Source organism: Lactococcus sp. bn62 (genome assembly GCF_029492705.2).
Taxonomy (GTDB): Bacteria; Bacillota; Bacilli; order Lactobacillales; family Streptococcaceae; genus Lactococcus; species Lactococcus petauri.
This window is the reverse complement of the sequence record NZ_CP120417.1, coordinates 688,595-746,265: the sequence shown is the minus strand read 5'-3', so window position 1 is coordinate 746,265 and position 57,671 is coordinate 688,595. Positions and strand designations below refer to the sequence as shown.

The window sequence follows — 57,671 nt, the reverse complement described above, 5'->3', positions numbered from 1 at the left end:
ATCTGATTGGACAGCCAACAAAGTTACTTCCCAGCCGTTTGCCATCATCAGCTCTGCCATTTCAGGAGTCTGTAAAAAACTCCCTTGGCTTACATTTTCATTGAATTGAGCGAATTCTTCAGCTGAAATTTCTCTTAATTTATAATTCAAAACATATCCTTATTTCTTTAGTGATTTTATTTATTATAGCAAAAAAGACTGAATATTTCAGCCTTTCCTTCTAAATAGAAGTGTTTTTTCCTTTTGTAAAAGTTGATCTTTGTCTTGAAGTAAAACAAAGAGGAGAGTAATAATGAAGACAAAGTCAGCAAGGAATAGAAGATAATTGAGCAATGAAAAATCATGAATTCCAAAGCTAACAGCATCTACAGCGTGGCTTATATTGCTCAATAAGAACAAAGACAAAGCTACAAAAAAGATTAATCCAATCCCATAATTGGATAAACCAGTATCGCGTAAGCGACGTGTAAATAATGCAAGTGTGGGTAACAAGAAGCCGACTGCGATAAGAAAGAGTAAGGCAAGCATCATCCAGGTCGCAATAAATGCACCTCCGAAGAGGATGTTTTCAAAGAAATGAATCCCCACAAACATTACTCCTAGCACTGCAAATACCAGAGCAAATATCAGTTGAACAAACCAAAAACTTAGGCGACTTGTTCTTCCTCTGAAGGAAACATAACCGAGAAAATAGTTTTTGATCGCTTGCAAAAAGTTTTCTTTACCATTTTCTTCTATCCGTGCTGGTCCATAAGTTGGTGCTGAAAATTCTGGTAAGTCCGCTGCAGCTTGAGCACCAGGCAGAGCATTCAAAATAAGAATACCGAAGAAACCACCAAAAGGAGCTAGAATTACAAAAATCAATTCCCAAGGAAGACTAACATCGCGTAAGCGACGTACGGCTATAGCCAAGAAAGGGCAGAAAGCCACTAGACCATAACATATCCATAAAGCAATGAAAAAATATAAAAATACAGACCACAAATCTGGTAAAACATCACTTGATAAAAGATGGAACAAAGTGGCAAAGGCAAGTAGGACAACTGTCACTAAAATATGGCCTAACATTGCGAGCCAATAGTCTTTTCGACTGGTTCTTTCTTTAAAAGAAATATAGCCTAACCAAAATTTTTGATAGGATTGTTTGAACTCTTTCAAATTAAACATAATCTCCTCATTTCATTAATAATCGTTTTGCTTGCGCGAGAGCTTCTACTGTTATGTCATCTCCAGCTAACATTTTTGCTACTTCTTCAACTCGCTCTTCCAGTTTCAATTTTCTTACTGTTGAAGTAGTGACATCATCTGTCGACGCCTTTTCAATATAAAATTGTGTATCCGCAATAGCCACCACCTGTGGTAAATGTGAGATAGCTAAAACTTGACCTGCTTGAGCGATTTTATAAATTTTTTGAGCAATAGCTTGGGCTACTCGTCCAGATACACCTGTATCAACCTCATCGAACACAATCGATGTTTTATTTTCACGTCTTGAAAAACTTGATTTAATAGCAAGCATCAAGCGTGAAAGTTCGCCTCCTGAAGCCGTTTTGGCCAAGGGTTTGAACCCCTCACCTGGATTAGTTTGAATATAAAACTCTACTTGTTCATTACCCTTGCTTGAGAATTTCCCACTCTCAAACTGTACAGAAAAATCAGCTTTTTCCATATACAAATCAGCAAGTTCCTTTTTAATATCTGTCTCTAATTCTTTCGCGATTGCATGACGTGCTGTGTTAAGATGTTCACTTGCAATTAGTAATTCTGCTTGCGCTTCTTTCAGTGCTTCCTCAAGGCTCTCACTATTTTCAGTTCCACCCATCAAATCTGAGAGTTCAAGTTGGATTTTTTCCAAGGTTTTCAACACGTCAGAAAGTTCTGGACCATATTTTTTTCGCAAAGTATTCAAAATGAGAATTCTCTCTTCGATTTGCAAAAGTTCTGTGGGATTAAACTCTATACCTTCAATTGCTGTTGATAACTTGGTTGAAACTTCCTCAAGCAAGTAATAAGCATCCATCGTTTTATCAGACAAATCTTGGTAATCTTGATCAAATTCTGCAACATTTTCGAGTTCTGCCATGGCTGTACGTATTCCGCTCAGACTTGAAAAATCACCCTCTTCATCGTCTAAAGCCAAATAGGCTGTATTTAAAGCATCTGCTATATTTTTAGCGTTGTTCAGCTTATCACGGCGAATCTGCAATTGCTCATCTTCTTTTAGATCAATCTCAGCTGCTTCAATTTCTTCAACTTGAAACTGCAAGATTTCGATACGTTGGGCAAATTCTTGTTCGTTCTTTTGACGTGTTTCAAGTGCTTGACGAATTTTTTTATAATGCTCAAACTTAACTTGGTATTCTGCCTTAATTTGTTCAAAATTTTCATCACCAAACTCATCAAGAAGTCGAAGATGGTGTTTAGCATTCATCAATTCTTGATTGTCATGTTGCCCGTGAATATCAACCAAAAGCTCGCCGATTTCACGTAAGGTAGTCAGATTTACCATTTGCCCATTCACCCGACAAACAGAGCGCCCATTAGCAAAAATATCACGGCGTAAAATGAGCTCAGTACTTCTTTCAAGGCCCAAGTTTTCTAACTTTTGATCCAACTCTGCATTTTTCCCTGCAAAAAATAGACCTTCAATTTCGGCCTTATCTTTACCTGTACGGACAAAATCACTGGAACTCCGTCCACCGAGTAAAAGTCCCATAGCATCAATAATGATTGACTTACCAGCGCCTGTCTCCCCAGTCAAAATGGTCATCCCACTTTCAAAAGAAAGATGAATCTCTTCGATAATCGCAAAGTTCTTGATAGAAATTTCTTGTAGCATACTTTTTCCTTTTACAAACTTAATTCGTCATAAACGGTATTTGCTTGCCGTCTTGTTTCACAAATAATCAAAATACTATCATCGTCCGTCATAATAGAAAAAATCTTCTTATTGTAACGATTGATGAGGCTTTTTTTAATCACACTGGTCGTCCCTGGTTTAGCAGTGATTGAAATCATATTATCATGCATCTTCAATTCTAAGATGGCCTCATTGGCTAACTCATTATGCAGCAGGTCCTTTTGTTCTTCATCATGTTGTTGGGGCAATGCGTAACGATAACCCCCACGACTTCCAGGAATTTTAATTAGGGCAAGTGACTTAATGTCACGAGAGACTGTGGCTTGTGTCACATCAATATCATTAGCCAAAAGATCTTGGACAAGCTCATCTTGTGTTTGTACTTCTTTAGTTGTGATGAGTCTTGAAATAAAATCAAGGCGTTCTTCTCTTCTCATACTAATGTTTCCTTTTCTGTTTGGAGTACAGCTTCAATATCAACAAGAGGCGCCACTGTAGCTGTCTCTTCTTTTTTTAAGTGCACTAGAAATTCAACATTTCCTGCGCCACCTTTAATTGGTGAAAAGGTGAGATTTTTGACTGAAAATCCAGTACTCAAAGCTTTTTGAATCACTTTGTCAATCGTTTGCTTATGAACCTTTGGATCTTTAATGATACCATTTTTCCCCACTTGCTCACGACCAGCTTCAAACTGTGGCTTGATCAAGGCAGCCACATCACCATCTTGAGCTAAAATATCAAACAAAGGCGGTAAAATCAAGTCAAGTGAGATAAAGCTCACATCAATCGAAGTAAACTCAGGTTGTCCTTGCGTAAAATCATCTAAGACAGCCTTGCGGAAGTTAAACTGTTCCATAACAACCACACGCTCGTCTTTACGAAGTTTCCATGCCAGTTGGTTTGTCCCGACATCGAGGGCATAGACACGTTTGGCGCCGTTTTGTAGCATAACATCTGTAAAACCACCAGTTGAAGCTCCAATATCCAAGCAAGTTTTATTTTCTACAGAAAGTCCAAACTCTAAAAGAGCTTTTTCTAATTTCAAGCCACCGCGACTCACATATTTAAGTTTTTCACCTTTGAGTCTTAGTTCTGTTGCTTCTTCTATCTTTTGTCCTGGTTTGTCAAAGCGTTCCCCTGACTTGGCATCTACTACTAAACCAGCCATAACTCCCCGTTTTGCTTGTTCTCGCGTTTCGAACAAGCCTTGATTTGCTGCTAAAACATCTACTCTTTCTTTCATTTTATTTCTAAACTTTCTATAATTTCGACAATTTCAGCACTTGAAGTTATTTGTGCCAAATCACTTTTCACAGCCGTTAATAATTCTTCTAAAGCTTCTTGAGCTCCTTTTAATCCGAGTAAGGCCACATAGGTTGACTTTTCTTCTGCTTGGTCCTTTCCAGGCGTTTTTCCTATTTCTTCAAATGTTCCCGTAACATCAATAATATCGTCACGTATTTGGAAAGCTAAGCCTAGATTTTGACCAATTTCTCTTAGTTTTGCGATTACTGCTTCAGACTGTTCAGCAATAATTCCAGCAGCAACAAAAGGAAAGGTTAACATTCTTCCTGTTTTCAAATGATGAATTTTCTTTACTTGCTCTAAAGATAATGTTTTTCCTTCGCCATCCATATCTAAAATTTGTCCAGCAACCATACCCAAAGCACCGCTTGCAAAAGAAAGTTCTTTGACTAAGGAAACAACCATTGCAGCTGGTAAAGAAGCAGTAGCCAATAGATAGTAGGGATCTAAAAAGAGCGCATCTCCCGCCAATATCGCTGTTGCTTCATCAAACTTTTTATGATTGGTGAGCTGACCTCGGCGGTAATCATCATTATCCATAGCGGGTAGATCATCATGAATCAAGCTGCCCGCATGAATCATCTCAACAGTTGTCGCCACTTGATAATGTGCTGTTTCAAGTGTAACTCCTAGTGATTCTAACATCTTCAGAAACAAAAGTGGACGAATTCTTTTACCTCCTGCAGCAAGTGAGTAAGTCACAGCATTTGCAAGATGTTGAGGAACATCAGCTTTTTTATAAAATTTTATCAGCTCTTGATTGAGCCTATTCATATCGGTAATCATTAGTTATATTATCCCATTTCACAGAAATAATGTCCAATAGAAAATAGAGTACCTCACTCTTACATAATTTCTCAATACGAAAAAAACGTTCTTTAAAATAAGGAACGTTTACGTGCACTTAAGAATTATAGACCGAGTTTGCCTTTTAAGCCATCTACGAGCCCTTGAGCTTGTTCTTTCATATTTTCTGGAGTATATTTATCCACTTGCTCATCAATAACTTCTTCTGCTTTTTGCTTTATATCCTCTGGCACGTTTGAAGCCAAATCTTTTGCTTTATCTACAAGGTTATTTAAATCCATAATTTCTCCTTTTTTATAGTGTTATTATAACACAAGTGCTGACATACAAATCAATGATTCGTACTGAAGCGAGTTTTATTCAAACATGATCAAAATTCAGTGTCACAAGTCTTTATTGACAATCATTTTGTCCAGAACACCATGTTTTCAGGACATTTTTCGTTAACACTTCGATGTTTTTTAGCGTTACTTCTTTTTCCATTGCTTTTGCTAAAGGAAGCACCTTTCTCTGAATGCTATAACTTGCCAGTAAGACCTTATTCATCTCTCCTAAATCCTCCGATAAACTGCCACAAAAAGCGATTGTAGGGACATGATATTTCGCTCCCAGCTTTGCCATTCCAAACGGAACTTTGCCCTTGGCTGTTTGGAAATCCATCTGCCCTTCGCCTGTAATAATCAAATCCGCCGTTTTGATTGCTTCTTCAATCTTTAAAAGCTCAGCTATTTTATTAAATCCAGGCTCAAGTGTACCCCCTAGTAGGATAAGAGCACCACCTAAACCACCAGCTGCACCTGTCCCTGGAATCTTTTGTAAATCAATCTTTCTCTCTTTTTTTATCTTTTGGACAAAAGCTTGTGCAGCTCTATCCTGTTGTTCCAGAATTTCTGCTGTACCACCTTTTTGCTTTCCAAAAACTTTGGCATATCCTTCAGCGCCAGCATAAACATTAGTAACATCTGCTAGGCCTGTAATTTTTATCTCCGAAAAATCTTCAGCTTCTAGAGCTTCCAAAAGGCCCAACCCACCATCAGAGGTGCCACTCCCTCCCAGGCTTAAAATAATCTCAGTCGCTCCTCTTTTTTTAGCATCAAGAAATAAAGCGCCAAGTCCGAAAGTAGTGGCTTCTTGGATTGTCTTTTCGTTTGGTTTAATCTTATTGATGCCAACAACTTCAGCTGCCTCAATCACAGCCAGACGCTCGTCGATGAGCAAATAGGAAGCACGCATGGGATGTTGCATTAAATCAACTGTTTTAACATTAATAAGATTCCCACCTAAACCAGATTGAAGAGCAGACACACTTCCTTCGCCCCCATCAGCAATTTCAAACGTCTCAACATTGATTTTGGGAAATGCAGCTAAAATCCCATTTTTTACTGCCTGATTCAACTCAGCACTCGTGGCTGATCCCTTGAAAGAATCTATTGCTACTACAACTTTCATATTTTTTTCCTCACTTTTACTTGCTAGTGTTATTATAGCACCAAACCTTTGTGTAAAAAATTAATTCAGGAAGCCATAACAAAAAAAAGATTGCCTAAGCAATCTTTTTATTCTCCTAAAAATTCACTCTCAGATCCGTCTTTTCCGACGATTTTTACCAGTGTTTTTTCGGCTTCATTTAATGTTGTTTTGAGTTTTTCAGAAAGGAGCATTCCTTTTTGAAATTCAGAGATGGCATCTTCTAAAGCCACATCTCCGCTTTCTAGTTTTTTTACGATTGTTTCGAGTTCTGCTAAATTTTCTTCAAATTTTGCTTCTTTTTTTGTTGCCATATGTATCCTTTACTTTATTTCTGCATGAACGGTGCCATCACTCAAATCGATATTCACTGTCTCACCAGCTCGAACATCGTGAACACTCTTTATAATTTTACCATCATTCGCAGTTACCACTGAAAAACCACGCGCCTTGATTTTACTAATATCCATCAACAGAAGCGCCTGTACCAAGTTATCCACTTGATTTTTCTTTTGCTCATAGCTTTTTGCAAAAGCAGGTACTAGTTTTCCTGATATTAGTTCATAGCGGTGTTTCTCACGACTCAGCTTAGTTTTAGTTAAATTTTGTAAACGACTCGTGAGGTGATCGATTTTCTGAATATGTCCATCATAGAGACGCTCCGGCTGACGAAAAACAACCGAATTTGATAATTTTTCCACCCGTTCTCTTTGGACCTTGATGAGGTGTGTTACACGATTTCTCATACGAAGTTCTTGGTCATTTGACCAAGCAAGCAAATTTAGTTTTGTATTAGGAGTTGCAAGTTCAGCAGCGGCTGTTGGTGTAGCTGCTCTGCGATCTGCAACAAAATCCGCCAAGGTCGTATCCGTCTCGTGACCGACCGAAGAAATAACGGGAATACGAGACTCAAAGATAGCACGAACGACAATCTCTTCGTTAAAACACCAAAGGTCTTCGATCGATCCTCCTCCACGTCCAACAATAAGAATATCGATATCAGATCGATTATTCACTGCTTCAATATTTGCGGCGATTTCTTCCGCAGCGCCAGCTCCTTGAACTTTTGTCGGATAGAGTAATATCTGACTCATCGGAAAGCGGCGATTTACGGTAGTAATAATGTCTCGAATAACAGCTCCAGAAGGACTAGTAATTACTGCAATTTTTTTGGAAAAAAGCGGCAACTCTTGCTTCCATTGTGGATTAAATAATCCCTCCGCTGTTAGCTTTTTCTTCAACTGTTCAAACTTAACTGCCAAAGCGCCGATACCATCAGGTACAATATTTTCAATATTAATAGAATAAGAACCTGATGGAGCATAAAGACTGATACGCCCTGTTACAAGCACCTTCATTCCATCTTCAAGTTTAAAATCGAGCTTTTTAAATTGACCTGCCCACATCGTTGCTTGTATGACAGACTTTTCGTCTTTAATTGCAAAATATTGATGATTAGGTCGTTGGCGAAAGTTAGAAATTTCTCCGGTCAAATAAACGCGTTCCAAATATGGATCGCGATCAAACTTTGCTTTTAAGTATTTTGTTAGAGTTGATACGGTTAAATACTCTGTCATGCCTTAATCTTTCTAAATCCACTGCTTATCTACATGTACTGACTTGTAAATAAATCTGGACGAAATTTTCTTTTTTATTTTACGGAGGCTTCTGCTGCACGTACAGTCTGTTCCATCAACATAGTGATTGTCATCGGACCCACGCCTCCAGGTACTGGCGTGATTAATCCAGCAATTTCTTTCACCTGTTCAAAGTCAACATCTCCATGAAGTTTTCCATTCTCATCACGGTTCATACCGACATCAATAACTGTTGCCCCTTCTTTTACATCTTCTGCTTTGATAAAACGGTCTTGGCCAATGGCTACGACTAAAATATCAGCAGAACGTGTAAGTTCAGAAAGATTTTCTGTACGTGAATGTGCAATAGTAACAGTAGCATTAGCCATCATCATCAGTTGTGCCATCGGTTTTCCAACGATATTAGAGCGTCCCACAACAACAGCTTTTTTTCCTGCAAGTTCAACATTATAAGCACGGAACATTTCCATGATTCCTGCTGGTGTTGAAGGAATCATTAATGGCGCTCCGCTCCACAATTTACCCATGTTTATTGGATGAAAGCCATCTACATCTTTTTCAGGAGAAATCGCGAGTAAGACTTTTTCTTCTGATATATGTGAAGGCAGCGGCAACTGCACAAGAATTCCGTGCCAAGAGTGATCCTCGTTAAAGCTTTCAATAAGCTCTAACAGCTCCGCTTCAGACGTTGTTTCAGGAAGCCGAATCACTTCTGACTTAAATCCAAGCTTTGCAGCTACACGCTCTTTATTTCGCACATAAACTTGACTGGCTGGATTTTCTCCAATCAAAATGACAGCGAGTCCTGGCTGAATGCCTTGTTCTTTCAGTTTGATAACTCTATTTTTGAGTTCTTCTTGCATCTTTTCAGCAAGGGCTTTTCCATCAATTATTTTCATACTATTTATTATATCAGACTCCATAAATATGTGCCAATAGGTGTTTCGTGATTCGAAAAAATTTTTCGGGAACGTTCGTTTTCAGCTAAAGTACCAGAATCTGGCTATTATTTTTTGATAATTTTGATATTAGGATGATTTTTGATAATCCTTTTTAAGTTATAATACTTAAACTTGGTCGGTTTATTGCTAAGCCATTCCAATATTTTTTGACGATTAGTTGAGGGTTTATCAGCAACAAAAATATGCTTGAACCTCAATTCTTTCAAGTTAGGATTTTGATTGTCCGAAGAATCAACAAGCGGCATGAAATCCTTTTTAGCTGATAGTGTAAAGCTAAATGTGGAAACAACATCGGCTAGAAAAATAAGCACTAGTATAAATACAAGTGTATCGCCTGTTACTGTTAGTAATCCCCTCAAAAAATCTTGGATGACTGGATTAATAAGCTTGATCAATACCAAACCACCTATACCCCAAAATATAGAAATAGGAAGAGCTACCCTTCCTTGAAAATTTAAGGGAAGATTTGAATAATCCCATAACTTCATGTTAAATAACTTTTCCAATATCCAGCTGCCGATATATTCAATAAGCGTAACAATTAAGACGATAAATAAATAGAGTAGAAAAAGATGATGGGAATTTTGAATATCTCTTGTTAAAAGAAGAATCGTAGCGATACTGCAGCCATAAACTGGGCAATACGGACCCAAGAGTACACCGCAGAAAACAAGGCGTTTATATTTAACTAAACAATAGACTGTCTCCCAAAGCCAGCCAATAACCGAATAGATTATAAAGGTCATAAAAAGATTCATTTTCATCCTCCATTACATAAACTTTTCAAAATAATAATCAAATTATCAGCTAAACCTCTGATTTAGTGATAGAATAAAAGTATAAATCAACCCGGAGTCCATAGTGTATTTACCATGGACTCCTTTTTTTGTTTAAATTTATCTGTTTTTATTATAGCAGTTTTATTATTTGAGTTAAATCTCTCCTCTAACTTTTATCTTACTTATCCCTTTCATGATGGCTGAGAAAAATCAGCTTCGATGCTTATCTCTTTGCTGCTCATTTCATATCTCGCAAGTCTAGAACTTGACCTTAGGTAGCAAATGTGAAATAATGATAATATAATAAAGAAGGACTAAAGTATCACTCGCCGGAGCGATGCTTATCAGAGTCATGCCAACTAACTTTAGGCCTTGTGGTTAGTTGACATGACTCTTTTTATTTATCACTTGCTAGCTCTTTTCTGGTCCTTTAACGCTAGCTCAATAATCTTTTCGAAAGAGGTGTAATATGTCGTGGATTTTTTTATTTCTAGCGGGAATCTTTGAAGTTGTTTGGGCTTCAACAATGAAGTTAAGTCAAGGTTTTTCTATCATCAAGTATGATATTTTAACGATTATCGGAATGCTTGTTAGTTTTGGATTTTTGACCTTAGCTATGAAGAAACTTCCTTTAGGAATTGCTTATCCCATCTGGACAGGAATTGGAGCTGTCGGGGCTATCTTAGTGGGTGCCCTTATCTTTAAGGACAAGGTCCCTTCACTGACTTGGGTCTTTGTTCTGATGCTTGTTGTTGGACTAATCGGGATAAAAGTTACAAGTGGTCATTGATTTGTCTCGGCTTTCTAGAGGAAAACAAAAAACCTAGCTTTAAATTAGGCTTTTTTGTTTGCTCTTTTCCATACTGAAAAATATTTCCCATAGAGCGCTGTCGCCAAATAGAAGATGATGGTGAGAAGCATCGGCAATGCACTAGCAGAGTAGCCTTGTGCAAATGCTGTAGCCCATAATACAATGGTTACAATATTAGAAAGTAACCATAAAGAGTAACTGTCACCATAGCCTTTGAAAACGAGTAATGAAGCTGTTGCGCCAATAATCAGCGTAATAGAATCCCATAAAGGGTTCGTATCCCCCAAATGTGCATAAACTTGCATCATTGGCCACCAAGCGATTAGCATTAAAGCTATTGCAATAAACCAACCTTTGACCGTCATAAACTTCACACCGTTTTCAATACGATGTCCCCAGGTTTTCCAAGTCAGGATTAAAGGAATATCAATAAAGGCGATAAAGACGATTTGATCTAAAACAGAAGCATAATGTCCTGCAGTCCAATTAATATAAATAAAGCCGAAAGCGCTAATTAATCCGAGTAAACCATTAATCGGCCGCCCAATCATCATATAGACCGTACAAGCCGAGCCTACAAGAGTCGCAAAAAGTGTAATCACAGACAATAAAGTTATTGGCGCCGTAAGAAAAAAAGCAAGCTGTACGCCTATGATAAAAGCCAGCATTACGCTGCCAGCTGTATTGATAGATTTGAGTTCATGTTTCAACCAAATAATATAGTTTTTCATTGTTCCCTCTTTTTAATTTGATTATTAAATTATAACACGGACGGGAATGAAAAAACGAATTTCTTTTACGAAATACACAAAAAAATGAAACAATTTCTGTTCCATTTTTCTCTTATGCTTGTTCTTCTAGTGCTCGTTCTATGTCTAACTGACGAATATTATGAGACGCCTCAAGCATTTCGACACGACGTACTGAACGTGGTAAAAACTTCCTAATGTCATCTTCATTGTAGCCCACTTGCAACCTTTTATCATCAAGGATCAAAGGGCGACGCAATAATGTACGATTTTCCTCGATTATCTTAACCAGCTCATGAAGGGAAAGGCGTTCAAAATCCAAAGATAAGCGTTTGTAAGCACGACTTCTTGTGGAAATAATCTCCTCTGTTCCATTTTCCGTTAAAGAGAAAATCTTAAGAAAGTCTTCGGGATCTATTTTGTCAGTTATCAAGTTGATTTCTTCGAATTCTAGTTCGTGATTCGTTAGCCATTCTTTGGCTTTTTTGCAAGAACTGCAAGCCATGACAGTATATACTTTAATCATATCCCTTCCCTCACTTTTCTTAATTTTATCTCATATGTATTTAATATAATTATATCATTTTTAAAGTCATTGTCAAATTACTCAACTTAGGACTTATTTTTAAATGAAAATGTAATGAAAAAAAGCCGCACAAAAGCAGCTTTTATTCTTCATAGACACGGTAAATTCTATCTGATAAAAGACAGATAACTTCGTAGCCAATCGTATGACGCCAGTTGGCAATATCTTGAACAGTAATCTCTTTATCACCATTTTTACCAATCAGTGTGACCTGTGTACCCATCTCATAGTTTTTCGGCAAACGTATCGTCATCTGGTCCATCGAAATCCGACCAATAATTTCACAGTATTGCCCATCCACAATGACCTTAAAGCCTTGCATATCACGGGTCCAACCATCCGCATAGCCAATAGACACAGTCCCTACATAAGTATCTTCTTCTGCACGGAAAGTTGCCCCATAACCCACAGTGTCTCCCTTGTGGATCTTTTTAACGTGCGTCAACTCAGAATGCAAGCTCAAAGCAGGTTCCAACTCATAAGGGAGAGCAAGTTCATCACCACTTGGGTTTAAACCATACATTGCTAAACCAATACGTTCAATATCTTGCACTTCTTGATTTTGCCACAAGCCAGCCGCTGAATTTGTCGAATGGACATATTTTGGACGACGACTCAATTGACTAACTAAGGCATCAAATTTTGCCTTTTGTTCTTTAAACTGTGTCGTATCTTCTTCATCAGCAGTGGCATAGTGTGTAAAAATGCCTCGCACACTAATATTATATTGGTCTGCTAGCTCGATAATTTGATTAGCTTCCTCTGCTGTTGTCACACCGATTCGGCCCATACCTGTATCGACAGCGATATGGATACGCAAACGTGAAAAGTGTTTATTTTTATTTGAATCAATGACTTGTTGGAGCCACTTTAAACTTGGTGCTGTTAAAGTAATATGCTGACTGGCTGCAATTTCTGCATGGTCAGGTACAATACCAGACAGTACAAGTATTGGTTTAATAATCAACTGTTGACGCAACTCGATGGCTTCATCAAAGTTGGACACACAAAAACCATCCACAAGACCATCAATATGCTGCGCAACAGCAACTGCTCCGTGACCGTAAGCATTCGCTTTTACAACAGCCCAAAGTTCTGGTTTATCACCGATATGTTCGCGCATTTTTTTGACATTATTTTCAATTGCGGATAATTTAATAATCGCTGGTGTATGGCGATGTGGTGCTGCTTTCATATTATTTACCTTCTTTTTATACTCAATCTTTGCTTTCAAGAACAACCATAGCAACTGCTTCTAGATTACTATGTGAAATACTTAAATGTGCTTGTCCAGCAAAGGGATGTTCTAGAAAATATGGTTTCCCTTTTTCATTTTTAGAAATTTCTATATGATGAAAGGAAAGCTGACTATCAAAGCCTGTTCCTAAAGCTTTTGAAAAGGCTTCTTTTGCTGCCCAACGTCCTGCTAAGAATTCCGCTTGACGTTTTTTTGAAGTAAAACTTGAAAAATGAGCAAACTCATTTATTGTCAAAACGCGCTGTGCAAATTTATCATTGCGTTCCAATGCTTGGACAATGCGCGATATCTCGACATTATCTGTTCCTATACCGTAGATCATTTTTCTATTATACCAAATTTTCAGATACTTTATTTAAAATCATTCTTCTTATTCTAAGCTTAAAGAGTTAAAAATAGGCTGAGCTTACACTCAACCTATTTTTTTATTCTGCAATGATGACTTGCTCACCAGAAACCGCTTCTTCAGGAGCTTCGATATAGATGTGCTTAAATTCATCAGAATTTGTAACAACAACTAAAGTTACTGGTGACAAGTTAGCATCTTCAATCATCTTTAAGTCTGCTTCTAAAAGCAAGTCGCCTTTAGTAACCTTGCTTCCGTCCGTTACTTTAGTGATGAAGGGTTTACCCTCTAATGACACTGTATCTAAGCCCACATGAATAAGCACTTCTACACCGGACTCACTAAGTAACCCAATCGCATGTTTAGTAGGGAAAACTGTCGTCACTGTACCATCAAATGGTGCAAAAACTTTCCCATCACGAGGCTGAATACCAAAACCTTGCCCAAGCATCCCTTTAGAAAAAACTTCATCTTCTACTTTCGCTAAAGGAATAATTTTCCCTGACATCGGTGAAGCAACTGTTTTTTCAAGATTTACAACAGCAGGTTGTGCTACTGTTGCTGCGTCTACATAGTTGTCTGCTTTATCTTTTTCAGATTGAGGAATGCCGAAGAAGTAGGTAGCAACAAAACCACCAACGTAACCACCAATTAAACCAAATACGTAAATCAACCAACGGTTATCTGCAATCAAAGGTATTAAAGCAATCCCACTTGGACCAATAGCAATGGCACCAACATGACCGAGTGACCCGATAATAGCACCGCCAATACCTCCACCAATACAAGCTGTAATAAATGGACGTCCCATCGGAAGTGTAACACCATAAATAAGAGGTTCACCAATGCCTAAGAAACCTACAGGTAAAGCACCTTTAACAATTTCGGCAAATTCTTTATTTTTACGTAAACGTACCCAGAGTGCCAAAGCCGCACCGACTTGACCAGCTCCGGCCATGGCAAGAATTGGAAGCAAGGTAGTTGAACCCGTTTTGTCAATCATTTCAATATGAATCGGTGTAAGAATTTGATGCAAGCCAAACATAACCATTGGCAGGAAGAGAGCACCTAAGAGGAAGCCAGCAAATCCACCACCAACATTAAGTACAGCGTTAATCCCGCCTACTAAAGATGTCGAAATTGTTCCCGCAACAGGCATGATGAAGAAAATCGTCAAAAGTCCGATAGCAAGGAGAGAAAGTGTAGGCGTAACGATAATGTCAATCGAATCCGGAATAACTTTCCGTAAATTCTTTTCCACAAGAGATAAAAGCCATACAGCAAAGATTACGCCAATAATCCCACCTTGTTGTGCAGATAACGGCTGCCCTGTAAAGATATTGTTAATTGGTGCTTCTGGTGTAATCCCAGTCAACATAGTCACAGCACCAATAACACCCCCAAGTGAAGGTGTTGCCCCAAACTCGGTCGCTGCATTAATCCCCACATAGATTACCAAATAAGCGAAGATACCCTTTTGAATCACACCTAAGACAGCAACAATCTGTGCAAAAGTCGCACCATCAATCGTGCCAGCGGTGATTAAGTTTGCAAGGATAGAAGCAATACCACCAATAAGTCCGGCACCTACAAAGGCAGGAATCAACGGTGTAAAAATACGTGAAATCGAGTTCAGTACTTCTTTTATCTTTGAAGGTTTATTGTATTTTTCCTTGGCTGCCTTTTTGGTTTGAGCTGCCCGATCTTCAAGACTGAGTCCTGCTGAGTGTGGAAACTGTTCGCCAAGCTTAACACCCACAGTATCAACCATTTTTTGGGCTACCTTGTTTACTGTCCCTGGTCCAACGATAACTTGTAGAGTTTCACCTTCAACAACTCCCATAACACCATCAATAGCTTTAAGTTTTTCAAGATTTACCTTTGTTTCGTCAATCATTGAAAGTCGAACGCGCGTCATACAATGAACTAAACTTTGAACGTTTTCTGGTCCACCAATTTCTTCGTAAATTTGCCGTGCAATACGTGTTACTTTATCTTCTGCCATCTTCATCTCCTAATTTTTATTTATTAGCTCAATGTATTTTTAATGAATCCTTTTGCCTGTACGAGTTTTTCCTGCGCCTCATCTTTTGCACTATTGGTTAAAATCATGACAATCGCCAGCTTAACATCTTCTCCCGCTTGGATAAAGGTTTTTTCTGCTGTTTCATAATCACAATCTGTTGCCTCCATAATGATACGTTTGCTGCGCTCCACTAATTTCTCATTTGTTGGACGCACATCAACCATTAAGTTGTTGTATACTTTTCCAATACCAATCATCGCTATTGTCGAAATCATATTCAAAATTAATTTTTGTGCTGTACCTGATTTGAGGCGGGTTGATCCTGTCAAAAATTCAGCGCCACAGTCTACTTCAATAGGAAATTCAGCATGTTGGCTAATTTCGGCATTCATATTACATGCTAGAGAACCTGTATGTGCACCAATACTCTTCGCATAATCAAGCGCACCAATCACATAAGGGGTACGTCCACTTGCAGCAATTCCAATCACCATGTCATTTTTGGTTAGCTGAAGGTCAATCAAGTCTTGTTTTCCAAGCTCAAGGTCATCCTCTGCGCCTTCCACAGCAAGAGTCATTGCTTTTTCTCCACCTGCAATAAGTCCCACAACCATGCTTGCTTCAACACCAAAAGTAGGCACACACTCTGCAGCATCAAGCACACCTAGACGTCCACTTGTCCCTGCACCAAGATAAATAAGTCGCCCCCCATGATTGAAACTTTCAATCGTTTTTTCAATAACTGGTTCAATCATCGGAAGTGCTTTTTCTACAGCTTCTGCAACTTTTTTATCCTCCTTATTCATCTTTTCTAGAGCAGTTGAGACCGACATTTCGTCCAATCCAAAAGTTTCTTCATTACGTCGTTCTGTTGTCAAATTTTCTAAATTCATTTTCTTTCCTTTTCTTTTAATTCAAACTTTTGCTTCGAGTAAATTACATCGATTAAATCTCTGTCTTTTTCGATAACATACGCTACAACGTTAATATTAGGGTGAGCTGGTAGTGATTTTTTACACACTTGTGTTTCACCCATGTAGCGTCCATAAAGTTCATTATCCAGTGTTACCGCCCCTTTGTTGCGCTTTTCTGTATGTTCTTTTTGAATTTGTTCAACCTTCTTAAAGCGGGCATTTGCACTTCTTATCAAGTCAGGAGATTGATCATTTCTATTGTCATGTTCTCCTAAAACTGACGTAAAATAAGCTGAATCATGGTTTTCTACATGTAAAACTATTTTATCCCACTGCATATAATTTTCAAACTGATCAATCGTTGTTGCTGCTAAATCTCCATCGCCAATATAAACTTCATCCGTCTCATACTTTAATAAATCAAGAGCCGCAGCCAGCGGATGTCTATCCCGATGCTTTTCGAGTGTCGGAAGTCCAAGTCTTAAAGGTAAACGTTTCTGAGCATCGCCAGCAACAAAACCAACTCGCTTAAGACCATATTTTTGCAACCATTGATTCTGCTTGAGCAAATATTCCGTATCCAGCCCAGTTTCAGGGCGAGGATAATAGTTGTGCCAAGCTTCTAAATTAGAGAAGTTAGCTCCTAATCTTCTTAGTTCCTCTATCTCATCTTCTACCAACGTGCTGGCATTTAAACTAATCTTCATTTTATGGCTGGCTTTGGCAATCTGTTTATTGTCAATATGATAATCCATCCGTAAACCTGCGACACCATGGTGAGTAAGTTCTTCTAAATGATCAAATGAGTAACCTGCACGTTCTAGAGCTTCACCTGAAATATCTACCATCAGCTCCAATTGGTTTGCTTTAGCACAAGCTCCTAATTTTTCTAAGCGCATTTTATACGCTTGAGCATCATCTTCAAGAATATGCATTGAAGTAAATATCCCCTTGAATCCTGCTTGTTTCATACTTTTTATATAATGAATATCTTTTGCAGTAAGATCTTCATTCATAAAAATTGAAAAGCCAAACATAAACACCTCTCTATCTCTGAAACTTTATTTCTTTTGTTAACGCATTCATTTTAACATATCCAAAATTTCATTTCAACAATTTACTTAAATTTTTCCACATTATTTTTAAATAAAAAAGATAAATCCTGTAAAACCGTTGTTTAACTGAATTTATCTTGAATCGTTTTTTAAATAATGGAATGAAATTTCATGTAAAAAATAATAAAAAAATCCCCGATAAGGGGGATTTTAATTTTCTCATATTATTTAGCCAATTCGTAAATTGCTTCAGCATAGATAACTGCTGATTTGAAGAGAGCATCCAATGGTTTGTATTCATTTGCTTGGTGCATTGTATCTTCTTCACCTTCAAACATTGCGCCATAAGCAACACCACGTTTAAGGAGGCGACCAAATGTACCACCACCGATTACTGTTTCGTAACCTTTAAGGCCAGTGTGTTTTTCATAAACACTGATCAATGTAGAAACGAGTTCATCTTCCATTGGTACGTAGTGAGGTTCCATCACGTGATCGTTCATAGTCACTTCTTTTACGCCTTCAAGAGCTTCAAGAACTGCTTTGATTTTGTGTTGGTCAGTACCTTGTGGGAAACGGAAGTTCAATGCAATTGTACCTTCACCGTTTTCGTCAAAGTTCCAAACACCAGCGTTCATTGAAGTTGCACCCATAAGGTCATCATTGTAGGCTGTACCTAATTTTTCACCTTCATGGTCATCAATCAATGTTTCAGCAGCAAGTTTGATGTATGCAGCTGCACCTGCTTCAAAGTCAAATTGGTTAAGGAATTTAGCAAGGTAAGTTGCACCGTTAATCCCTTTAAATGGCATTGCACCGTGTGCAGATTTACCATAGACCGTTACTGTTGCTTTACCGTCAGATTCTTCAAGGTCAAAGCGTAAGTTTTTGTCTGCATTTTCAGCAACAAATGCTTCCAATTTTGCTTGGAGGTCTGTCGCACCTGAGATTACTGCAGTTGCAGATTCAGGGACCATATTTTCAGCCAAACCAGCTTTGAAAGAGTGGAGTACTACAGCACCAGCATTTTTTCCGTCAAAGTGAAGGTACTCTGTAACGTTACCTTTTTCACCATTGATGATTGGGAACTCAGCATCTGGAGAGAATCCGAAATCTGGCAATGGCAATTCACAGTGTTCAAAGTAGTAATCCATATCTTTCCAACCTGTTTCTTCGTTTGTACCAACGATGAAGCGGATTTTTTTAGATAATGGCACACCAAGGTCTTTCAAGATTTTCAAACCATAGTAACAAGCCATAGTTGGGCCTTTATCGTCTGAAGCTCCACGTGCGTAAAGGTTTCCATTACGGATTTCAGGTTCAAATGGGTTTGAATCCCAACCAGAACCGGCAGGTACAACATCCAAGTGACCGAAGATGCCTAAAACTTCATCACCTTCTCCGTATTCAAAGTGACCAACATAGTTATCATAGTTTTTAGTTTGGTAGCCATCACGTTCAGCCAATTCCAAAAATTTGTCAAGGGCTTTACGAGGTCCAGGGCCAAATGGGTTTTCTTTGTCCGCATTGTCCATGTCCATTGCTGAATCGATACGAAGAAGTTCAAACAAATCTTCGAGCATTGCGTCTTTGCGCTTTTCTACTTCTGCAGTAAAATCAATAGTTGTCATGATTGCCTCCATTATTTTGACTTCTTGATAATATATTCACAAAAAGTCGGTTTTCTAAACTCCTATAATTATACCAAAAAAGTAAAACGTTTGCATTTATAAAGTGAAAACTAGTCTTTAAAAAACTTAAACATTTTGACTTGTGGTGTAGGCAGAGCGACTTTTGAAAGGTCCGTCAATTTTACCCAAAGTTGATTTTCATCCAGTTTTTCTTCTTGAACAATAAAATTTTCCTCAGGGATACATTCAATAATTTGAACAAACCACTTCAAGTGAGAAAAAACATGTGTGATTTCTCCAACTTTTGTCATGCGTGAGATGCTATCTGGCACATTTGTTGGCGGCGCTAACCTATCATTATTGAATTCTTCTTTAGATATCTCCTGCATAGGGAAAGTCCACATATTAGCAAGTAAACCTGTGCTAGGACGTCTTTGTAGATAGTATTCGCCTTGCGAATTTTTTAATGCATAAGCATTGTAGTAAATATGCTGCTGCTTAATCTTTTTACTTTTGACAGGATACTTCAGTTGCGTACCTTTAGGTCTGGCTTGGCAATACGCAGCTAAGGGGCAAATCTCACACTTGGCAATTTTGGGCGTACAAACCATGGAACCTATGTCCATGAGTGCTTGGTTAAAATCTCCGGGATTTTCTTCCGAGATTAGCTCTCTCAGCTTTTCATCAAATATTTTCCGCGAAGCAGCCTTAGAAATATCTGATTCAATCTCAAATAATCGACTGGTCACGCGCATCAAATTTCCATCAATGGCCGGTTCAGGTAAGCCAAAAGAAATCGAAGCAATAGCCGCTGCTGTGTAAGGACCAATCCCCTGCAAACTTTGAATGTCTTTTAGCTGTTTAGGAAATTGCTCATCAAATTCTGTCATGACTTGCTGAGCTGCAATTTTTAAATTACGAGCGCGCGAGTAATAACCCAACCCTTCCCAAAGTTTCAGCAGCTCATCATCATCTGCGGCTGCCAAATCCTCAATCTGAGGATACTTCTCCATGAAGCGCAGATAATAGGGCATTACTGTTTCAACCTGTGTTTGTTGAGACATGATTTCAGAAATCCAAACAGAATAAGCCTCTGTATTTTTACGCCACGGCAAAGGCTTTTTGTGAATATTGTACCATCCTAATAAATCCTGCTGGAACTTTTCTATTTCGGTTTTATTCATAAGCTCTATTATTAAATTTATATAAAACAAAGTCAAATAGTAAGCTCTTAAAGAGGACTTTATCTGGGGAACAAAAAAACCTGTCCTAAACAGGCTTGCTAATTAAATATTATTCAATGCTTTTTGGGGCACATCTTTTCTTTGAACTTCTTCCCATTTAGTCACACCATTCTTATTATTATAAGTAACTTTCAAATAAGCATCATGCTTGAGATTATGAATTGAAGTAAATTCTAGATCCTTTTCTTTGCCAGAATCTGCATAACCTTTTTGTTTATAGTTAAATCCCTGCCAAGTTCCACCATCAGTAGTTTTGCTCGAAATTTTATCCCCATCTGTGTGTATCTGAACATAATATTCTTGACCGCCATATTCGTAATTATACCAAGTATAGCCGCCACCAATAATCAACAATGCTCCAGCAATAAGAGTCACCAATATTTTTTTCATTTATTTATACCTCAATTTTTATTTTCAAAACTATTTTACTCCTAATTTAAAGCAAATTTCTTACACTTTTGTAATAAAAAAATCCCTCGTTGAGAGAATTTTTTCTGAAAGAATTAATAATTTTCTTTTCCCAAAACTTCCTTTACCCTTTCAGCGACCTCATAAGGTACACCTGCTTCAGCGACTTGAGCAACATCAGCCTCAGAAATGGCTTTAAGTGACTTGAAGGTCGTCATTAATTTTTGCTTACGTTTTGGTCCAAGACCTGTAATACCATCCAGTTTTGAAGAAAAGGTATTTTTCCCACGTACTTGCCGATGGAAAGTAATCGCAAATCGGTGAACTTCATCTTGAATGCGTTGAAGGAGAAAGAATTCTTGCGATTGTCGACTCAATGGCACAACTTCCAAAGGATCACCAAAAAGTAACTCACTGGTTTGGTGTTTATCATTTTTAGCCATACCTGCAACAGGAATATCTAACCCTATCTCTTGCAGAATGGCCTTGGCTGCATTGACTTGACCTGCACCACCATCCATTGCAATCAAGTCAGGTAAAGCAGTCCCTTCACGCATGGCTCGACTATAACGTCTTGTAATCACTTCACGCATTGATGCGTAATCATCGGCACCTTCGACAGTTTTGATCTTATATTTCCGATAATCTTTCTTTGAGGGCTTGCCATTAATAAAGACAACCATTGCCGAGACAGGTGAGGTCCCCATTATGTTAGAGTTATCGAACGATTCGATTCTAACTGGTGTAGGAATGTTGAGAATTTTACCGAGATTTTCGATAGCACCTTGAGTTTTAATCAGGTCTTTTTCAAGGAGGTCAAATTTTAATTGTAATTGTGTGCGTGCATTCTTAGTCGCCATTGCTACAAGTTGCTTCTTCTCTCCACGACTTGGTTTGAGAACTTTTGTTTGAGTTACCGCTTCAACAGCCTCTACATCAATTCCTGAGGGTACTAAAATTTCTTTAGGTACCATGTGTTCAGCTTCTTGATAAAACTGTCCGATATAAGTTAAGAAATCATCTTCTGCATCATTGTAATAAGGGAACATATTGACATCACGTTGAATCATTTTACCTTGTCGTACAAAGAAAACCTGCACACACATCCAACCTTTATCTACATAGTAACCAAAAACATCACGATCTTTTAAATCGTGGTTCATGACACGTTGTTTTGTTCTCAAAGTACCGATAGAATTAATCACATCACGGTATTCTGCAGCTTGCTCGAATTCCATTTTTTCCGAAGCTGCAAACATTCTTGCTTTAAGTTCATTGATGATTTTTTTATCATCACCCGTTAAAAAATGCTTCACTTCCTGAGCCATATCTTTATAAACTTGAGGGTCTACATGATTAACGACTGGACAAAGACACTGATGGATATGATAGTAGAAACAAACTTTCTTTTCATGCAAACCACATTTTCTAAAAGGAAAGATGCGGTCTAAGAGGCGCTTAACTTCATTGGCTGCTTTAACATCGGGATAAGGTCCAAAATACATTGCCCCATCTTTTTTGACACGACGTGTAATCATCAAACGTGGATATTTTTCATTTGTAATCATGAGAAAAGGATAATATTTATCATCCTTAAGCATGATATTATATTTGGGCTTGTAACGTTGAATTAAGTTAATTTCAAGAACCAAAGACTCAATGTTTGATTCAACAACAATCCATTCTAAATCTTCTATCTCACTGACTAAAAGCTCAGTTTTTGTATTGTGGGAGCCATGAAAATAGGAGCGTACGCGGTTTTTCAGATTTTTCGCCTTCCCTACATAGATAACTGTCCCATTTTTATCTTTATGTAAGTAGCATCCTGGACTATCCGGTAAGAGCTCCAGCTTTGCTTTAATCGTGTTATTCATGGTCTTATTATAGCATATTCTGGAGGGGCTAATCATGAATTGGAACTATCTGTCGTGAAGGGAATTGTTTCTTTTTATGATTGCGGCATTGTGCAATGTTTTATAAACCTTCCTACTTAAACAAAAAAGACAAGTTTTACCTTGTCTTTTTTATTAACTTATTTTCTCTCGATGACTGCTTTAATTTGAGATTAACGACTAAAACAATACTGACAATGACCAGTAAAAACCATGAAGACATTTTCCCAAATCCTACGAGATGCCAGGTTTCTGCTTGATTAGGATACCGGTAAGCATTAAAAAATGAAGCAATATTTTCAGCTATGTAGATAAAGAAGCCAATCAAAGCAAAAGAGAAGAGTGCCTTCATTTTATATCTTTTTCTTCCATTAATACAAAAAGTGAACTGAGTGCGCCAAAAGATTAAGACAATAGCCAGAATAATAAAATACCGTAAATCATGGAAGAAATAATTGGTAAAAAAGTTCAGATACAAAACTGTGGATAAGCCAAAACTAAGCCCTAATGGCGGCCAATATTCCACATTTAGCTGCAACTTTTTCCACGATTGAACAACATAACTCCCGACACTGGCATACATAAACCCCGAGTAAAAAGGGACATTCCAAATTTTTAAGTAAGCCGGCTCAGGGTAGGTCCAACTATGGCTGATATTGACTTTAAAAATCTCTAAAATTAACCCTAAGATATGAAACAAGCAAATAATTTTTAACTCTTCAAGTGTTTCAAATTTTAATTTAACCATCAAAACTTGAAACACAAGTAAAATCACAAAGATTAAATCATAACGTGGGATATTGGGAAAAGTCAATCCACGTGTTATTGCTAAGGTAGCAAAAACGGCAAGTGGAAAGAGACAACAAGCGGCTTGGATTTTTGCAAAGTTGAAAAGCAAGATCACACCGTTTTTTAAACCATTCATGTCCTTATTTTAGCATATTTTCATCTGATAAAAGCAAGCGCAAAAAAACTCCCATCTTGGGAGTTTCGTCTTATTTTAAGAGTCTTAAAACATTCAATATAGCGATGAGTGTTACTCCAACATCTGCGATAACTGCTTCCCACATCGTGGCAATACCAAAGACCGCAAGGATCAGGAAAACGGCTTTTACACCAAGAGCTAAAACGATATTTTGGACCACAAGTCGTTTAGTTTTCTTGGCGATTTTAACAGACTTCGCGATACTTGATGGTTTATCTGTCATTAAAACCACGTCAGCTGTTTCAATCGCAGCATCAGAGCCTAATCCCCCCATCGCAAAACCGATATCAGCACGCGCAATAACTGGTGCATCGTTAATTCCATCACCAACAAAAGCGGTAAGACCATCACCTTTTGCAATTACTTGCTCTAACAAAGCAACTTTATCCTCCGGTAAAAGATTGGCATGATAATCCGTGATGTTCAGTTTCCCAGCAACCTGAGCGGCAACTTTTTCACTATCGCCTGTCAGCATCGTTTGGGAAATGTGAAGCTGGTTCAAAGCCGCAATTGCTTCTTCAGCATCTTCTTTAAGGACATCCGCTACAAGGATAACGCCTTGATATATACCATTTTTAGCAACATAAATCAAAGAACCTAAGGCGTTGCTTTCGGTAAAGTTAACGTTGTACATTTTCATCAGTTTTGCATTTCCGACAAGAATCTCATCACTCTCATAGATTGTACGTGTACCATGACCTGAAATTTCTTCCGACTCTGTTACATTTACTGTATCTAAGTTTTGGTTTTCTTTAAGCGCAAGTCCCAAGGGATGGGTGGAGTTAAGTTCACCGATAGCTCCCAGATAGAGTAAATCTTCTCGTGCAACATCTTCTGCTGGAAAAACTTGAGTAACTTTAAAGTTCCCTTGTGTCAACGTACCTGTTTTATCAAAGAGCACATGTTTTATCTTGGTCATAGCTTCAAGGTGATTACCCCCTTTAACTAAAATACCGTTTTTGGATGCGGTGCCAATCCCAGCAAAGAATCCAAGGGGAATGGAAACTACCATCGCACAAGGACACGAAATAATTAAAAACGTAAAGGCGCGTGTTAACCAGTCTGACCAATCTTGCTGGAAGAAAAGTGGGGGTACTAGAGCGATTATCGCTGCTGCAAATACCACAACTGGAGTATAGTAACGTGCAAATTTTGAAATGAATTGTTCAGTCGGTGCTTTATTTTCTTGAGCATTCTCAACGAGATTTAAAATTTTAGATACTGATGATTCCCCAAACGTTTTTTCAACTTTGATCTCCAGCAGACTATTAATATTCAAAAAACCTGAAAGAACTTCTTCTCCCTTGCTCACCTCACGTGGCAGTGATTCACCAGTCAAAGCTGCTGTATTAACGCTTGATTTTCCCGATAATACAAGACCATCAAGTGGTACTTTTTCTCCAGGCTTCACTTGTATAACTTCACCGATATTGACTTCTTCTGGAGACATATCAATAAGTTTTCCTTGTCGCTTAACAGTCGCAACTTCTGGTCGAAGGTCCATCAAAGCGGTGATTGACTTTTTACTGTTCCCAATCGCACGATCTTGGAAATATTCTCCGACTTGATAAAAAAGCATAACAGCAACTGCTTCAGCATATTCTCCTAAAGCAAATGCCCCGACAGTCGCAATACTCATGAGGAAGAATTCGTTAAAAATATCTCCTTTAAGCAATTGTTTGATTGCTTTGAGCAAAACACTGTGCCCAATCAACAAATAGGTTAAAATGAAAAGTGGGGTTTTAAACTGTGGTGTAAAGTCTAAAAAGCTTAAGGCGGCCAATAATAAAGCGGTGATGATAATAATCAACAGCTCATATTTACCCTCTTCTTCACCTTCATCTAAACTCGTATTTAGATGTATTGTTGTGTTGCAACAGGCAGGGTCTGAATCGTCAGAACTCCCTGTGACTTCTGAGCTACTTGAGCCCTCACTCTCTTCAGCAGTAGTAAGAGCTGCTTTGGCTTTGTGATTGAGGCAATTACATGTACCTTTTACACAGCGTGCATCATGTGTTGCCTTGTTTTGAGTAGATTTAAACATATGAAACTCCTTTTATTTTATATATGTATCACAATGGATATCTTCTGTTGGGGACCAGTGCATTGACTCAACTGTAGCATCAATGACTTCTAGTAAATGGTTAAGCTCAGGGGTTGTCAAGGAATAATAAATATATTTTCCTTCTTTGCGACTTGTGATTAACCCACAATCACGCAAACATGATAAATGTTGCGAGAGATTAGATTGTCCTGATTTAGTTTTATTAAGTAGTTCTGTGACTGTCATTTCCTTTTCACGTAATGCTTCAAGGACATTAAGCCTTGTCGTATTAGATAAGGCATGAATCACTTTTTGACGTTTTTCGGTTAAATTCATTATTCATCTCTTTATATTAGTTTGTACTAATATGTTATCAAACTTACTCATATTAGTCAATACTGAATTGTTTAAATCTATTCAAATCTAAATTTTTTGTACAAAAAAATCCTAAACGAAAGTGTTAGGATCTTATTATTTTTACAAACCAAGACGTTCAAAGATGACATCTACACGTGACAAATGATAATTATAATCAAAAGCTGCATCAATATCTTCATCTGTCAGTTTTTCACGGATTTTTTCATTGCTTTCTACCAGTGGGCGGAACATGATTTGTTCATCCCAAGCTTTTGCTGTCAATGGTTGAACCAAATCGTAAGCTTCTTCACGTGTCATTCCTTTTTCAATAAGCATAAGCATAACATGTTGACTATAGATCAATCCAAAAGTTGCATCCATATTACGCTTCATATTTTCTGGGAATACAGTCAGATTTTTAACAATATTACCAAAACGGTTTAACATATAGTTGATTAATTCAGTTGTATCTGGGGTAATGATACGCTCTGCCGAGCTGTGTGAAATGTCACGTTCATGCCACAAAACAACATCTTCCATGGCTGTCACAACATGTCCACGAATAACACGCGCCAAGCCAGTCATATTTTCAGAACCAATTGGATTACGTTTGTGTGGCATTGCTGAGCTACCTTTTTGACCTTTAGCGAAGAACTCTTCTACTTCACGTTGTTCTGATTTTTGAAGACCACGAATCTCTGTCGCCATACGCTCAATCGAAGTCGCAATCAGTGCCAGTGTACTAAAGTATTCTGCATGTAAATCACGGGGTAATACTTGTGTCGAAATCTCTTGTGGACGAATTCCAAGTTTGCCACATACATATTCTTCAACAAAAGGCGGGATATTGGCAAATGTACCTACAGCACCAGAAATTTTACCCGCTTCAACCCCTTTAGCTGCATGTTCGAAACGCTCGATATTACGCTTCATTTCAGAATACCAAGTTGCTAATTTAAGGCCAAAAGTTGTTGGTTCTGCATGGACACCGTGCGTACGTCCCATACATACAGTGTACTTGTGCTCACGCGCTTTATCAGCAATAATTTCCAAAAAGTTAGCCAAATCACGCCGGATAATATCATTAGCCTGCTTGTAGAGATAGCCATAAGCTGTATCTACAACATCGGTTGAAGTAAGTCCATAGTGTACCCACTTACTTTCCTCGCCAAGTGTTTCAGAAACAGCACGCGTAAAGGCAACCACATCGTGGCGCGTTTCTTTTTCAATCTCCAAGATACGATCAACATCAAAACTTGCTTTTTCACGAATTTTTTTTACATCTTCTGCTGGAATTTCTCCGAGTTCAGCCCAAGCTTCATCCGCAAGAATTTCGACTTCAAGCCACGCCTTATACTTGTTTTCATCCGACCAGATTGCCGCCATTTCTGGGCGACTGTAACGATTGATAACCATAGTTCCTCCAAATTTCTAACTTACTATAAATTATACCATTTTGGAGAAATTTTTTCGGGAATTTCTCTAATATTCTCAATTTATTGACGGAATATGTGGAAAAGACGAATGTTAAGCTTCTAAGGCATCAAGAACATCCAGCATCTGAGGTAATGTCAATTGCCCGGGAGCACTTCCTTCTTCCTTATCGAGTGCCACAAAAGTCCATACAGATCCGGTCAAACCTCCGGCAACGCGGGAAATTTTACCCAGTTCTCCCATTGCAATACCGATAAATTTTGGTCCATATTCCATCGTAAAATCACGTGTAATCTGTAGCAAATCCAAAACATCACACTCGCGTTGTGCCATAATCGCCACTTTTACAAAGCCTGTTTCTTCTCTTTGCATTTTCATCATTCGAGCAGTTAAATCTGTAGGTGACTCGAAAAAGTTATGATAAGACAAGACAATTTTTTCTTTAAATTCAAGTAGCTGTGGTAAGGCTTTTCGATAGGAAAAATATTCGATATCAATATAATCTGGGCCCAATTTGGCTACTTTTTTTAAAAGAGTGACATAATCTTTTTTAGAAATGGAGATATTGCCGCCTTCATTGGCTGTGCGTACAGTAAAAAGAAGGGAAAAATCTTTAAATTTCTCAAAGATAAAAGGCGCAGCCTGAAGAATGCTTTCTATATCTCCCAAAAAATCCGCCCGCCATTCAATAATGTCAGCCTTTCTGTACTTTTCTACGTTTAATTCCTGTACTTCCGCCACTGTTGTCGGAAGAACGGGTACTACAATTTTCGTTTTCCTCATATTTTAAGTTTAGCATACATTTGCATGCGTACCAAACATAATCCTGAACGTCACTGAAGATATTTTTTCAATTGAAATAAATAAAAAATCCCTGAAAAACAGGAATCTATATCTCAATTGCGGGAGCAGGATTTGAACCTACGACCTTCGGGTTATGAGCCCGACGAGCTACCTAGCTGCTCCATCCCGCGCTAATAAAAATGGAAGAAATTTGAACTATCCCAAAGTCACGCTATAACTGAGTGGACGAGATCTTCCATTATGGATGTATCCAAATGGTACACCTATTGTAACACACTTTTAGCTAAAGTCCTAATCTTGCACTTTAAAATAAAAAAAGCACTCCCAAGAGTGCCTTATCATTATGCTTTAGTAATGTTTGATGCTTGAGGGCCACGTTGACCTTGTTCAATATCAAATGTAACTTTTTCGCCTTCTTCAAGTTTACGGAAGCCATCGCTTTGAATTTGAGTGAAGTGTGCAAACACATCAGTACCATCTTCAGCAGTGATGAAACCAAAACCTTTAGAGTCGTTAAACCATTTTACAGTTCCTTTTGTCATAGTATATATTTTCCTTTCGTCATATTTGTAAATCATTATGTGAAAGAAAACATTAAAAATATATAACTTAGACTAAATTTACCTCTTAATAGTATCATGCTTTGTCCAGAAAGTCAAATCGCTTCTCCTCTTCATGGTTAAAACAAAGCTATAGCTTACTCTTAGAGACCATAAAAAAAGATACATCACTGTATCTTTTGTTTTTTATTTTGTCGAACCACGATTAATGATTTGATGAGCGAGGATCAATTGGTTTTCCTCAACTTCTTCCTTGTGCATAAGTTTTGTCAACAAACGCATTGAAACTGCACCCAAGTCATAAAGCGGTTGATTGACAGAAGTCAAACCTGGGTAAGTGTATGCTGTAATCGGGCTGTTTGAACCTGCGATAATTTCGAAATCCTCAGGAACTTTGATACCTTTTGAGAGCAAAGCATTGAGTAAGCCAACTGCTACAGTATCATAAGACACGATGGCAGCATTAATTTTCTTGGCAAGCATTTGTTCTGCTAAAGCTTGTCCATTTTCAAAAGTGTAATTACCTTCAAAGACAAGTGACTCGTCAAAATCAATGCCAGCTTCATTCAAAGCTTCTTGATAACCAACCATACGTTCTGTATTTTCAACTTCTTCTAAAGAACCTGACACAAAAGCAATACGTTTATTGTTTTTTGCCAGTTCAGCAGTTGTTTGGTGTGCTGCAAGATGATAATCGATATTTACAGATGACATTTGTTTGTCAACATCAATCATTCCAGCAAGAACAATCGGTGTACGGGTTGATTTAAGCTGTTTACGAACTTTTTCTGTCATGAAGCTGCCCATATAAACAATACCATCAACTTGCTTAGAAAAGAGACTTTCAATAACTTTAAGTTCTTTTTCTTCATCACCATCACTATTTGCGAGAATGACATTATACTTGTACATTGAAGCAATATCATCAATGCCTCGAGCGATTTCAGCAAAATATGGCGACGTGATTGTTGGGAGAACAACCCCAACTGTCGTTGTACGTTTGCTTGCCAATCCACGTGCAACCGCATTTGGACGGTAGTCCAATTCTTCAATTGCATCAAGGACTTTTTGACGTGTTTTCTCTTTGACGTTGGCGTTACCATTGACTACACGACTTACGGTAGCCATTGACACGCCCGCAACTCGAGCAACGTCATAAATTGTTGTTGTTGATTCTTCCATTCTTTTTAAACCTCAATTATAATAATCTTTGTCTGTTTTTTATATCTTTTAATATTTATGAAAAGTTTTTCCAAATTTAATTATATCACTTTTTGAAAACCGTTTCAATAATTTTTGGTAGTATATTGTAGATATTGTCGCACATGATTTTTTTCAGAATTTAGCGTACAATAGAGATAATAATTATAGAAAGGTGGATACTATGAGCAAACTCGAACGTATCTCTAATTTTCTGAACGAAAATGAAGTCGACATGACTTTCATCACCAATCCTACGACCTTGAATTATTTAACAGGTCTTGCCATTGACCCGCATGAACGTATTGCTGGTTTGATGGTTTTCCCGGATAAAGCGCCATCTCTCTTCACTCCAGCTTTGGAGGTAGAAAAAGCCAAAGAAAACACTACTGGCTTTGATATTTTTGGCTATGAAGATTCACAAAATCCGTGGGCTGTTGTAAAAGAACATTTGGGATCAAAAAATATCCAAAAAATTGCAGTCGAATTTTCTGACATCCCTTTGTCAAAAACTGAAGGGCTCAAATCTCAATTTTCTGGTGTTGAATTTGTCAACTTGACACCATTGGTAGAACGTATGCGTTTGATCAAATCTGCCGATGAAATCGAAAAAATGAAAATTTCTGGGGATTACGCAGATAAATGTTTCGAAATTGGTTTTGAATATGCAAATTCAGATCGTACAGAAACAGATGTTGTTGCAAAAATCGAATACGAAATGAAGCGTATGGGCGTACCTCAAATGAGTTTTGAAACAATCGTACTCTCAGGCGCTCGTGCAGCTAATCCTCACGGTATGCCAGAAGATGTCAAAATTCAAGATAATAAACTCTTGCTCTTTGACCTCGGTGTGATGAAAAATGGCTACGCTTCTGATGCTACACGTACTATCTCAATCGGTAAACCTTCTGATTTTGATGCCGATATCCACAAAATCGTACTTGAAGCACAAATGGCTGCTATGGACTTCGTAAAACCTGGTGTATCTGCACTTGAAATTGATAAAGTAGCCCGCGATGTGATTACTAAAGCTGGTTATGGCGAATACTTTGTCCACCGCCTTGGACACGGTATCGGTATGGATGTCCATGAATTCCCATCTATTGGTGGTTCTGAGGACATCATCATCGAAGAAGGCATGTGCTTCTCTGATGAACCAGGAATTTATATCCCAGGTAAAGTTGGCGTACGTATCGAGGACTGTCTCTATGTTACTGAAACAGGATGTGAGCCTTTAACTAAAACAAATAAAGAATTGATGATTTTCTAAAATCATCAGAAATGAAAAAGCACTGAATCAGTGCTTTTTTTATTAACCAAAGTCTCGTTTTCTTAAAGCAAGTACTTTCGTTTCAATTTGCTGGATGATATCCTTAAAGACTGCATCACTTTGACCTGTTGGATCTTCTAAGCCCCAGTCTTCCCTATATTGACAAGGAAGATAAGGACAGCCAACGTTACATCCCATCGTAATCACAATATCCACAGGTGGAATATCCTGTAAGAGCTTTGAACTTTGTGTTTTTTCCATGTCTATGTCATAGATTTCTTTCATCAAACGGACAGCATCTTGATTAATTTGTGGCTTTATCTCAGTACCCGCAGAGTAAAACTCAAACTTATCCCCAGCTAATTTTTTCCCCAAAGCTTCTGCAATTTGTGAACGGCAAGAATTATGCACACAGATAAATGCGATTTTGACCATAGTAACTCTCCTCAACTATTTTTACATATTATACACTATTTTCCCCGGTACTCGCTCAAACTGTACGGAGCTTATGAAAATTCTTGCTGGTATTTAGCTATTTCGGCATAGCTTTTCGCAAACTCTTGTGTTAAATTTTTGAAGAGAGGGTATAAAGCGCGGTAGTATTTAAAATTTTCTGGCTGAGGCTTATAAACTATTTCCATCGTTCCACTAGCAACATCTTCAATACTATCAATCCTCCCCAAAGCTTTTTGAGCCATGATCTGTGCTGCAAAGCATCCCGCCTCATGGTCTTTTTGAACCGTTATTGGTAACTCAAAAATGTCCGCAAGAATTTGCAACCAAAGCTCCGACTGAGAAAAACCTCCCGTAACTTTTATTATTTTAGGACATGCTGAATTTTCTGTGAGTGTCTCTTCTAACATACGCAAGTTAAAGGAAATGCCCTCAAGAACTGCACGCGCCATGTGACTTGTTGTATGACGATAGCTAAGTCCAAAAAAAGAAGCCCTAGCTGCTGCATTCCACAATGGTGCTCGTTCTCCACCTAGATAAGGATGAAAGATTAATCCATCCGAACCTGGAGACACACCTCTTGCTAAGTCAGTAATCGCTGCAAAGTCATAAGACTTCTTAAGTACGTTGTCTTTTAACCACCGAAAAACATCGCCTCCAGAATTTACCGCTCCACCATTTACCCAATGGTCTTCATCAAGTGCGTAACTAAAAGTTCTCGCTGCTTCATCTAGCTGAGGTACATCACTTACCATGCGAAGGGCGCCTGAAGTACCTACTGTAATTGCCAATTCACCTTTTTTAATTGCCCCAACACCTAAGTTTGACATAGGACCATCGCCAGCGCCATATACAAAAACGGTATCTGGTGAAAGCCCCATCTTTCGTATCCATTTTTCTGGTAAACCTTTCTCTATTGCATAAGGTGATACGATTTTAGGAAGTTGTGTTTTTGAAATACCTAACAGATCTAAAATATCATCGTCCCAGGTCATTTTCTGATTGTTAAAAAAACCTGTACCTGTAGCAATTGATAGATCCATCGTATTACTTTGGAAAATGCGTTGAAAGATTGCGCCTTTGAGATCCATAAAATGCGCTGCATTTTTGAAAATCTCTTTTCTTTCATTCTTGAGCCATAATAGTTTAGCAAGAGGCGACATCGGATGTAAAGGTGTTCCTGTTTTATGATATATAGCATTTGAAGTATCTTCACTTTTTAAATCGTTACTGTATTTTTCAGCTCTAGTATCTGCCCAAGTTAAGACACGCGTTAAAGGCTGCCATTCCTGATCAAAGGCAATCAAGGCATGCATTTGGGTGCTGAAAGAACATGCTAAAATAGAGTCTCCTGTTTTTATTTGGCGTGTTATTTTTTCAACAACACTTATCATCGCAGTAAATATCTCCTCTAAATCTTCTTCTGCCATTCCTTGGGCATCACGATAAAGTGGGTAAGACTGAGAACTTGTGGCGATCTGAATCCCTGATTGATCAAAGAGAACTGCTTTTGTCGCAGTGGTACCTAAATCTATACCTATTAAATAATCCATGTGTTTCCTTTCAAAAAAAGGCAAGTCTCCATTGCCTTTTTATTTTATAAATCATTTCCATTTGATGCAATAACAGACTTATACCAATCAAACGACTTTTTCTTCATCCGTGCAAGCGAGCCTGATCCATCATTTTTTCTATCCACATAAATCATACCATATCTTTTACTCATCTCGCCTGTGGAAGCTGCAACTAAGTCAATGACTCCCCAAACGATATAACCCATCAAGGGTATTCCATCGGAAATACCGTCTGCCATCGCTTTGATATGCTCTTTTAAATACGCAATACGGTAATCATCATTGATTTTTCCATCAACAATCTTATCCGACGCTCCCAATCCATTTTCAACTATAAAAATAGGTTTTTGATAGCGATCATAAATTTGATTCATGGTAATCCTTAACCCAAGTGGATCAACAGCCCACCCCCACTGACTTGTTTTTAGATATGGATTTTTCACCGACTTGACCACATTTCCTGCATTAACTTCTAAATCATCAAAACTTGCAACTGAACATCGCGAAGCGTAGTAACTAAAAGAAACGAAGTCCACAGTGTGCTTCAAGATGTCTTCGTCACCAACTTCCATCTTTAACTCGATATTTTTTTCGCGGAAAATCCTCTGTGTGTAAGAAGGATAATACCCTCGAGCTTGAATATCCGTAAAAAATGTATTCATCTGTTCATCTTGCAAGGCTTGCCAGACATCCTCAGGTTTACAGGAATAGGGATAAAATGCACCTCCAGCAATCATACATCCGATTTGTAAATCCTTATCCAATTTATGTGCAGCTTTCACAGCCAAACTACTTGCAAGGAGCATATGATGGGCAGCCTGATAGATTACTTGCGCTTTATTTTCACCTGTTTGGAAGGCCAATCCTGCTCCTGAAAAGGGGCTATGTAGAATGATATTTATTTCATTAAAAGTAATCCAGTACTTTACATCGTCTCCAAACTCATCAAAACATGTCCGAGCGTATCTCTCGAAAAAGGTAATCATTTTACGGTCGCGCCAAGAGCCATATTTTTCAACTAATCCCATCGGAACGTCAAAATGTCCTAAGGTTACCAAAAGTTCCATGTCATACTTTTTACACTCTGCAAACATTTGACGATAGTAGGCTATCCCCTCTTTGTTAGGCTCACTTTCATCACCCTTGGGAAAAAGACGAGACCAAGAGATTGATGTGCGGAATATTTTTAATCCCATTTCTGCGAGCAGTGCTATATCTTGTTTATAGCGGTGATAAAAATCAATGCCTTGATGACTGGGGTAAAATTCTGATTCCTCTAAGATTGGATGAGAAATTTCACCTAATTTAACGGGCAAGCGTTTTTCACCTAAAGGCAGCATATCAATATTACTGGCTCCTCTCCCCCCTTCTAACCATGCTCCTTCAGCTTGGTTTGCCGCAATAGCTCCACCCCAAAGAAAATCTTTAGGAAATTTTCCTGCTTCTTTTTTATTTTTCAACGTCTAAAATTACCTCTCCCTCACTGACTTCATCCTTTTCTAAAAGCGCAAAATTCGCATATTCTGCAGAATTTGTCACAACAACTATCGTATCTGTGGCAAGTCCTGCTGCTTCAATCAGTGCTAAATCAACTTCTACTATTGGAGTTCCTTGGTAAATTTTATCGCCCATTTTGATGTTTGAAGTAAAACCTTTGCCTTCTAAAGTTACTGTATCGATACCAATATGGACCAAAACTTCTAATCCTTTATCACTGGTAATTCCAATGGCATGTTTTGTTGGAAAAACAGCTGTAACCGTCCCTGTGATTGGTGAAACAATTTGTCCATTACTTGGTACAACCGCAAAGCCTTTACCCAATACTTCTTTTGAAAAGACCTCATCTGCAACTTCTGAAAGTTTTTTAACTTTTCCAGTTACTGGAGATTTAATACTTACAGTCTGAGCAACTTGATCCAGATGGATTTCTTTTAAGTTTTCTTCTTCCACAGGCAAATCATCAAACCCGATAACCAAGGTTAAGACAAATGACAATACAATGGAGAGAATCATCACGATAGCTACCCAAGCGATGGTCATTGGATTATCACGGTCAATAAATTGAACACTCGTAAACAAACCTGGAGCGGCCATTGAGTGGCTGGCAAGTCCTGCCATTCCAGCTACAGCTCCGGCAACAAAACCTGTAATCACTGAGGCAATCATCGGTCGTTTCAAACGTACAGCTACACCATAAAGTGCGGGCTCAGTAATCCCTGCAATGATAGCTGAAGATGCTGCAGCTAAAGCTGTTTGCCGTAATTCTCTATTTTTTGTTTTCAAAGCAACTGCTAGAGAAACACCGCCTAATGAGAGGTTGGCACCAATTTCTGATGGCATAACCATTCCCTCAACACCTGTATCCGCAATAGTCTGTACAATTGTCGGTGTGAAGACGCGGTGCATTCCTGTCATGACAAGCAACGGCCACAGTGCGCCAACAATGGCTACTGCTAACCACCCTAGTTTATCATGAATAAAGAACACACCATTAGAAATAGCTGTCCCTAACCAAACTCCTGCTGGACCTACTAAAAGTATAGCGATTGGTGCTGCTACAAGTAGGATAAGCATTGGCTTCAAAAAGTTTTTCGTTACCACAGGCGTGATTTTATCAACATAATTTTCAATATATTTAAGGAGCCATGTCATCACGATAGCGGGAATAATAGTATAAGTGTACTTTACAGATGTCATAGGGATCATCGCAAAAGTTACAGTAGTACCCTCAGCAGCCTTTGCCATCCATTCCATAAAGACCGGATGTACCATTAGACCAGCGATAGCCATCGCTAAGTAAGTGTTTGAGCCAAATTTTTTAGAAGCAGAAACAGCGACTAATAGTGGTAAAAAGAAAAATGAAGCATCCCCAATGGTATTCAAGATGTTATAGGTTGAACCATCAATACTTAGAATCCCCGTCATTTCCAAAAGCATCGCGAGCAACTTAATCATTGAACCGCCAATAATAGCTGGTATCAAAGGAGACATAGTTCCAATAATGGCATCAAGGATGTTTGTTCCTATTTTTTTCAAGGTTAATTTTTCTTTCGGTTTACCTGACTCGTTCGCCACAGCACCGCCAGCAACACCTTTTTTTAAGATAGCTGCGTAAGCTGCGGCTACATTGTTGCCAACAATAATTTGGTATTGCCCGCCTTGCTTGACAAGCCCCATTACCCCATTGATGTTTTTTACTTTATCATCATCTGCTTTGCTTTCGTCTTTTAAGATAAAACGTAGTCGTGTCATACAATGTGTTAAATTTTCAACATTTTCGACTCCACCTATTGCTTGCAGAATAGTCTCCGCCATTATATTAAAATCTTGCGCCATTTTCTCTTACTCCTTAGTTTTATTTTCCACAGCATGTCCACCAAAACCATTTCTGAGGGCTGCGACTACTTTTCCACTCATGCTATCTTCCTGTAAGGAACGATTACGCATCATTAAAGACATGGCAATTACAGGTGCAGGAACTTCTAAGTCTAGACTCTCTTCGACTGTCCACTTTCCTTCTCCCGAGGCTTGGACTCGCCCTATAATTTGATCTAATTTTGCATCCTTTGCAAATTGTTCTTCCGCAAGCTCCATAAGCCACGAACGAATAACTGACCCATGATTCCATAATTTGGCTACTGCTTCATAGTCGTATTTAAAGGGAGAAGCTTCTAAAATCTCAAAGCCTTCTGCAATAGCTTGCATCATGCCATACTCAATGCCATTATGAATCATTTTAAGATAATGGCCACTGCCAAGCGGACCTGTATAAAGATAGCCATCTTTTTGAGCCAATTTTTGAAAGAGGGGTTCCAATTTTTCCCAAGATTTTTTGCTATCACCACCAATCATAAAGTTCCCCCCCAAACGTGCACCAGCCATTCCCCCTGAAGTACCAACATCAAAGAAATCAATTTTCTTAGCTTTTAGCTTTTCATTTTGTTGAAGATTATCCTTATAATATGAATTTCCTCCATCAATAAGGATGTCTCCAGCGGATAACTTTTGAGTCAACTCCTCAACGATACTATTTATTATACTTCCTGCAGGTAACATAAGCCAAACAATCCGTGGCTGTGGTATGACTTCAATGAATTCTTCTAAAGTAGAGCAGCTTATCACTTGCTCAGAATATAGTTCTGCTTTTCTGATTTGTGTTTCGTCGTTGTCTAAGACAGTCACTTTCATACCCTTATCAACTGCATTTTTTACAAGGTTAAGTCCCATTTTACCAATCCCGATAAGTCCAAAATTCATATTCTCTCCTATTTGATATGGCTATTATAAGAAAAACATTATATTTATCTTCCTTACTTCTTAAATATTATAACACGGAAAAAGTAACCGCTTTCTCCAAAAAACGGAGAATTCTCCACAATCATGTTATAATAATTTTATGGGAATATTTATTGACAATTATCAGAGTACACAGCTCTCCAACACAGAACAATCCATATTGTTAAAGCTGGATAGCCAGCCAGAGCTTTTAGATAATAATCTAACACAACTTGCAGTAGAGCTCCATTCTTCAGGAACTTCAATCATACGACTTTGCCAAAAATTAGGATTTTCAGGATTTTCGGAGTTTAAATTTGAAACAAAGAAACTGCTCAGTTTGACAAGTAATAAACATGAGATTTCCTTTTTAGAGGAGCTTACAAACTTTTGCAATTTTTTATCCACAGATATTACCACAGACAAAGTGCGGTTATTTGCGCAAGAAATATCTAAATCGAAAACCATTTATATCGCCGGGGTTGAAGCTTCTAAATCTCTTGCTGCTTACTTCAGCCATAAGTTAAATCAATTTGACTATGCTGCCGTTCATGTTTCGGATGATACCCTCCTAGATTTATTGCCTAATATTCTTAATCGCCATAGTCTGGTTATTTACGTCTCCATATCAGGACAGACGAAACGGCTGACGAATTCTGCTCAAAAAGCCAATCATACTGGTGCCACAGTTCTTTCTCTAACAAATGCTAAAAGTAGTCCCCTAGGGCGTTTAAGCAAAATAAATATCTCTACTAATACTTCGACTGCTATCTACCACAACTATGATGTTACCCCTCGAACTTTTCAGGTCGCAGTTATTGATTTAATTCTATCCAGAATTGTGCAAAATCTTGAAAAGCAATAGATATAATTTTAGACATAAAAAAACTTCTTTGTTATCCACAAAGAAGTTTTTATTTTATCCAAAGTCGGTAGGTAAACCTTTACCATTTCCGAAGAAATATCCCGTTTTATTATTTATTGTTAATAGGTAACTGCCGTCTGGACGATACAAGTTGAAATAACCTGCAACTTGACCAGCCATGAAACCGGAAGTCATTGTATGAATAGCGACTGGTAAAAGAATAAAATCATTACCTGAGATATAACCACGCTGACGCGCAATATTCAATACTTTATCTCTGATTCCAGGATTCCAAGTGAAAGCTGGATCTTGTGGATTAAGATTAGCTTGGGGTTGAACACGCGCATTGGAATTATCTGGCGTAGCACCTGTCGGATTTTGGGCACCATCAGCCGCTACGGCTGTGGCAGATGAAGCTCCACCTTGTGCTGCATTTTTATCTGTTTGTTGTTGTGTTGTGGCTCCTGTTGTTCCATTTGATGTATCAGTAGAAGCTGATGTTCCTGCAGTTTGATCTGAGGTTTGATTGCCAGGTTGAGTAGCTGCATTATTTTGCGTAGCCGTCGCTGCTTGCTCTTCTTTAGCTTTAGCCTCTGATTGCTGTGTTTTTGCTAAGTTAATTGCTTGAGCCAATACTTTATTCAGTTTCTCATTTTCAGTATTTGGAACCGCTGGTATACTTACTGCCTCTTTTACTTGAGCTTCCTTATTAAGTTCACCATCTACAATAGCTGATTTATTAAAGAGAGCGTTAACTTTTTCAACTGCTTTTATTTGTGCTTCAAGCGCATTTACCTTTGTTTCTGCGGTATCAAAATCGCTTCCTTTTAAAGTTTTGAGCTTATTTTTCAAAGCTGACAATTGATCAAAATTAGAATTCTTCAGTACTTGATGATCTGAGTCAGTAAAAAATTCGTCGTAAGCTTTATTAAAAGCATTTAAGTTAGCTTTGTTTTCCACAGCTGCTTGATTGACTGCTTTTTCATTATTATTATGATTATAGAGTGCATAACCAGCGCCTCCTGCAGCCAAAAGGACCAATGCACAAAGTCCAATAATCAAAGGTTTCTTATTTTTCTTTTTCTCTGATTGCTCTTCTTGCGCAGAAGCTTCCGACTCAACTACGGGTGTAACAGGTAAGGGTGTTGGCACAGTTTCACCGGCAACCGGTGCTTTTTCTAGAGGCACAACAACTTCTTCTTGTGGAAGCTGTGCCTCTTCGATAGGTGCACTTTCTTTTTCCTCATCTTGTACATTTTCATTTGCTTCTATTGAGTTTTCCAGCTCCTCGTCTACAGTCGAAACTGGCTCTTCTGTAGGGCTTGTTTCCGCAACTTCTTCTTTTGAGTCAGGAACTTGATTGGAAAGCTCTGGGAAATCTTGTGCTGTACTTTCTGTTTCTTCCGCTTGTTCAGCTGCACTTTCCTTATCGACAAGTTCTACCGGTACAGGAACAACAGGAGGTACATCATCAGCAATTTCTACTTCATCAAACTCTGACTTATTTTTTTCTTTGAAGTTTGGTTCCTTAGATGGAGTAACTGTTTCTGCTTCTTGAGTGCCAGTTTCTGAATCTTGTGTCTCTGACGCCTCAGCTAACTTTTCTTCAGCTTCTTCTTCTTTAGCCACAATCACTTCTTCATTAGGATCAACAGTTTCTTCTTGATCCATTTTCTTACGCTCAGTTTGGATATATTTTTCTAAGGCTTGATTTTTAACAGCTTCAATCTCTCCACGATGTTGACGAATGTATTTGTCAAGTACGCTTTCGCTTTCACTATTTTCTTTATCTACCCTTTGCGCTTTTTTTACAATTTCGCCTACAGTGAAATCTGAGACATCGCCCAGTTTTAAGACTTTTTCGCCAGAATTTTTGATATCTTTATCTTTTTCTTCTGTCATTTAGATCTCCATAGCATTTGCTTATTTTTTTATTCTTTTTCCAAAATATTGATACAAGTCTGTACGCAATGTTCCGTTATAGAGCTTACGCTTTTTCGTTGCTTTAGCTCCGTAATGTGTTTCAAAAGCAATATCACTTGTCAGAATATATTTGCTCCAAGTTTCGAGGGGCGCAAAAGTTGCACCCATCTCTTTATAGAGCCCTGCAACTGAATCTTCATCTCCCAAACGTTCTCCGTATGGCGGGTTCGATACAATAACCCCATCAAGGGCATCTGTATGAAAATCTTGCAGACGCATCTGTTTATATTTTATCACATGGTCAAGTCCAGCTGCAAGTGCATTTCCTTTTGCAATTTCAATCATTCGACCATCGATATCGAAGCCTTGAATATCAAGCTCTAAATCTTTACGTATAGCTTGTTTTGCGGCTTGGCGTACTTCTTCAAAAACATCTGGCTTCATCCATGACCATGCTTCACAGGCAAACTTGCGATTAAGACCGGGTGCCATATTAAGTGCCAACATCGCAGCTTCAATCGTAAATGTTCCTGAACCACATGTCGGGTCAACAAACATACGTTTTGGATTTGCCAGCCAGTTTGTCAACATAATAATCGCTGCTGCCATGTTTTCCTTTAATGGAGCATCACCTTTTTCAACACGATAGCCACGTTTGAAGAGTGAATCGCCGGTGGTATCAATCATTACCGTCGCATTATCTTTATGAATCGCAATCTCGATGGAAAAGCCCGCACCATTTTCTGGGATAGGTACGCCCTCTGGACGATGATAGGCTTTTTGCAATTTCTTCACAATAGCTTTTTTAGTAATCCCTTGAACACTTGGCTCATTATGTAAAGTTGATTTCACAGACTTTGCTTTACTTACAGGAAAGGCTGAACCAAAAGGAATATAATCTTCCCAATCAAGCGCATATACATTTTCAAAGAGTTCATCAAAAGTACGTGCCTTAAATTCACCCACAACAATCTTTACACGATCTGCTGTACGAAGCCAAGTATTTGCTTGAGCAATTGTTCTTGTATCTCCTGTAAAAAAAACACGAGAACGATCATCAATCGTAACATTTTCGACTTCCATATTGCGTAATTCACGAGCCACTAAACTCTCAAGACCTGCTGCAGCAGTCGCTATCAGCTTAAAATTATTTTTCATTTGTTCCTTTGTTTCTTTCTAAAAAAAGCTGGGACTAGCCCAGCGTGTCATACAGTTTTCTATAAGCCATGTTTTGTTCAGGTCTTGCGACCGTCGATAACCATCTGTCTGGGGAAGATAGTCTTCCCCCTCGACCACGCCTTCAATTCGGCTAGTCAAGTGCCCCGACCATAAGTTTGGGTTGCTCGCTTGAGGGGTTTACCACGTTCCAATCTTACCGTTTCCAGCAAGCCTCGTCTCTTTGGCACTTTTACAGAATACTCATGCATATCAAAAGACTTAGCACTTTCTTCAGCCGTTAGGCATGACACTCCTACCTTGGTTTATTGTTTCACCAAGCACAAACACTACGGGCATCGCAGCCCGTGCGAGCATGGACTTTCCTCATGATACCAAAGGTATCACGCAGTTATCCAAAAACTGTTTTTTCTTTTTCATTAAATTATGAAGTCAGCTTTATGCTTCTTCACTTGAAGCACTTCCTGGACCAAAAACAGCTTGTTCCAAACGGTTAATACGTTTAAGAAGCTCAAAGTTACTTGGTTGACCAATTTCTGTTTTTGGTTTATTGATTCGGCTTGAAACCACGCGGCTCATGTTATCCAAACGTTGTGTTTCTTCCAAATTTGCTTGGTTAGGACGACTTGCTTGAGATTCAAGTTCTACGATTTTTTTCTTCAAAAACTCGTTTTCTTCTTGCAAGCGCAATACTTCTGCTTGAAAAGCTTCGTAATCTTGAATGACGTCATCGAGGAGCTCGTCAACTTCTTCTTTATCATAACCACGCATTTTTGTTCCAAAGTCAGCTTCATAGATATCTTTAGGTGTAAATTTAAATGTTGCCATATCGTCCTCTTTTATCATTTCATATCAAAGTTTTATCATCTTTAATCATAGCAGAAATTTTTTAATTTTTCAAGTCAATTATCCACTGGAAAATATCCGGATAAATGGCTTGTTATAAGTCTTTCAAAGCTAACTTAATCAAGGCTAAATCAAACAAATAATTTGCATCTACTCCTGAGCTTTTTATTTTACAATCAAGTTCAATGAGGGACAATGTAGCTTGTGCCAGAAAGCTTTCCTGCATGTTACGTACTTGCTGATTTGCTAACTTGACACGATAGGGGTGAATTTTAAGATAAGAAGTTTGTTTCTGTTCATTCCAACCTTTATTTTGCATCAGTTTTACCTGATAATAAAGCCGGAAGGAATTTGTCAAAATAACCAATATTTTGATTAACTCCTCACCTTGCAAAGTCAAATCATGAACTAAATCACGTGCTTGATTCACATCACCCTTCAAAATCAAGTCGGTCAACAAAAAAATATTATCTTGGAGAGATTTAGGAACAACTTTTTCGACATCCGCCAGAGTAATTGTTCGTTCTCCCACATATGTTTTTAACAAGGAGATGTTTTGTTTGATTACTGGAAAAGAAAAATTTGATTTTTCAAATATCCTTTGGAGAATAGTTCCAGAAAGGCCTGTATCGGCAAAAACTCGACTTAACTCTTGAGGTTTTAGTTCTTGTGCTTCGAGCAGAGTGGCTTGTGTTTTTAGCTTTTTCGTGAGTTTCAGTCGACTGTCTAACTTACCATGTAAAATAAGAATCAGCTGTGTAGTTTCGACTGGATCATTCAAAAAATTTTCAAAACGCACTGTCTGTTTTTCATCAAAAACCGTTTTTTTTACTGTTGTAAGATTTGTGAGATTTTCTAAAATAACCAGCTTTTGCTCAACAAAGAAAGGCAAACTCTCTAGCTCTTCTAAGGCAAGATTTGCATTGGCATTATTCAGGTCAAAATATGCTTGCCCTAAGTCCGTACTGTCAAAATGGACATACTCTAAAAGCCGACTTTTTAGTTCTTGAACAAGATCTTCTTCCTCTCCGTAAAGTACCAATATTTGAGGCAGACCTGCTTTTTTTATTTTTTCTAATTCTTCAAAAGCGCTCATGCTTCGTCAAACTCCTGTCCTTCTAAAAACTCTCCATCTTTTGTAACGAGAACTTTTCGTGGTGTTGTACCTTTGGCTGGGCCGACAATACCTGCTGCCTCCAGTTCATTCATCAGATCGGAAGCGCGGTTGAAACCGACTTTAAGCGCACGTTGCAACTGGGCCGTCGAGGCTTTTTGAGCAGAAATAACCATATTGCGCGCTTCTTCAAACAAGGGATCAGCTGAATTTGATGGTGCTGCTGTGCCACGGCTGCTGTCTTCTTCAGCTTCACCAGGATCAAAGCTTTCATCATAGTCAGCTTGGGATTGATTTTTAATAAAATTCACGACTGACTCAACATCAGAATCTGATAAGAAGGCGCCTTGTAAACGTACAGGATGATTTTCATCAATGGGTTTAAAGAGCATATCCCCCCGTCCTAAAAGTTTCTCTGCACCATTTGTATCAATGATTGTGCGAGAATCTGTCCCGCTGGATACAGCAAAAGCGACACGTGAAGGAACATTTGCCTTAATCAAGCCAGAGATGACATCAACGGATGGACGTTGCGTTGCTAAAATCATATGGATACCAGCTGCACGGGCTTTTTGTCCAAGACGGATAATCGCATCTTCAACTTCCTTACTGGCTACCATCATCAAGTCAGAGAGCTCATCGACAATAACGACGATTAATGGTAAGGTTTGATATTTTTCATTCGACTGTGCATTGTGTTTTTCTATTTTTTCATTATAACCTGCAATATTACGTACTCCTGCTTGACTAAAGAGTTCATAGCGGTTTTCCATTTCATCTACCACCTTTTGTAAGGCACGTGATGCTTTACGAGGGTTCGTTACCACAGGAATAAGAAGATGAGGAATATCGTTATAAACAGAAAGTTCAACCATTTTAGGATCGACCATCAAGAATTTAACCTCACTAGGCAAGGCTTTCATCAGGATAGAAGTGATAATACCGTTCACAGCAACCGACTTACCTGAACCTGTAGAACCTGCTACAAGTAAGTGAGGCATCCGTGTCATATCAAAAGTACGAATCGTACCGTCTAAAGCTTTTCCTAAAGGCAACTCGAGCAAACTGTTCGTTTTGGGTTGAGCATTTTCCCAAAGTTCACGGAAACCAACGGTTGCAACTTCACTGTTAGGAATTTCGATACCGATAAGGGATTTCCCAGGTATTGGTGCCTCAATCCGTACATCCTTTGCTGCCAGAGCTAAAGCTAGATCATCTGATAAGTTGACAACACGCGAAACTTTCACTCCGGTAGCTAATTTAATTTCGTACTTGGTGACGGATGGGCCTACAACAGCAGATTCAACTGATGCCGAAATCTTGAAGGATTCTAATGTTCGCTCTAGGATTTGAATATTTTTGCGGACATTTTCTCGTTCTCCCGCTTGATTTTTTGTTGGAATTTCTTCCAATAAATCAATCGTCGGAAGTTGATAAAACTCGTTGTCAACAGAACGTTCAAAACTGATTGGCTCTTGGTCATCCTCTACTTCCTCTTGCGGTTCTATAACCCCCATTTCTTTTGTAGGTGATACTGGCGTATCAGGAATAGCTATAGGAATTTCGGAAAAGTTGGAAGTTGTATTTTCTTCAAACAGGGGTTCACTTGGGAGAGGAACTTCTTCTGCTTCCATCGCCCGTAAGTTTCTTTCAGCTTCTTCTTGAGCTTTGGCTTTTTCTTCTAAGAGTGCTGCTGCACGTTTTGCTTCAGCACGATCTGCCATACGCGTACGTGTTTCGCTTATATTTCTTTTAAGAAAAATACGTAGCCGTGCAATCAAAGCGGGTGCCATAAGATACAATGCGATAAGCCACAGAATTCCCACAATAATATAAACACCTATTACGGAAAAGAGGGCTTTAGCTGGACCAAAAAACAAGTCTCCTAAAAAACCACCGCCAAGAAAATGCGTCACCTGTCCTTTTTTCAGATCAGACATTGCTAAAACTAAAGCATTTTTATTGGGAGACAGGACATCATATCTCGCATGAAAAACAAGAAGAAGTCCAAAGAAAAAGAGAGCTAACCCTGGTAAAAAGCGTTTGTTTTCACGAAAGAAATCCTTTTTGAAAACCGTCATAAACATGACGAATAAAACGATTAATAAGAAAGTGATTGCTAATGATCCTACAGCCAGTCGGGTGACATTATATAAAAAGACACCAAATAAGCCCAAACGTGCTAAAGCAAATAAAATGATAATAAAGCTCCCAAAAAAAGCCGCCATTTTTTTATTAGCCGTCCAAAATTTAGTATTTGACTTTTTAGTCGATGGTTTCTTTGCTGTTGAACGCTTCGCTTTTGGTTTTGATTTACTTTTTGTTGTTCTTTTTGCGGGCATATTATTTCTCTGTTCTAAAACTTAATATTACTCTTTATTGTAACATTTTACAGGCTTATCTTTCAATACTGGCTTTTAAGACATTAAAAAGCCGAAAGCTTGTGCTTTCGACTTTTATTTTGCTTCATTATTTTACAACCATAACATTACATGGTGCATGGTTAACAACATAACTTGCAGTTGATCCCACAAGTACACGGTCAATAGCACCTTTACCTGTTGAACCCATAACAATCAAGTCAATATCATTTTCCTCAGCAAAATCAACGATTTCTTTTTTAGGAGAACCACTCACTTGAAAAGCTTTGTACTCAACTTTGTCACCAATAAGTTTTCCTGCTTCATCAAGAATTTCTGTTGATTGTTTTTCCGCTTCTTCCAAAACAGCTGGCATGATGTAAGCTGTGCCATACAGCTGCGCAACGTCTTTAGCATGTACTACAAATAAAGATGCTTGGTTTCTTTTAGAAATCTCAATAGCTTCTTGGATAGCTTGATTTGCTTGATCAGATCCATCTACTGCGACTAAAATATTTTTGTAATTTTCTCTCATTGTAAACGCCTCCTTTTTCTTTATTATAAGATATTTTCATATCAAAGTCCAATAAAAAGTTTAAAATTTTTGTTTTTTATCACTTTTTTCTCATTGAATTGGCTTATATCCATATTATTTAACTTAATAAATTAATCATACCTGAATATCCGAGCTGTTTGGCATAATCTAAGGCCGTTAAATTATTGTTATCACGTAATTCAGTGTTTGCTTTATATTGCAAGAGGGTCTTCACGATTTCTTGATAGTGTGCTGAACCATCTCTCAATGCCACTGCCTCAATCAATGCTGTATATCCATAATTATTTTGATGATCAATATCCACTTGACCGTCTTCCAGTAACATTTTCACATTTTCCAAATGTCCTTTTTCAGCTGCTGGAATCAAAGCATTTCCTCCAAAGCGGTTATAGACTTTTTGGTTAGGTTTACTGTGTTGCAAAATATATCGCAGGATTTCGGTTTTACCTTGAGCCGCTGCGTAAAGGTAAGGCGAGTCTTGAATGTGATCTTGTAAATTAACATCTGCCCCATTATCTATCAATAGCTGAGCTAGGGCAACATTATTTTCATGAGTCGCGATAAGTAAAGGTGATTCTCCTTGTGCATTCCTCTCATTAATATCTGACTGATTAGCTTTGATACTTTTTTCAATTTCAGATAAGCTCTTCTTTTCTGTTACAGCCTCTAAAACTTTCATCGGTTTGACCTCCTCTTTTTTCGAAGTTGCCTTTTCGTTGGTGGATGCTGCCTTTTGTGAAGTCGAAATCGTAGTGCTTTGTTTAGCTTCGCCTTCATGAGAACTTTGATTATCTTGTTTGGAACAGCCTACTAAAAGAACAAAGGCTAGTCCAGAGAGAATCAGATATTTCCTCAAAGCAACCACATCCTTTCGTTTCATTCTATGCTATAAGTTCATCTTAACATTTATCGTATATTATTAAAAAAATTCTGACTTATAACTTTTAGAGTGGTTTTGAAATAATCCAGGATAGATAATACTAAAAGAAGATTATTAACAATAAAATATACTATTGTGATACAATGAACTTATGGAAAATATAAACGCTTACAAGGCTTTGGCCTTTTTTGACCTTGACGGAACTTTACTTAACGGACAGAGTCAGCTAGACCCTGATGTCATCGATGCTATTCACGAAATTCGCCGTAATGGTGTCCTTCCCTTTATTGCCACAGGACGTGGACATTTTGAGCTTGACAATATTATGGCAGCCACTGGCATCACCGGTGCTGTTGCTATGAATGGACAATATATTGTTTTAGATGGCCAAACGATATATAAAGATCCTATTTCAATTGAAAACATCGAAAAATTACACACGTTAGCTATCGAGCAAGACGAAGCACTTGCCTTTTATGGCAAAGAGGGCTATTGGGTAGATCGTCATACGGATTTTGTCCGTCAAGCTTATGCTTATACACATATGCCACTTCCCGAGATTGACCCCGAAGGTTACAAATCAGAAGAAGTCAATATGCTCTTGTTATTGACTGATAAACTGTCACAAGTGGATTATTACAAAGCACAGATGCCCGAACTTAATTTCTTTATGAATGCTCCTACTTCTATCGATATTACAAACATCTCGACCAATAAAGGTACTGGGATTACACATGTGAAGGACGTCCTCAACTTTAAGGGGGAAACCTATGCTTTTGGTGATGGACGAAATGACCTCCATCTTTTAGCTGCTGCAGACCATGGTACAGCTATGGGTAACGCAGTACCTGAACTCAAAGAAATCGCTGATTTTATCAGCAGTAAAAATACAGAAAAAGGTATTGTGAATGCCTTTAAACATTGGAACTTTATTTAGACACCAAAAAAGCAGAGCGTCCTCTAGACACACTGCTTTTTTTATTCTCTTATTTTATCTGGTCAAGTCAATCCGCTTGCCCAGTTTATCCATAATAATTGCACCAATAAGCAAACTTGCAAATTCACCCACAGCTAATGTAAACCAGGTCCAGAAGAAAGGCATTCCGAAAAGAAAATGCATTTCCAAAGCGATAGTTACCATACTGATTGAGAAAAATATTGCAAAGTAGAAAAAGGCTTTATTGAGCTGACCATTGAAAAAGTACTGTTTCATATAGCGTTCAAAAAGTAGCACTCCTAAAGTCAAGAAGATAAGCGTTGACAGACCACCCACGATAACATCAACCCAAGTAAAGCTGAGGAAGTTTGAAATCATACATCCAATAGTCACAGCAATAATATATTTTTTATTAAAGAAAGCTGTAAAGTTGAGCATTTCTGAAATCCTAAATTGCATGGGACCATATGAAATGGCATTGAGTGGTGGTGTCATCGTAAGGACAACGTAAAGAGCAGCAACAATGGCAATCGTCACCATGTCGTAAACAGTAGATTTTTTCAATTTTTTCTCCTTTAGCGGCTGAATACCGCCTGTAATATGCTCAGGCAAAGGTTAAAAGTCCTGAGGATTGCTGATAATTTGCAACTTTTATATTATATCAATTTTCTTGAAAAATGAAAAGACTTCTCTGGGGTATAAAAAACTCAGCCTTAAAGACTGAGTTTTTATTTGATTGTCCAGCCGCCATCGATAGGAACCACTGCCCCCGTCAAATAGGAACTTTCTGGACTGGCTAGAAATAGGGTCAAATCTGCAACTTCTTGAGGTTTTGCCCAGCGTTTTGCTGGAGTTTCTTTTGCTACCCATTTTGCCATTTCTCCATTATTTTCAGTAAAATCCTTAGCGTTCATCGGTGTATCGATGGCGCCAGGAGCAATACCGGCAACTTGGATACCATGCTGCGCTTCATCTAAGGCAAGTTGCTTTGTAAAACCAACAATAGCATGCTTGCTTGCAGTATAGGCAATACCTCCACCACCGGCAACTAGACCGGCAACTGAAGCCATATTGATGATTGCACCAGACTTTTGCTTTTTCATTTGAGGCAAAAAGGCAGAGGTCACGAGAAACATACTGTCAAGATTAGTTGCTAGGATTTTTTTCCAAAGTGAAAAGTCCGTGTCTTCCATCGTCCGATAGTCATCAAGCCGACCTGCTGTATTAAGCAAGATATCAATTTCACCTACCTGTGCGGCTAATTGTGCTACCTTTTCAGGAGAGGAAACATCACAGACGATAGTCCTAAAATCTGCAGAGAATTCTTGTAAGTCCACGCCAATAACTTCTGCACCTGCTTGTATAAAAGCCTGCGCTTGGGCTTGACCAATTCCGCTGGCTGCTCCTGTTACTAGAACCTTTTTCCCTTTAAATTTTTGATTAGTCATTCACTAAAATCCAGTCTGTCGCCAATACGTCACAAGGTGTAGGCGCCCACATGCTAAAACCTTCACCTTCTCCTGTGACATTAATCAGAAAGTAAGGTGTAACTTGCAGTTTTTCACCGTTATCAAGTGTAATACTGTCATATAAGGCAACATAGTTTTCTGCGCCTCCCCAGCCTGTGCGTACTATTTTTTTCCCTGCTTTAAGTTCTGGAAGAATTTCTTCAAATGTCATCTTTAATTCCTTTCTGAAACTGCATCACTCTTCTTATATTAGTAGTGTTTTAATTAGTGTTTTAATTTTAACATTTTGTGCTTTATTTTGTCATTTTTTGTTTCAGCTTGACAAGATGATTTGCTTCAACTAGAATGAAGCTATGAAAAATACAGAAAATAATCAAAAAATTGTTATCATCACCGGTGCATCAAACGGCATGGGTTATGAAGCTGCCAAAACTTTTGCTCAACGCGGTTGGCAGGTTTATGCTGGCGCACGTCGTGTTGAAAAAATCCCCACTGATGAGGGAATTATCCCACTAAAACTTGATGTTACAGACAGCAAAAGTAACCAAAACTTTATCCAACATATCATTAATCATGCAGGACGAATTGATGTGTTAATCAATAATGCCGGCTACGGTGAGTATGGTCCCGCTGAAGAAATTCCCATGGAAAATGTTCGCAAACAATTTGAGACAAATTTCTTTGGAGCTGTAGAATTGACACAACTGGTCCTTCCCATCATGCGTCAACAACACTTTGGACGAATCGTTAACATTTCAAGTATCGGTGGTGATGTCTACATGCCGCTAGGTGCTTTTTATCATGCGACAAAAGCTGCAATGCAACAATGGTCTGATGTTCTTGATACGGAAGTTAAAGCTTTTGGCATTCGATCAATCGTTGTACAACCAGGCGGTACTGCTTCCAACTGGAGTACCATCGCTATGGAAAATGCCGAAAAAAATCTTCATCCAGATAGCCCTTACCAGCCTTTAGTTCAAACTGTACGCGCAGCACTTAGTGGTAACTTTGGGAGTTCAGCGACTTCTGCGGATTTGGCACAAGTTTTTTATAAAGCAGCAACAGATAAGAAAGCTCAAGCTCGTTATTACAACTCCTTTTTGGACCGTATGATGGTACATACAGCGCGTGCACATCCTAAACTTTATATTAAATTTTTTAATCTCGGATTGAAACAAATGGGTAAGCGTAAAAAATAAAAATAGAGAGCACTTCTTGCTCTCTATTTTTATTACCCGATTAATGATCCGGCAGGTACGTCAGCAGGTGCTTCAAGCACACGCAACTTACCATCAAATTCAGCAGAGAGAATCATCCCTTGACTGACATATTTCTTCATCATTTTACGTGGTTTTAAGTTCGCCACGATTTGTAATTTTTTACCGACAAAGTCTTGTTCGTTAGGATAAAATTCGGCAATTCCTGACAAGATTTGACGTGGTTCTTCATCACCTGCATCTAACTTAAAGCGAAGCAAACGATCTGAACCTTCAACACGGCTGACTTCCAGAACTTCAGCGACTTTCAACTCAATCTTTTCAAAATCATCAAACTTAATTTCTGGTAAAGTAAGATTGAGTTTAACATCCTCTGGCACCCATTCTTTTTCAGGAAGTTTTCCACCAGCCATTTGTAACTTGATGTATTCTACTTCTTCTTCCTTATCCAAACGAGGGAAGACAGGTTCACCTTTTTCTACAACTTTATGCGTAAATTCGTAACCAAAAGCTAAATCTTCTAAAGAGAACTCTTCTTCAGTTAAACCTAATTGACCAAAAATCTTCTTGCTTGTTGCACGCATGAAAGGTTGCAAGAGTGCCGCAACAATACGAAGATTTTCTGCTAAATGATAAAGCACATTATTAAGTTTATCTTTGTCATCTTCAGATTTCGCAAGGACCCAAGGCGCTGTTTCATCGATATATTTGTTTGTACGTGAGATAAGAACCCAAACTTCATTTAAAGCAACATTGAATTCAAACTTATCCATAGCTGTGTGGAATTTTTCCAAAGTTTCAGCAAGGACTGTTTCCAAGGCAGCATCAAATTCTGTTGTTGCGTCATTCTTAACCAAAACACCACCATTATATTTGTTGACCATAGCAACTGTACGATTGAGTAAGTTTCCAAGATCATTTGCCAAATCATAGTTGATACGGTCAATAAAGTCTTCTGGTGAAAAGACACCATCAGAACCAAAAGGTAATGCGCGCATGAGATAATAACGCACTGTGTCTAAACCATAGCGATTCACCAACATATCAGGATAAACGACATTTCCTTTAGATTTTGACATTTTACCGTCTTTCATCACCAACCATCCATGACCAAAGACTTGTTTTGGTGGTTGCATACCTAAAGCATGAAGCATGATTGGCCAGTAAATAGTGTGGAAACGTACGATTTCTTTTCCGACCATATTCACACCGGGCCAGAATTTATCCAGTTTGCTGGTATCATCTGAACCATAACCTAAAGCAGTTACATAGTTAAGCAAGGCATCAAGCCAAACATAAACCACGTGTTTCGGATTGGATTTTACAGGAATCCCCCAAGTGAAGGTCGTACGACTCACAGCCAAGTCTTCCAAGCCCGGTTTAATGAAATTGTTGATCATCTCATTTTTGCGAATCTCAGGTTGGATAAAATCTGGATGTGATTCATAATAACTTAAGAGCCAGTCCGCATACTTGCTCATACGGAAGAAATATGACTCTTCTTCGACCCATTCTACTTCGTGCCCTGATGGTGCTTTACCACCAATGACTTTACCATCTGCATCATGGTAAACTTCTTCCAACTGTGTCTCCGTAAAGAACTCTTCATCAGAAACAGAATACCAACCCGCATATTTATCCAAGTAGATATCGTCTTGTGCTAGAAGTTGTTCAAATGCCTTTTGAACGGCTTCTTCATGATATTTATCTGTAGTACGGATAAATTTGTCATAAGAAATATCCAGCATTTTCCACAGTTCTTTAACATCTTCCGCCATTGGGTCCAAATATTCTTTAGGTGTCATTCCCAACTCTTCAGCCTTACGTTGAATTTTCATGCCGTGTTCATCAAGGCCTGTTAAATAAAACGTATCAAAGCCCATCAAACGTTTGTAACGTGCGAGAACATCACAAGCAATCGTTGTGTAGCTTGAACCGAGATGTAATTTCCCTGAGGGATAATAAATCGGCGTTGTGATATAAAAGTTTTTGTTTTCAGTCATTTTTTTCTCCTAATTCGTGCCCTAATGAAAGCCACTTGATTAGTATTTTTCCAATTGTAGATTGAAAAAAGCCTTGTTTCTATTATAGCATATCCTTTTCAAGTAAATCTTATTCTAAATAAGTTTTACTGATTTTTCGCTAAAATAAATTTACTCTCAGTTTCCCGTGTTATTTGCCAACCGATAAGGTATGTTATAATTAACCTAATAAAGACAAAAGGATTTTATTATGACTTACAAATTTATCTCATGGAATATTGATTCGTTAAACGCAGCATTGACCGGTACGAGTGATCGTGCAGCTCTATCAATGGCTGTGGTTGACCAACTTGCCACATCTGAAGCCGATGTTATCGCTATTCAAGAAACAAAGCTCAATGGTGACCTCAAAAAAACAAACAAAGTATTTGATGTTTTAGCCAGCCATTTCCCAGAATATGAAATTGTTCACCGTATCAGTACACCACCTGCACGTAAAGGTTACTCGGGAACAATGTTTCTTTATAAGAAAAGTTTGCCTGAACCAATCATCACCATGCCTGAGATTGGAGCGCCAGAGCCCATGGATAGCGAAGGTCGTATCATCACCTTAGAATTCCCCGAGTTTTTCATCACAACAGTTTACACACCAAATGCGGGTGATGGTCTTAACCGTTTGGACTTACGTGGACAATGGGATGATCAATATCGCGCCTACTTACAAATGCTTGACCTCCAAAAACCTGTCTTAGCATGTGGTGATTTTAATGCTGCTTACACAGAAATCGACCTTGCCAATCCTAAAGGAAACCGTAATTCTGCCGGATTTACTGATCAAGAACGTGAAAAGTTTGGACTTTTATTAGATGCTGGATTTACAGACAGCTTCCGTAAAATTCATGGCAATGTAGAAAGTTACTATGCGCCAGAACGTAGTATCTACACATGGTTTGCTCAACGCTCTCGTACAGCTAAAATCAATAATTCTGGCTGGAGAATCGATTATTGGCTGGTTTCTGACCGCATTGCCGAGCAGATTACACGCGCAGAACCTTTAGATTCAGGTGCTCGTCAAGATCATGTTCCCATCGTTTTAGAAATCAATATCTAAAAAGCACGACTTTTGTCGTGCTTTTCTTTCTTAATGTGCAAGCTCTTGATACGCTTCTTCTTTAAAACCTATCAAAATAATTTTATCATCTTTAACAATCAGTGGGCGCTTAACCAACATCCCATTGGAAGCTAAGAGTTCCGCTGCTTCGTGCTCGCTCAAGTCTGCTAACTTGTCTTTTAAGCCCATCTCACGATAAACCAAGCCACTGGTGTTGAAAAACTTTTTAACAGGAACCTCTGCAAACCATTTTTCAAATTGCTCAGCTGTTGGTGGGGTTAGCTTAATATCGATAGCATTATAATCAATATCTAGATTATCCAAAGTCGCCTTTGCCTTACGGCAAGTTGAACATTTAGGATATTCATAAAAGTCGTACATTTGTCATCCTCCCTTGTTCTCTATTTTAACAAAAACTAGGGCAAAGCTGCTCGTTTTTATTACTTTTACAGGGGGATGCAATTTTAAAGAAAATAAAGATTATGTTAAAATAAGATAAGAATATAAATTAAGGAGATTATTTTATGATTTGGTCACTTATAGTTGGTGCTCTCATTGGTATGGCTGCTGGAGCAATCACATCAAAAGGCTCAAGTATGGGCTGTATTGCAAATATTGTGGCGGGACTTTTAGGCTCATTTGTTGGACAAAAGCTTTTAGGAAACTGGGGACCACAATTGGCTGGAATGTCACTCATCCCTTCAATCGTTGGTGCAATTATTGTCGTACTTGTAGCTTCCGCTTTATTTGGTAAAAAGGATAATTAAAACGTTCATAGAGCGTTTTTTTTTTAACAAAAAAACAAGCAATTATCTCTTGCTTGTATAAAATTAATATTTTCTAAAACGTTGGTAGCGGCTTTCTTGAAGTTCTTCTTCTGAAAGTTGTACCAAGCTGTTGAGATCTTTTTCAATAATCGTTTTCAAGTTTTCCATAAGGTTTTCTTCTTGAACAACACCCTCAACGATCCCCATTTCAAGCTGATCTTCAGCTTTTATTTTCATCAAATCGGCTGCTTCATCACGACGTGAGCCATCTTTCCACAAGATTGTTGCAAAACCTTCTGGAGAAAGAACCGAATACATGGCATTTTCCAACATATAAACCTTGTTTGCGACTGCTAAAGCTAAGGCTCCACCAGAACCACCCTCACCAGTGATAAAAGTTAAAACAGGAACTTTCAAATCGGACATCTCAAAAAGGTTGCGCGCAATCGCTTCACCCTGCCCACGTTCTTCTGCTTCAATCCCTGGATAAGCCCCGGCAGTGTTGACAAAAGTAATGATTGGACGCTTAAACTTCTCTGCTTGCTTCATTAATCGCAAGGCTTTTCGGTAACCATTAGGACTAGGTTGACCAAAATTTGTTGCTAAATTTTCTTCGAGATTTTTTCCTTTTTGAATACCAATGACGGTGACAGCTCTGTCTTGAAAAGTTGCAATCCCTCCAACAATGGCTTCGTCATCTGTAAACTGACGATCGCCATGAAGTTCAAAAAAGTCCGTAAAAATTTCTGAAATAATTTCCCGTACTGAAACGCGATCGTTAGCACGTGCTTTGTTAATAATTTCTGCTATATCAGACATTTTTTACACCTCCGTGAAATTTCAAGAGTAAGGCTAATTTCTCACGCATTTCTTGACGTTTAACAATCGCATCGACAAAGCCATGTTTCAACAGAAATTCTGCTTTTTGGAAGTCATCAGGTAGCGTTTGACGCACTGTCTGTTCAATCACACGACGTCCCGCAAAACCAATCAAAGATTGTGGCTCAGCCAAGATAATATCGCCAAGCATGGCAAAAGAAGCTGTTACCCCGCCTGTTGTCGGATCTGTTAAGACTGTAATGTAGAGCAAACCTGCATTAGAATGTTTCTTGACAGCTGCTGAGATTTTCGCCATCTGCATCAAAGACATAATTCCTTCTTGCATCCGTGCACCACCAGAAGCCGTAAAAATAACCACTGGAAGTTTTTCAGCAGTTGCCATTTCAAAAAGTCGTGTGATTTTTTCACCGACAACAGTCCCCATAGAAGCCATAATAAAAGTTGAATCCATGATTGCTAAAGCCACTTTTTGGCCTTTAATCATCGCTGTACCAGTCATTACAGCTTCATCCAGTCCGGTCTTCTCCTTAGTCGCCGTAAGCTTTTCAGCATAGTTCGGAAAGTTTAACGGATTTTTGCTTTCAATTCCAGTGAACATTTCTGTAAATGAGTCTGAATCAACTAAAAGTTTCAAACGTTCTGGCGCAGTAATTCTGAAGTTATAGCTACAATGTGGACAGATTTTACTTGCGCCAAGGTCTTGGCTGTAAATACTGTGTTTGCAGGCCGGGCATTTAGCAAAAAGCTCGTCAGGCACTTCAGGCTTCGTCATTTCTCCCTGAACAGTTGAACGATTAGGGTTAATTTTAATATATTTTTTCTTTTGAAAGAGAGCCAATTATTTCTCCTTTGTATCAAAAATTTTTACATCTTGATAACGAACGTCTTTAAGCAGATTTCTATCTGCTTACATTCTTTTTATTTTAATTGTCTAATTATATAATTATACACGCAAAAATTAAATTCGTCAAGAACTAGATAAGTGTCCAAAAATGGCGGAATTATATAAGAACACACACGTATTCATTTCGCCAAAACTTCGTCATAACTTCCTTTACCTCTTTCAAACTATGTTATAATATGAAGAGTTTAATTCTATTAAAATACAAGGTTTACGTATATATTTCTCATCAAGAAGAAGGGAGTTTTTCATGAAAAATAAAACTTTATCGATTATTGTTCCTGCTTATAACGAGGAAGAAACGATTGAACTCTTTTTTGATGAAGTTAATGCCCAAACTTTAGACTTACCACTTGATAAAACCTTTTATTTTATTAATGATGGTTCTTCTGATCGTACACTTGATGTGATAAAAACGCTGAGTCAAAAGCATTCCAATGTTAAATATATTAGCTTTTCGAGAAATTTCGGTAAAGAGGCAGCACTTTTGGCTGGTCTTCGTGCCGCTTCAGGTGATTTTGTAACTGTTATGGACGCTGACCTTCAAGATCCACCAAGTATGCTCAACGAGATGTATGATAAGCTTCAAGAAGGTTACGATATTGTGGGAACACGAAGAGTTTCACGGAAAGATGAGCCCTTTATTCGTTCAATTTTTGCTCGAGCTTTTTATAAGATTATGAACACAATCTCAAGCACTCAAATGGTGGATGGAGCGCGAGACTATCGCTTGATGACACGGCAAGTCGTTGATAGTATCCTCGAGCTCCCTGAACACAATCGTTTTTCTAAGGGTCTCTTTTCTTGGGTGGGTTACGATGTTTTCTATTTGGAATACAATAATGTCGAGCGGGTAGCTGGCAAAACCTCTTGGAGCTTTTGGGGCTTGTTACACTACTCGATTGACGGTATCATTAACTTTTCAGATGCCCCACTTAGCCTAGCTACCTTTATCGGTTTTATTAGCTTCCTTATCTCGCTTTGTATGAGCCTTTTTTATGCGTTGAAAACCATCATCTGGGGCGAAATTGTACAAGGTTTTCCTACTCTGATTATTCTTATTCTTATGCTTG

The 57,671-nt window shown here is 38.4% G+C and carries 57 protein-coding genes, 1 tRNA gene, 1 other RNA gene and 1 riboswitch (2 of these 60 running past the window's edge); of the genes, 8 read left to right on the top strand and 51 right to left on the bottom strand.

All coding sequences use genetic code 11. From position 1 onward, the window contains the following. The 12 genes from P3G65_RS04050 to P3G65_RS03995 all read right to left on the bottom strand — a co-directional run. Window positions 1-150, bottom strand: partial view of an aminoacyltransferase gene (locus tag P3G65_RS04050; protein WP_019292006.1) — the 5' portion only. 1,068 nt of this gene lie to the left of the window's left edge; the window shows 150 of its 1,218 coding nt (coding positions 1-150); the start codon lies at window positions 148-150; its stop codon lies off the left edge, out of view. Window positions 151-207: 57 nt separating this feature from the next. After that, window positions 208-1,167, bottom strand: a complete 960-nt coding sequence (locus P3G65_RS04045; protein ID WP_284071335.1) for a DUF805 domain-containing protein — start codon at window positions 1,165-1,167, stop codon at window positions 208-210. Between the two features lie 7 nt (window positions 1,168-1,174). After that, window positions 1,175-2,839, bottom strand: coding sequence for a DNA repair protein RecN (gene recN / locus P3G65_RS04040; RefSeq protein ID WP_019292004.1), 1,665 nt, complete (start codon window positions 2,837-2,839; stop codon window positions 1,175-1,177). Window positions 2,840-2,850: 11 nt separating this feature from the next. Continuing rightward, window positions 2,851-3,297, bottom strand: coding sequence for an arginine repressor (locus tag P3G65_RS04035; protein ID WP_019292003.1), 447 nt, complete (start codon window positions 3,295-3,297; stop codon window positions 2,851-2,853). Then, window positions 3,294-4,103 (bottom strand): TlyA family RNA methyltransferase, encoded by an 810-nt coding sequence (locus P3G65_RS04030; protein WP_019292002.1) that lies wholly within the window; start codon window positions 4,101-4,103, stop codon window positions 3,294-3,296. Before P3G65_RS04030 ends, P3G65_RS04035 begins: the two co-directional genes overlap by 4 nt. After that, window positions 4,100-4,951: a polyprenyl synthetase family protein gene (locus P3G65_RS04025; RefSeq protein WP_019292001.1), complete on the bottom strand. Its 852-nt coding sequence runs from the start codon at window positions 4,949-4,951 to the stop codon at window positions 4,100-4,102. The genes P3G65_RS04030 and P3G65_RS04025 overlap by 4 nt, the downstream gene beginning before the upstream one ends. Before the next feature lie 125 nt (window positions 4,952-5,076). Next, a complete protein-coding gene (locus P3G65_RS04020; RefSeq protein WP_019292000.1) occupies window positions 5,077-5,253 on the bottom strand; it encodes a hypothetical protein in 177 nt (58 codons plus the stop codon). Window positions 5,254-5,365: 112 nt separating this feature from the next. Then, window positions 5,366-6,421 (bottom strand): glycerate kinase, encoded by a 1,056-nt coding sequence (locus P3G65_RS04015; protein ID WP_019291999.1) that lies wholly within the window; start codon window positions 6,419-6,421, stop codon window positions 5,366-5,368. A gap of 107 nt (window positions 6,422-6,528) precedes the next feature. Then, on the bottom strand, window positions 6,529-6,753 hold the full coding sequence (locus P3G65_RS04010; RefSeq protein ID WP_014024456.1) for an exodeoxyribonuclease VII small subunit: 225 nt from the start codon (window positions 6,751-6,753) through the stop codon (window positions 6,529-6,531). Between the two features lie 9 nt (window positions 6,754-6,762). After that, window positions 6,763-8,016, bottom strand: a complete 1,254-nt coding sequence (gene xseA, locus P3G65_RS04005; protein WP_019291998.1) for an exodeoxyribonuclease VII large subunit — start codon at window positions 8,014-8,016, stop codon at window positions 6,763-6,765. Window positions 8,017-8,090: 74 nt separating this feature from the next. After that, window positions 8,091-8,936: a bifunctional methylenetetrahydrofolate dehydrogenase/methenyltetrahydrofolate cyclohydrolase gene (locus P3G65_RS04000; protein WP_019291997.1), complete on the bottom strand. Its 846-nt coding sequence runs from the start codon at window positions 8,934-8,936 to the stop codon at window positions 8,091-8,093. Window positions 8,937-9,043: 107 nt separating this feature from the next. Next, the gene (locus P3G65_RS03995) at window positions 9,044-9,757 is read right to left on the bottom strand and encodes a hypothetical protein (RefSeq protein ID WP_195917747.1); all 714 of its coding nucleotides are present in this window, start codon (window positions 9,755-9,757) and stop codon (window positions 9,044-9,046) included. A 490-nt stretch (window positions 9,758-10,247) separates the two neighbouring features. Here P3G65_RS03995 and P3G65_RS03990 point away from each other — a divergent pair, with 490 nt between their 5' ends. Continuing rightward, on the top strand, window positions 10,248-10,568 hold the full coding sequence (locus P3G65_RS03990; protein WP_019291995.1) for a multidrug efflux SMR transporter: 321 nt from the start codon (window positions 10,248-10,250) through the stop codon (window positions 10,566-10,568). A 44-nt stretch (window positions 10,569-10,612) separates the two neighbouring features. Here the strand turns inward: P3G65_RS03990 and pnuC are convergent, their stop codons facing one another. The 19 genes from pnuC to ccpA form a co-directional block, all read right to left on the bottom strand. Then, complete coding sequence (gene pnuC, locus P3G65_RS03985; protein WP_017369001.1) at window positions 10,613-11,320, bottom strand: nicotinamide riboside transporter PnuC; 708 nt, start codon at window positions 11,318-11,320, stop codon at window positions 10,613-10,615. 112 nt (window positions 11,321-11,432) lie between these two features. Continuing rightward, on the bottom strand, window positions 11,433-11,864 hold the full coding sequence (locus P3G65_RS03980; RefSeq protein ID WP_019291994.1) for a Spx/MgsR family RNA polymerase-binding regulatory protein: 432 nt from the start codon (window positions 11,862-11,864) through the stop codon (window positions 11,433-11,435). Window positions 11,865-12,006: 142 nt separating this feature from the next. Next, complete coding sequence (gene alr, locus P3G65_RS03975; RefSeq protein WP_019293757.1) at window positions 12,007-13,119, bottom strand: alanine racemase; 1,113 nt, start codon at window positions 13,117-13,119, stop codon at window positions 12,007-12,009. Between the two features lie 22 nt (window positions 13,120-13,141). After that, window positions 13,142-13,504 (bottom strand): holo-ACP synthase, encoded by a 363-nt coding sequence (acpS, locus tag P3G65_RS03970; protein ID WP_019291992.1) that lies wholly within the window; start codon window positions 13,502-13,504, stop codon window positions 13,142-13,144. A 103-nt stretch (window positions 13,505-13,607) separates the two neighbouring features. Continuing rightward, window positions 13,608-15,533: a glucose PTS transporter subunit IIA gene (locus P3G65_RS03965; protein WP_019291991.1), complete on the bottom strand. Its 1,926-nt coding sequence runs from the start codon at window positions 15,531-15,533 to the stop codon at window positions 13,608-13,610. A 23-nt stretch (window positions 15,534-15,556) separates the two neighbouring features. Continuing rightward, on the bottom strand, window positions 15,557-16,447 hold the full coding sequence (gene murQ, locus P3G65_RS03960) for an N-acetylmuramic acid 6-phosphate etherase (RefSeq protein ID WP_019291990.1): 891 nt from the start codon (window positions 16,445-16,447) through the stop codon (window positions 15,557-15,559). Further along, on the bottom strand, window positions 16,444-17,505 hold the full coding sequence (locus tag P3G65_RS03955; protein ID WP_019291989.1) for a MupG family TIM beta-alpha barrel fold protein: 1,062 nt from the start codon (window positions 17,503-17,505) through the stop codon (window positions 16,444-16,446). Before P3G65_RS03955 ends, murQ begins: the two co-directional genes overlap by 4 nt. A gap of 242 nt (window positions 17,506-17,747) precedes the next feature. Further along, window positions 17,748-19,154 carry a dipeptidase PepV gene (gene pepV / locus P3G65_RS03950; protein ID WP_017368994.1) on the bottom strand — a complete coding sequence of 469 codons (1,407 nt, stop codon included), beginning with the start codon at window positions 19,152-19,154 and terminating at the stop codon, window positions 17,748-17,750. 110 nt (window positions 19,155-19,264) lie between these two features. Beyond that, a complete protein-coding gene (mutY, locus tag P3G65_RS03945; RefSeq protein WP_019291988.1) occupies window positions 19,265-20,338 on the bottom strand; it encodes an A/G-specific adenine glycosylase in 1,074 nt (357 codons plus the stop codon). Window positions 20,339-20,440: 102 nt separating this feature from the next. Next, window positions 20,441-20,788 carry a YxeA family protein gene (locus tag P3G65_RS03940; protein WP_019291987.1) on the bottom strand — a complete coding sequence of 116 codons (348 nt, stop codon included), beginning with the start codon at window positions 20,786-20,788 and terminating at the stop codon, window positions 20,441-20,443. A 113-nt stretch (window positions 20,789-20,901) separates the two neighbouring features. Next, window positions 20,902-22,680 (bottom strand): excinuclease ABC subunit UvrC, encoded by a 1,779-nt coding sequence (gene uvrC, locus P3G65_RS03935; protein ID WP_019291986.1) that lies wholly within the window; start codon window positions 22,678-22,680, stop codon window positions 20,902-20,904. Between the two features lie 136 nt (window positions 22,681-22,816). After that, window positions 22,817-23,623 carry a DUF817 domain-containing protein gene (locus tag P3G65_RS03930; RefSeq protein ID WP_019291985.1) on the bottom strand — a complete coding sequence of 269 codons (807 nt, stop codon included), beginning with the start codon at window positions 23,621-23,623 and terminating at the stop codon, window positions 22,817-22,819. A 70-nt stretch (window positions 23,624-23,693) separates the two neighbouring features. Further along, window positions 23,694-25,727, bottom strand: a complete 2,034-nt coding sequence (locus tag P3G65_RS03925) for a heavy metal translocating P-type ATPase (RefSeq protein WP_040086508.1) — start codon at window positions 25,725-25,727, stop codon at window positions 23,694-23,696. 12 nt (window positions 25,728-25,739) lie between these two features. After that, window positions 25,740-26,063: a metalloregulator ArsR/SmtB family transcription factor gene (locus tag P3G65_RS03920; RefSeq protein WP_019291983.1), complete on the bottom strand. Its 324-nt coding sequence runs from the start codon at window positions 26,061-26,063 to the stop codon at window positions 25,740-25,742. Between the two features lie 141 nt (window positions 26,064-26,204). Continuing rightward, a complete protein-coding gene (gene purB, locus P3G65_RS03915) occupies window positions 26,205-27,500 on the bottom strand; it encodes an adenylosuccinate lyase (RefSeq protein ID WP_019291982.1) in 1,296 nt (431 codons plus the stop codon). A 111-nt stretch (window positions 27,501-27,611) separates the two neighbouring features. Further along, window positions 27,612-28,301: a type I 3-dehydroquinate dehydratase gene (gene aroD / locus P3G65_RS03910; protein ID WP_019291981.1), complete on the bottom strand. Its 690-nt coding sequence runs from the start codon at window positions 28,299-28,301 to the stop codon at window positions 27,612-27,614. A 117-nt stretch (window positions 28,302-28,418) separates the two neighbouring features. Beyond that, window positions 28,419-28,492 (bottom strand) — tRNA-Met (locus tag P3G65_RS03905). Window positions 28,493-28,663: 171 nt separating this feature from the next. Then, a complete protein-coding gene (locus tag P3G65_RS03900) occupies window positions 28,664-28,864 on the bottom strand; it encodes a cold-shock protein (protein WP_003135419.1) in 201 nt (66 codons plus the stop codon). Between the two features lie 204 nt (window positions 28,865-29,068). Continuing rightward, window positions 29,069-30,064, bottom strand: coding sequence for a catabolite control protein A (gene ccpA / locus P3G65_RS03895; protein ID WP_019293765.1), 996 nt, complete (start codon window positions 30,062-30,064; stop codon window positions 29,069-29,071). Between the two features lie 202 nt (window positions 30,065-30,266). Between ccpA and P3G65_RS03890 the strand changes: the two genes are divergently transcribed. Further along, complete coding sequence (locus tag P3G65_RS03890; protein ID WP_017368973.1) at window positions 30,267-31,352, top strand: Xaa-Pro peptidase family protein; 1,086 nt, start codon at window positions 30,267-30,269, stop codon at window positions 31,350-31,352. A gap of 42 nt (window positions 31,353-31,394) precedes the next feature. Here P3G65_RS03890 and P3G65_RS03885 read toward each other — a convergent pair whose 3' ends face one another. The 5 genes from P3G65_RS03885 to gnd form a co-directional block, all read right to left on the bottom strand. After that, window positions 31,395-31,787, bottom strand: coding sequence for an arsenate reductase ArsC (locus P3G65_RS03885; RefSeq protein ID WP_019335659.1), 393 nt, complete (start codon window positions 31,785-31,787; stop codon window positions 31,395-31,397). 71 nt (window positions 31,788-31,858) lie between these two features. Further along, complete coding sequence (gntK, locus tag P3G65_RS03880; protein WP_165719105.1) at window positions 31,859-33,358, bottom strand: gluconokinase; 1,500 nt, start codon at window positions 33,356-33,358, stop codon at window positions 31,859-31,861. Between the two features lie 44 nt (window positions 33,359-33,402). Beyond that, entirely contained in the window at window positions 33,403-34,839 is a 1,437-nt protein-coding gene (ascB, locus tag P3G65_RS03875) for a 6-phospho-beta-glucosidase (protein WP_019335661.1), read from the bottom strand. Continuing rightward, window positions 34,829-36,715: a PTS cellobiose/arbutin/salicin transporter subunit IIBC gene (gene ascF / locus P3G65_RS03870; protein ID WP_040086523.1), complete on the bottom strand. Its 1,887-nt coding sequence runs from the start codon at window positions 36,713-36,715 to the stop codon at window positions 34,829-34,831. The genes ascB and ascF overlap by 11 nt, the downstream gene beginning before the upstream one ends. Before the next feature lie 6 nt (window positions 36,716-36,721). Further along, a complete protein-coding gene (gnd, locus tag P3G65_RS03865) occupies window positions 36,722-37,636 on the bottom strand; it encodes a phosphogluconate dehydrogenase (NAD(+)-dependent, decarboxylating) (protein ID WP_284071334.1) in 915 nt (304 codons plus the stop codon). Window positions 37,637-37,775: 139 nt separating this feature from the next. Here gnd and P3G65_RS03860 point away from each other — a divergent pair, with 139 nt between their 5' ends. Continuing rightward, window positions 37,776-38,519, top strand: a complete 744-nt coding sequence (locus tag P3G65_RS03860) for a MurR/RpiR family transcriptional regulator (RefSeq protein WP_019335665.1) — start codon at window positions 37,776-37,778, stop codon at window positions 38,517-38,519. 54 nt (window positions 38,520-38,573) lie between these two features. On the opposite strand, the gene P3G65_RS03855 is transcribed toward P3G65_RS03860, so the two are convergent. From P3G65_RS03855 to P3G65_RS03820, 8 genes are all read right to left on the bottom strand, one after another. Then, entirely contained in the window at window positions 38,574-40,421 is a 1,848-nt protein-coding gene (locus tag P3G65_RS03855; RefSeq protein WP_040086529.1) for a cell division site-positioning protein MapZ family protein, read from the bottom strand. A gap of 21 nt (window positions 40,422-40,442) precedes the next feature. Then, the gene (locus tag P3G65_RS03850) at window positions 40,443-41,600 is read right to left on the bottom strand and encodes a class I SAM-dependent RNA methyltransferase (RefSeq protein WP_019293774.1); all 1,158 of its coding nucleotides are present in this window, start codon (window positions 41,598-41,600) and stop codon (window positions 40,443-40,445) included. 57 nt (window positions 41,601-41,657) lie between these two features. Beyond that, window positions 41,658-42,021: RNase P RNA component class B (rnpB, locus tag P3G65_RS03845), an RNA gene on the bottom strand. 35 nt (window positions 42,022-42,056) lie between these two features. Beyond that, a complete protein-coding gene (locus tag P3G65_RS03840) occupies window positions 42,057-42,446 on the bottom strand; it encodes a DivIVA domain-containing protein (RefSeq protein WP_004258719.1) in 390 nt (129 codons plus the stop codon). 112 nt (window positions 42,447-42,558) lie between these two features. Then, window positions 42,559-43,560, bottom strand: a complete 1,002-nt coding sequence (gene holA / locus P3G65_RS03835) for a DNA polymerase III subunit delta (protein WP_107106188.1) — start codon at window positions 43,558-43,560, stop codon at window positions 42,559-42,561. Then, window positions 43,557-45,920: a DNA translocase FtsK gene (locus P3G65_RS03830; protein WP_107106187.1), complete on the bottom strand. Its 2,364-nt coding sequence runs from the start codon at window positions 45,918-45,920 to the stop codon at window positions 43,557-43,559. The genes holA and P3G65_RS03830 overlap by 4 nt, the downstream gene beginning before the upstream one ends. Window positions 45,921-46,047: 127 nt before the next feature. Beyond that, window positions 46,048-46,473, bottom strand: coding sequence for a universal stress protein (locus P3G65_RS03825; protein WP_019293778.1), 426 nt, complete (start codon window positions 46,471-46,473; stop codon window positions 46,048-46,050). A gap of 118 nt (window positions 46,474-46,591) precedes the next feature. After that, window positions 46,592-47,374, bottom strand: coding sequence for an ankyrin repeat domain-containing protein (locus P3G65_RS03820; RefSeq protein ID WP_019335669.1), 783 nt, complete (start codon window positions 47,372-47,374; stop codon window positions 46,592-46,594). A 151-nt stretch (window positions 47,375-47,525) separates the two neighbouring features. On the opposite strand from P3G65_RS03820, the gene P3G65_RS03815 reads away from it, so the two are divergent. Next, window positions 47,526-48,311, top strand: coding sequence for a Cof-type HAD-IIB family hydrolase (locus tag P3G65_RS03815; RefSeq protein WP_019293780.1), 786 nt, complete (start codon window positions 47,526-47,528; stop codon window positions 48,309-48,311). Between the two features lie 54 nt (window positions 48,312-48,365). On the opposite strand, the gene P3G65_RS03810 is transcribed toward P3G65_RS03815, so the two are convergent. The 3 genes from P3G65_RS03810 to P3G65_RS03800 form a co-directional block, all read right to left on the bottom strand. Then, a complete protein-coding gene (locus P3G65_RS03810) occupies window positions 48,366-48,875 on the bottom strand; it encodes a QueT transporter family protein (protein ID WP_019293781.1) in 510 nt (169 codons plus the stop codon). Beyond that, window positions 48,874-48,977, bottom strand: a riboswitch (PreQ1 riboswitch). (Overlaps the previous gene by 2 nt.) A gap of 62 nt (window positions 48,978-49,039) precedes the next feature. Next, a complete protein-coding gene (locus P3G65_RS03805; RefSeq protein WP_019335670.1) occupies window positions 49,040-49,759 on the bottom strand; it encodes a 3-oxoacyl-ACP reductase in 720 nt (239 codons plus the stop codon). Further along, entirely contained in the window at window positions 49,752-49,991 is a 240-nt protein-coding gene (locus P3G65_RS03800) for a DUF2829 domain-containing protein (RefSeq protein WP_004258747.1), read from the bottom strand. Before P3G65_RS03800 ends, P3G65_RS03805 begins: the two co-directional genes overlap by 8 nt. Window positions 49,992-50,133: 142 nt before the next feature. On the opposite strand from P3G65_RS03800, the gene P3G65_RS03795 reads away from it, so the two are divergent. Further along, complete coding sequence (locus P3G65_RS03795; RefSeq protein WP_019335671.1) at window positions 50,134-50,979, top strand: SDR family NAD(P)-dependent oxidoreductase; 846 nt, start codon at window positions 50,134-50,136, stop codon at window positions 50,977-50,979. Window positions 50,980-51,011: 32 nt separating this feature from the next. Here the strand turns inward: P3G65_RS03795 and metG are convergent, their stop codons facing one another. After that, window positions 51,012-53,000: a methionine--tRNA ligase gene (metG, locus tag P3G65_RS03790; RefSeq protein WP_019335672.1), complete on the bottom strand. Its 1,989-nt coding sequence runs from the start codon at window positions 52,998-53,000 to the stop codon at window positions 51,012-51,014. A gap of 229 nt (window positions 53,001-53,229) precedes the next feature. On the opposite strand from metG, the gene P3G65_RS03785 reads away from it, so the two are divergent. Beyond that, entirely contained in the window at window positions 53,230-54,090 is an 861-nt protein-coding gene (locus P3G65_RS03785) for an exodeoxyribonuclease III (RefSeq protein WP_019335673.1), read from the top strand. 30 nt (window positions 54,091-54,120) lie between these two features. Here P3G65_RS03785 and P3G65_RS03780 read toward each other — a convergent pair whose 3' ends face one another. Beyond that, window positions 54,121-54,471, bottom strand: a complete 351-nt coding sequence (locus tag P3G65_RS03780; protein ID WP_019335674.1) for an arsenate reductase family protein — start codon at window positions 54,469-54,471, stop codon at window positions 54,121-54,123. Window positions 54,472-54,614: 143 nt separating this feature from the next. Between P3G65_RS03780 and P3G65_RS03775 the strand changes: the two genes are divergently transcribed. Then, window positions 54,615-54,857 carry a GlsB/YeaQ/YmgE family stress response membrane protein gene (locus P3G65_RS03775; protein WP_017368954.1) on the top strand — a complete coding sequence of 81 codons (243 nt, stop codon included), beginning with the start codon at window positions 54,615-54,617 and terminating at the stop codon, window positions 54,855-54,857. 63 nt (window positions 54,858-54,920) lie between these two features. On the opposite strand, the gene accA is transcribed toward P3G65_RS03775, so the two are convergent. Together accA and accD are read right to left on the bottom strand one after the other, a co-directional pair. Continuing rightward, window positions 54,921-55,676, bottom strand: coding sequence for an acetyl-CoA carboxylase carboxyl transferase subunit alpha (gene accA / locus P3G65_RS03770; RefSeq protein WP_019293787.1), 756 nt, complete (start codon window positions 55,674-55,676; stop codon window positions 54,921-54,923). Continuing rightward, a complete protein-coding gene (gene accD / locus P3G65_RS03765) occupies window positions 55,669-56,535 on the bottom strand; it encodes an acetyl-CoA carboxylase, carboxyltransferase subunit beta (RefSeq protein WP_040086536.1) in 867 nt (288 codons plus the stop codon). The genes accA and accD overlap by 8 nt, the downstream gene beginning before the upstream one ends. A 313-nt stretch (window positions 56,536-56,848) precedes the next feature. Between accD and P3G65_RS03760 the strand changes: the two genes are divergently transcribed. After that, window positions 56,849-57,671, top strand: the 5' portion of a protein-coding gene (locus P3G65_RS03760; protein WP_019335676.1) for a glycosyltransferase family 2 protein. It continues 113 nt past the right edge of the window; only the first 823 of its 936 coding nucleotides appear in the window; its start codon is at window positions 56,849-56,851; the stop codon falls past the right edge of the window.

Coding starts and splice junctions, on each gene's coding strand:
- P3G65_RS03920 (WP_019291983.1), bottom strand. CDS start 26,063: ATGAATTTAACCGAAAAACGTCAAAAAGTGATTCATGCCTTATCTAAT.
- metG (WP_019335672.1), bottom strand. CDS start 53,000: ATGACTGAAAACAAAAACTTTTATATCACAACGCCGATTTATTATCCC.
- pnuC (WP_017369001.1), bottom strand. CDS start 11,320: ATGAAAAACTATATTATTTGGTTGAAACATGAACTCAAATCTATCAAT.
- P3G65_RS03930 (WP_019291985.1), bottom strand. CDS start 23,623: ATGAATGGTTTAAAAAACGGTGTGATCTTGCTTTTCAACTTTGCAAAA.
- P3G65_RS03820 (WP_019335669.1), bottom strand. CDS start 47,374: ATGAAACGAAAGGATGTGGTTGCTTTGAGGAAATATCTGATTCTCTCT.
- P3G65_RS04025 (WP_019292001.1), bottom strand. CDS start 4,951: ATGATTACCGATATGAATAGGCTCAATCAAGAGCTGATAAAATTTTAT.
- P3G65_RS03900 (WP_003135419.1), bottom strand. CDS start 28,864: ATGACAAAAGGAACTGTAAAATGGTTTAACGACTCTAAAGGTTTTGGT.
- uvrC (WP_019291986.1), bottom strand. CDS start 22,680: ATGAATAACACGATTAAAGCAAAGCTGGAGCTCTTACCGGATAGTCCA.
- P3G65_RS03955 (WP_019291989.1), bottom strand. CDS start 17,505: ATGTTTGGCTTTTCAATTTTTATGAATGAAGATCTTACTGCAAAAGAT.
- P3G65_RS03780 (WP_019335674.1), bottom strand. CDS start 54,471: ATGTACGACTTTTATGAATATCCTAAATGTTCAACTTGCCGTAAGGCA.
- recN (WP_019292004.1), bottom strand. CDS start 2,839: ATGCTACAAGAAATTTCTATCAAGAACTTTGCGATTATCGAAGAGATT.
- P3G65_RS03840 (WP_004258719.1), bottom strand. CDS start 42,446: ATGGCAACATTTAAATTTACACCTAAAGATATCTATGAAGCTGACTTT.
- P3G65_RS03815 (WP_019293780.1), top strand. CDS start 47,526: ATGGAAAATATAAACGCTTACAAGGCTTTGGCCTTTTTTGACCTTGAC.
- P3G65_RS03885 (WP_019335659.1), bottom strand. CDS start 31,787: ATGGTCAAAATCGCATTTATCTGTGTGCATAATTCTTGCCGTTCACAA.
- P3G65_RS03800 (WP_004258747.1), bottom strand. CDS start 49,991: ATGACATTTGAAGAAATTCTTCCAGAACTTAAAGCAGGGAAAAAAATA.
- xseA (WP_019291998.1), bottom strand. CDS start 8,016: ATGACAGAGTATTTAACCGTATCAACTCTAACAAAATACTTAAAAGCA.
- P3G65_RS03940 (WP_019291987.1), bottom strand. CDS start 20,788: ATGAAAAAAATATTGGTGACTCTTATTGCTGGAGCATTGTTGATTATT.
- P3G65_RS04030 (WP_019292002.1), bottom strand. CDS start 4,103: ATGAAAGAAAGAGTAGATGTTTTAGCAGCAAATCAAGGCTTGTTCGAA.
- P3G65_RS03775 (WP_017368954.1), top strand. CDS start 54,615: ATGATTTGGTCACTTATAGTTGGTGCTCTCATTGGTATGGCTGCTGGA.
- ccpA (WP_019293765.1), bottom strand. CDS start 30,064: ATGGAAGAATCAACAACAACAATTTATGACGTTGCTCGAGTTGCGGGC.
- pepV (WP_017368994.1), bottom strand. CDS start 19,154: ATGACAACTATTGATTTTACTGCAGAAGTAGAAAAGCGCAAAGACGCA.
- P3G65_RS03850 (WP_019293774.1), bottom strand. CDS start 41,600: ATGAAAAATAATTTTAAGCTGATAGCGACTGCTGCAGCAGGTCTTGAG.
- P3G65_RS04035 (WP_019292003.1), bottom strand. CDS start 3,297: ATGAGAAGAGAAGAACGCCTTGATTTTATTTCAAGACTCATCACAACT.
- P3G65_RS03980 (WP_019291994.1), bottom strand. CDS start 11,864: ATGATTAAAGTATATACTGTCATGGCTTGCAGTTCTTGCAAAAAAGCC.
- gntK (WP_165719105.1), bottom strand. CDS start 33,358: ATGGATTATTTAATAGGTATAGATTTAGGTACCACTGCGACAAAAGCA.
- P3G65_RS03990 (WP_019291995.1), top strand. CDS start 10,248: ATGTCGTGGATTTTTTTATTTCTAGCGGGAATCTTTGAAGTTGTTTGG.
- murQ (WP_019291990.1), bottom strand. CDS start 16,447: ATGAATTTAGAAAATTTGACAACAGAACGACGTAATGAAGAAACTTTT.
- P3G65_RS04015 (WP_019291999.1), bottom strand. CDS start 6,421: ATGAAAGTTGTAGTAGCAATAGATTCTTTCAAGGGATCAGCCACGAGT.
- P3G65_RS03860 (WP_019335665.1), top strand. CDS start 37,776: ATGGGAATATTTATTGACAATTATCAGAGTACACAGCTCTCCAACACA.
- P3G65_RS03795 (WP_019335671.1), top strand. CDS start 50,134: ATGAAAAATACAGAAAATAATCAAAAAATTGTTATCATCACCGGTGCA.
- P3G65_RS03925 (WP_040086508.1), bottom strand. CDS start 25,727: ATGTTTAAATCTACTCAAAACAAGGCAACACATGATGCACGCTGTGTA.
- gnd (WP_284071334.1), bottom strand. CDS start 37,636: ATGAATTTTGGACTTATCGGGATTGGTAAAATGGGACTTAACCTTGTA.
- P3G65_RS03805 (WP_019335670.1), bottom strand. CDS start 49,759: ATGACTAATCAAAAATTTAAAGGGAAAAAGGTTCTAGTAACAGGAGCA.
- holA (WP_107106188.1), bottom strand. CDS start 43,560: ATGAGCGCTTTTGAAGAATTAGAAAAAATAAAAAAAGCAGGTCTGCCT.
- aroD (WP_019291981.1), bottom strand. CDS start 28,301: ATGAGGAAAACGAAAATTGTAGTACCCGTTCTTCCGACAACAGTGGCG.
- purB (WP_019291982.1), bottom strand. CDS start 27,500: ATGGTTATCAATCGTTACAGTCGCCCAGAAATGGCGGCAATCTGGTCG.
- P3G65_RS03965 (WP_019291991.1), bottom strand. CDS start 15,533: ATGGCAGAAGATAAAGTAACACGTATTGCACGGCAAATTTACGAAGAA.
- P3G65_RS03890 (WP_017368973.1), top strand. CDS start 30,267: ATGAGCAAACTCGAACGTATCTCTAATTTTCTGAACGAAAATGAAGTC.
- P3G65_RS03995 (WP_195917747.1), bottom strand. CDS start 9,757: ATGAATCTTTTTATGACCTTTATAATCTATTCGGTTATTGGCTGGCTT.
- mutY (WP_019291988.1), bottom strand. CDS start 20,338: ATGAATAAAACCGAAATAGAAAAGTTCCAGCAGGATTTATTAGGATGG.
- P3G65_RS04045 (WP_284071335.1), bottom strand. CDS start 1,167: ATGTTTAATTTGAAAGAGTTCAAACAATCCTATCAAAAATTTTGGTTA.
- P3G65_RS03785 (WP_019335673.1), top strand. CDS start 53,230: ATGACTTACAAATTTATCTCATGGAATATTGATTCGTTAAACGCAGCA.
- P3G65_RS03825 (WP_019293778.1), bottom strand. CDS start 46,473: ATGAGAGAAAATTACAAAAATATTTTAGTCGCAGTAGATGGATCTGAT.
- P3G65_RS03830 (WP_107106187.1), bottom strand. CDS start 45,920: ATGCCCGCAAAAAGAACAACAAAAAGTAAATCAAAACCAAAAGCGAAG.
- accA (WP_019293787.1), bottom strand. CDS start 55,676: ATGTCTGATATAGCAGAAATTATTAACAAAGCACGTGCTAACGATCGC.
- ascF (WP_040086523.1), bottom strand. CDS start 36,715: ATGGCGCAAGATTTTAATATAATGGCGGAGACTATTCTGCAAGCAATA.
- alr (WP_019293757.1), bottom strand. CDS start 13,119: ATGAAAGCAGCACCACATCGCCATACACCAGCGATTATTAAATTATCC.
- P3G65_RS03855 (WP_040086529.1), bottom strand. CDS start 40,421: ATGACAGAAGAAAAAGATAAAGATATCAAAAATTCTGGCGAAAAAGTC.
- acpS (WP_019291992.1), bottom strand. CDS start 13,504: ATGATCTACGGTATAGGAACAGATAATGTCGAGATATCGCGCATTGTC.
- P3G65_RS04020 (WP_019292000.1), bottom strand. CDS start 5,253: ATGGATTTAAATAACCTTGTAGATAAAGCAAAAGATTTGGCTTCAAAC.
- P3G65_RS04000 (WP_019291997.1), bottom strand. CDS start 8,936: ATGAAAATAATTGATGGAAAAGCCCTTGCTGAAAAGATGCAAGAAGAA.
- P3G65_RS04010 (WP_014024456.1), bottom strand. CDS start 6,753: ATGGCAACAAAAAAAGAAGCAAAATTTGAAGAAAATTTAGCAGAACTC.